Below are 57671 nucleotides of genomic sequence, written 5' to 3'. Positions count from 1 at the left end.
TTTATATATATTTCCATTTTGATGCACCTCTACTTCTAACCATGAAGATAATGCATTAACAACTGCAGCACCAACTCCGTGCAATCCTCCTGAAGTTTTATAATTCTTATTATCAAATTTTCCTCCGGTATGTAATTCAGTAAAGACCATTTCCACTCCAGATTTCTTTTTAATCGGATGAATACCTGTTGGAATTCCTCTTCCATTATCTTTTACAGTAATACTTTTATCTTTATTTATAATAATTGTAGCTTTATTTCCATATCCATTAGATATTTCATCTATGGAATTATCTAAAACTTCCCAAACACAATGATGTAACCCTTTTGTTCCTGTAGATCCTATATACATACCAGGTCTTATTCTAACTGGTTCTAGCTTTTCTAAGGAAGTTAAATCAGTAACATCATATCCTTTCATTAAATCTTCACTCATACAAACCTCCAAATAACTATTAATAGGTCAAATCCTATTTTTTATTAACTTACTTTAATCTTACATACTCATTATAATCTTTTTAATTTTATCATAATTAGTTTATAAATAAAAATATAAATCTTTATAAGAAAAAAGTCAAACAACTGTTCGTTTTTGATATCTATGATAATAAAAATAAAGTGGAGGAAAATCCCTCCACTTTTTATATTATTGAACATCACAAATTTCTACATTTCTAACATGTTTAGTTGGATTCCATTCTTTATTATTTTTTCTTAACATACCTTCAATAGTTATTGGTATCCAAGTTAAAGTATATAAAGAATATAATAAGAATCTAAAGAATAGTATAAGCTTCTTCTTACCTAAGAATAATGCTGTAGCTAATAAGAATGCTGCATTATAAACTATATTTATTAATAATATTTGTGCAAAGTTATCTGCTACTTCTGCAAATATAGGTAATACAAATACATTAGATGTATAGAATATTAACATTGCAAAAAGACCTGGTGATATTTTTTTATCTAATCTTAATATTAAAGGCGTAATTAAGAATTGCATAATACCAATAATCTTAAATAAAATATCCCCTGTTAAATCACTAATTACAAATATATTACCATCTCCAGTCATACCTTGAGCAAAACTTAATATTGCTGATATACCAATCATTAAGGTAAAGAAAGGTTGTATAACATATAAAGCACAATCTAAAACAAACCATTTTCTTTCCTTAAGGCCTTTCTTGACTAACTTAAAGAAATATCTAGATGCTACATCTGTAAAACCTTGCATCCATCTTCTTCTTTGAACCCAAGATTGCTTTAATGTTAAAGGTTTTTCATCATAAATTATAGCATCATGTGCCCAACCTACTTTTTCTCCATTTAAAATTAACTTACAACTAAATTCTAAATCTTCAGTTAAACAAGTTGCTCCCCATCCAAATTCCTTTAAAACATTTGTATCTATCGCAAATCCTGTTCCACCTATTTGGTTAGATAACCCAACATTTGCTCTAGCTAATTGATACATTCTATTTTGAGTCCAAAAGGCTATAGAATATGAAGCTGCTATCCATGAGTCATTTGGATTTTTACTATCTATGTAGCCTTGTACTACTTTATATCCTTCTAACATTTTTGAATTTATTTCCTTGCACCAATTTTTTGAAACTAAGTTATCAGCATCAAAAATTGCTACTGCATCATACTTTTTTTGCATCTTAAATATTTTATCAAACATCCACTCTAGTGCATATCCCTTGCCTTTTTCTTCTTTGTTGAACCTTTCATACACATATACACCATATTTTCTTGCTATTTTTGCAGTATTATCTGTACAATTATCAGCAATAACAAAAATATCAAAAAGTTCTCTAGGATAATTCTGATTCAGCATGCTTTCAATTAACTTACCTATTACCACTTCTTCATTATGAGCTGCTACTATCATTGCAAATTTTTTAGTTGGTGTATAATTTTTCTTTTCAGCTTTTCTTTTTAAACCAAAGAAAGCTAATATGAAATAATACATCATCATTACAAAAACAGTTAGTTGAAAAACAGCCGTTACAGAACTAATAATTTCTCCCATTACATCCACTCCTATAAATAAAGGAAATTTTCCTTGTATTACTATTTTCAAACATTATCTTTGACATCTTTATTAAATATATTCTAATAGCAATAAAAAATCAAGTATAGAAATCTTAAAATTTAATTAATATTACATAAACCTTGAATAATCATATATATTATTTTCTCCTATATAAATAAATATATAATTAATATACTTATGTAATAATTTCCTAAAGAGTAAAAAACCATTTAACTACAAAGTTAAAACTCTGCAATTAAATGGTCTTTCTATTAATAAACTCAAAATAGGGGTTGCTATTTTTGAGATTTATACTATTCCTTGAGCTAACATAGCTTCTGCAACCTTTATAAAACCAGCTATATTAGCACCCATTAATATATTTCCAGCTTCACCATACTCTTCAGCTGCATTTTTAGAATTTTTATAAATATTTATCATTATATCTTTAAGCTTTGAATCTACTTCTTCAAAGCTCCAAGAAAGTCTCATACTATTTTGTGACATTTCAAGAGCTGAACAAGCAACTCCTCCAGCATTTGCAGCCTTTGCTGGTCCAAACATAACTCCAGCTTTTTGGAATAATTCTATTGCACCTAAATCTGTTGGCATATTTGCTCCTTCAGATACAACTTTCACTCCATTCTTAATTAATATTTCTGCTGACTCTTTATCTATTTCTCCTTGAGTTGCACAAGGAAGTGCTATATCACATTTTATCTCCCAAATCCCTCTAAATCCTTCTACGTATTTAGCATTTGGTACGTAATCTAAATATTTTTTAATTCTTCCTCTTTTTACTTCTTTTATATTTTTAATTATATCTAAATTTATTCCATTTTCATCATATATATATCCATTTGAATCGCTTAGAGAAACTACTTTTGCTCCTAACTCTGTTGCCTTTTCACAAGCATATATAGCAACATTTCCTGATCCTGATATAACTACAATTTTATCTTTAAAACTTACTTTATTATCATTTAACATTTCTTCAGTAAAGTACACTAATCCATATCCCGTAGCTTCTTTTCTTGTTAAACTTCCTCCATAAGTAAGTCCTTTTCCAGTCAATACTCCTTGGTCATTAGAATTCCTAATTTTCTTATAGTATCCATACATATATCCTATTTCTCTAGCTCCAACTCCAATATCTCCAGCTGGAACATCTGTATCTAATCCTATATGTTTACATAACTCTGCCATAAAACTTTGGCAGAATCTCATAACTTCACGGTCAGACTTACCTTTTGGATCAAAATCCGAACCGCCTTTTCCTCCACCTATTGGCAAGCCTGTTAATGAATTTTTAAATATTTGTTCAAATCCTAAAAACTTTATTATACTTTGATTTACAGATGGATGAAATCTAAGACCTCCTTTGTATGGTCCTATTGCACTGTTAAATTGAATTCTAAATCCTCTATTAACTTGAATCTTTCTATTATCATCAACCCATGGTACTCTGAAAAATATTTGTCTTTCTGGCTCAACTATTCTTTCTAATATTCCTTCTTCTATATATTCTGGATGTTTTTCGAATACTGGCACTAAAGAATTAAGTACTTCTTTTATGGCATCTAAAAATTCTTTTTCTCCAAAATTTCTTTTTTCAACCTCATTTATAACTTTATTTACATATTCTCTTCCTAACATGTGCCCCAACTCCTTCATCTCTAATAATATATATATCATACATTATCATGGTATTTTTTGCTATATTTTTCTTAAATATTCTATATAATTATTAATTTAATAATTATATAGTGTATTTTATGTTTTTTTAAAATTTGAAAACATTTTTAAAAGTGTTATTAATCATCTAATAATTCTTCTCTTAAGATTTATTCCATAAAATTTATTTTCTATTTTTCTCAACATCTCTTATTATATATTCTATTACTTTAATATTTTTTCCCTTACTATGAATATAAATTGGTATTGCTGTTATAACTCCTACTGAAGTTCCACAAATTATATCCCACATAGTATCATTTAAATTTCCATTTTGAGCATGGAGCCCAAATAAAGAATCTGTTGTAAACTCCCATATCTCCCAAGCCCCTGCAACTGCTGTTGCAAATAAAATAACAAATATAACTGAAGCTAATGGATTAATATCTTTTCTTGATTTTTCATTAGTTAAATATAAAAATAACACATACCCAATTATAGCAATTACAGATCCAGATAATAAATGTAAGAATTTATCATAGTTAGTTATTGAGTAAAAATTCCATACACTTGCTAAATACATTGATAAAAATATAAAAGTCATATTTATATAATATATAGTTTTAGAACCTTTAAGAAAGCTCCTTATATACAATAAATATGCACCTACTATAGTTGCAAAAGTAAGTCCTATCCTAAAAAGTTTTTCTTCATCTCTTACTACAAAATAATATATAGCAGTTATTATTAATATAATAGTAAATATAACTGCAAATATAAATTCATTATTATATTTTTTATTTTTCATGACATCACCCCTATAATTTAATATTAAAGCTCTGTTAGATATTTTTGTTGATATGATGGTTGCATAATCACATATAATAGAAATTCTTAAACTAGTGAATTAGTAATGAAGTGACTTTCATATCAACAATTTCCTCTGACACAGTCAATATTAATAATTATAACAAATTATCAAACTTATTTTTATTTTATAAATATTCTTCACTAAATGTTAACTAACGATAAAATTCTTCTTTTTAAATAATATAAATGATGCTAACGCTCCAATAACTAATCCACCTAAATGTGCAAGATTATCTATATTAGGTATAGTTAAGCCTATAAGAACATTTAAACCTATTGTTTCTAATATATTTTTTACGTATCTCTTACCTATCTTCTCTTTTTCTTTTAGTCCAAATATAAGCATTGCTCCTAAAAGTCCAAATATAGCACCTGATGCTCCCACGGATACACTATTAGTACTAAACAAGTAACTAAATAAAGATCCACCTAGAGCAGATATAAAGTATATTAATATATATCTTTTACTTCCATATAAAGCTTCAACTTCTCTTCCTATTATATTTAGTGCACTCATATTAAAGAAAATATGCATTATTCCGCCATGTAAAAATGCTGATGTTACTAGTCTATAGACTTCACCACTGTTAATTAAAACATTAACTTTTGCGCCCATTTGAATCAAAGTATAAATATCTATATCGATTAAATTTCTAGATTTAATAACTTCAATTAGATATAATAAAATATTTACAATGATAATAGTATATGTAACTTTATATTCTTTAAAACTTATTTTTCTTTTGCTATCTATATTTGCTATATAATCTAAAATAGGTATAAAAGCTCTAGAACCTTCACTACAATATAGTACTTTTCTTTCTCTTAAAGAAAATATTAATTTATTATAATTACTTTCTCCGTAACTTATATACTCTTCAGAGGTTAAAATTATTAAATTTAAAATAAAAGATTTATCTAATGATTTTGATAGATATTCTCTTGCCTCATTTAAATCTACTTCCTCATCAGAATCTTTTACTACTATAACTGCAACAACTGTTTCTTCTAAATCTAATAATCCTATCCATTTATTTTTATTATGAAAATTACTGTGATAATCTCTCATAAAAAATTTTAGTTCTTTAGTTAATAAATTAAAAAATACCTTTTCAAACTTCTCCACCTTCATTCCCCCTTATAGCTAATTAATAAGCAATTGATAAAACTATTTACCAATTGCTTATATAAATAAGATATATAATTAATTAATTTCCTTCTCTAGCATATCTAAAAGTTCATTAAATCTATCTATAGTTGCTTCTAAAGGTTTGGAAGTTGTCATATCAACTCCGGCTTTCTTTAAAATTTCTATTGGATAATCACTTCCACCACTCTTTAAAAATTCAATATATTTTGGAACAGCCTCTTCTTTTCCTTCTAATATTGATTTTGCAAATGCTGATGCAGCTGCATATCCAGTTGCATATTGATAAACATAGAAATCTGAATAAAAATGAGGTATTCTAGCCCATTCAATATCAATTTCTTCATCTACTATCATACCTGGTCCAAAATACTTAACATTTAAGTCATGCCACTTCTGATTATAGTCTTCTGCAGTTAAAGATACTCCACTTTCCAAGCTTTCATGAGTATATAATTCAAACTCTGCAAACATTAATTGTCTAAATACCGTTGTTCTTATTTGCTCTAGTTCTTGATTTATTAAGTATAGTTTTTTCTTTTTATCAGTTTCCTTATTTATTAAATAATGGATAAGAAGTGCTTCATTTGTAGTTGATGCTACCTCTGCGCAAAATAATGTATACCCTGCATAAATATATGGTTGCTCTTTTCTTGAATAGTAAGAATGAATAGAGTGGCCCATTTCATGAGCTAGAGTTGAGACATCATGTAATTCATAATTATAGTTTAATAAAACATATGGCATTGTTTTATATCCACCCCAAGAGTATGCTCCACCTCTTTTTCCTTTATTTTGATATATATCTATCCAACCATCTTTAACACCCTTTTCAAATATGCTTAAATATTCTTCTCCTAATGGTTTTAATCCTTCTAGAACCATATCTACAGCATTATTAAACTCTATATGTTCCTTTGGTATTTCTATAACTGGCACATATAAATCACACATGCGCATTTCCTCTAATCCCAGTAATTTTTTCTTTAAATCAACATACCTATGTAAAGATTTTAAATTTCCATCTATAGTTTTTATAGAATTCTTATAAACCTCTACTGGTATATCATTTGGTTTTAAAGATGCTTCTAATGCTGAGTTATACTTTCTAACCTTTGCACTGAAATTAAAATTTTTTATAGAGCTTGTTAAAGTAGTTGCAAATGTATTTTCTAAGCCTTTATATTGATTAAATAATATTTTAAATGCTTCTTCTCTAACTTTTCTATTCTTACTTTTTATAAAGCCTGAATAATTCCCTTCAGTTAACTGAACCTTCTCCCCATCTTCATCTACTATATCTCCAAACTTCATATCTGCATTAGTTAACATATTATGAATTGAATGTGGTGCATCTAAGCAATCTGAAACTGAAGCTAATAATTCCTCTTGTTCTTTACTTAATATATGAGGCTTTTCTTTTAAAATATCCTCAAACATAAAATTATACATTTTTAACTTTTCATTACCATTTATTATATTTCTTATAAGCTCATCATCCAATGATAATATTTCTGGAACAAAATAAGCTGTATATGAGGCAAATTCTGCCATATAAGAATCTACCTTATTCATCATAGCCTGATATTTAGAATTAGATGTATCTTCATCAGATTTTAAATGAGCATAAACATAAACAATTTCTGCTTTTATTCCTAAATCAACATATTTTTCTAAGTACTCTAAAATATTTTCATCATTATTTAATTTACCTTCGAAATTTTTAAGGGATGGCGATTCTTTTTTTAATTCTTCAAATGCCTCTTCCCATTCCTCATCACTTGAAAAGATTTTATTAACTTTCCACTTATATTTTTCTTCTATTTCTTCTCTCTTTTTTAATACCTTTGATTCACTCATAATTTTTGCCTAATATCTTAGGCCCTCCTTTCTAATTATATTCTTCTTCCTTGCCTTCAATATCTTTAAAAGCATTTTCCATAGACTCTTCTATTAAATCTACACATTTTGATATTCTTTCCTTTATAAGCTCGTAATCATCTACATAATTAAATTTTATTAAAAAAGTAGGATTATATTCATCTAAAAGATCCTCTATTTCAAATTCTTCTTTTATAAAGGAATCATAATTAAAAACATCATATATTGCTGAGTATTCCCATTCTTCTACATCTTTATTTGTATCAAAATATAAATTTACAATTCCATCTAAAACAAAAAGTTTTTTTACGTATAAAGCTCCTTCTGAAACTTGAAAACTGCCTAATTCCTTTGTTATAAACCCTGTCTTCTTATCCTTTTCCATTAATACTAAACTTGAAAAATCCATATATATTCCTCCAACCTATTTACTTTAGTTTTATGTAACTTACCTATATTATATGTTTTATCCATAGAATAAAGCAATATATGTATTTATTTAGTGGTAATTTATTCTACATGCATGTTTCAAAATACCTTATTTCGGTAAGAATACCAATAAGAAAAAATTTAGGCTTTGTTAGAGGAAAATGTCTAAAAGAGCCAAAAATCAAATTTAATATTAATTTAATTTTTATGTTTAAAAGTAATTCTTGCAAATTATTTGCATTTTCATATATAATAAGTCTAGAATATTTAGGAGATGATTTTTAAATGATTAATATAAAAGACTTATGTTTTTCATATTCTAATAAACCACCATACTTACTTAATAATATAAATTTAAATATACCTAAAGGTATATATTTATCTATAGTTGGTGAAAATGGAAGCTGTAAAACAACCCTTATTAAATTAATACTTGGATTATTAAAACCAACATCTGGGTTAATTGAAATAAAAACAGACTCAATTGGATATGTACCTCAAAGGCTAGATTCTTTTAACTCTCAGTTTCCAATTACAGTTAGAGAAGTATTGTCATGTCATAAAAAGACATTGAAAAATAGCGCTATAGATATATCTAATATACTTGAAAGTGTTAATATGCTCAATTATGAGAATAGATTATTAGGAATGTTATCTGGAGGGCAACAACAAAGGGTTCTTGTAGCTAGAGCATTAATGGGAAATCCTGATATTATTATTCTTGATGAACCTTCTACTGGAGTTGATGAAGCAAATCAAATTGAAATATATAGTGTTTTAAAAAAGTTAAATGAAGTTAATAAAAAAACTATTATATCAATAGAACATAATATAGATATTGCTTTAAATAATTCTACTCATATACTTAAAGTTAATAGTGGAGAAATTTCATTATTTACAGTTGAAGAATATAAAGAATTTAGAAATAAAAATTTAAAATTAAATGATGCTATTTAAGTTTATTATATTAGAAAGGTAGATTTTATGTTTCAATTAGATTTTATGCAAAATGCCTTTATGGCTGGCTTTATAATATCAATACTCTGTCCTTTTATAGGACTTTTTTTAGTCCTTAGACGTTATTCCATGATTGGTGATACCCTTTCTCACTCTTCCTTTGCTGGAGTTGCTATAGGATTAGTTATAGGGGTAAATCCTTTAATAACTGCTTTCTTGTTTACAACTTTTTGTGCAATAATTATAGAGTTACTAAGAGGTTATTACAAAAAATATGCTGAACTTGTGATGTCATTAGTATTAACTTTTAGTTTAGGAATTGCAATAATTTTAATAAGTAGTGGAAAAGCTTCTGCAAAGGTAAATTCCTTTCTATTTGGAAGTATCCTTACAGTTTCTAGAGAAGATATTCTACTAATACTAACAGTTGGAATAATATGCTTATTATCATTGATTTTTCTTTATAATAAACTTATATATATAACTTTTGATGAAGAAGGAGCAAAAACCTCTGGTATAAAAGTAAAATTGATAAATTATATTTTTACTATCTTAGTAGGTGCTACAATTTCTATGTCAATACGAGTAATGGGAATACTTGTTATTTCATCTATAATGGTAGTTCCAGTAGCTACTGCTATGCAGTTAAAAAAAGGTTTTAAATCAACATTATTATACTCTATACTTTTTGGAATGATTGACATTATGCTGGGTTTATTCCTATCTTATTATATAAATAGTGCTCCAGGGGGTACAATTGCACTTACATCTGTATTTACTCTTATTATAGTTATAATTATTAATAAATTTTTTAACTTTAAATAATGTAAACAAAAAAGTTTAGGCTTTAATATTAAAACCTAAACTTTTTTTATTTACCCTTTTTACATTTATCACAAATTCCATTAAGCTCTAATTTGTGCTCAGTTAGACTAAACCCAACTTGAGCTTTTATAGCCTCTTCTATTTCTTCCATTGGACATGGTATTTCTACAGACTTATGACATACATCACATTTTAAAGTATGTTTATGACTTTCTCTTTTAAGGATATATATTGCAGGTCCGTCTATATTTATCTTTTTTATTATATTCTTTTCTTCTAACAACTCTAATGTCCTATATATAGTACTAAGATTTAAATTTTCATTTTGATTTTTACATTCACAATATATATTTTCTGCTGAAAGCCCCTTATCAGAAGACTCTATTATATTTAAAATTGAAATTCTTCCTGCTGTGACCCTAATTCCATTTTCTTTCAAATAAATTTCCCAGCTCATTTTATTCTCCTAACGTTCTAATCTTTATATAATTATATCACTAATATTCTACATATTAAATATTAAAAAAATATCATTTTAAATCCTAATGCTAATAGTATTAATCCACCTAACAAATTTGAATATTTGCATATAAAATCAACTTTTCTGGCATATCTACACATAAAAAATCCTGTTGTGCATATTATCAAAGATATTAATCCAACTAAAATAGCATAAGTTAATAACAATAATGAGTAAACTTCATGAAAGGCTGTAAATCCAACTACTAAAGCATCAATATTTACTGACATACCTAAAATTATATACATTGATTTCTTTATTAAAATATAATCATCTTTATTATCCTTCTTAAAGTATTCTAATATCATTATTATCCCTACTAATACAACTACGACTCCACATATCATATGAGGGATGGCTACAATATATGTATCAAAAAACTTTCCCCCTATTCCTCCTAACAATATAAATAAAAATTGAAAAAATGCAAATGAAATTATAAACCCTATTTTATTTCTTCTTTTTAATATAGGATTTATACCTAAAGTTATACTAACTCCAAGTGCATCCATAGCTAAAGCTATACCTATTAAAATCACTTCTCTCAATTCCATATTATAGAAACCTCTCCAAATTATATAATTATACTTTATATATAATTATAAAGTGTAGTATTTATGTATTATTTTTTTTTAATAAGTACTTTTAATATGACAAATTTTATTGTATATTATTAAATAGAGTATATAATATATTAAAAAGTATATCATATTTTGTAATTTTATATAAAGGAGAGTAACTTAATGGCGAATTGTATAATTGCTCAATCTGGAGGTCCAACATCTGTTATTAATTCTAGTGTGGTAGGTTTGTTACATGCAAATAAAGATTTAGGTTCATTTGATAAAGTTTTTGCAGGTTTAAATGGAATTGAAGGAATATTAAATGGAAATATAATAGAATTATCTTCCTTCTCAGAGGATGAAATAAATGCATTCAGATACACACCATCTTCTGGTTTAGGTTCTTGTAGATACAAAATGAAAAACTTAGAAGAATCAAGTGAAGAATACGACAAACTTTTAGATATATTAAAAGTAAATAACATAGAAGCATTTTTTTATGTGGGTGGAAATGATTCAATGGATACCATTGCTAAACTAGGTAAATATGCTAAACAAACTGAAATAGATATAAAATTTATAGGTATTCCAAAGACAATAGATAATGATTTAATGTACACTGATCATACTCCTGGCTTTGGTAGCGCTGCAAAGTTTATTGCTACAACAGTACTTGAAACATATTTAGATTCATCAGTTTACATAAATAACGGAATATTTATTCTAGAAACAATGGGTAGAGATACAGGCTGGCTTGCTGCATCTTCTTGTATAGCTAGACTAAATGGAGAATCAGTTGCAGATTTTATATATTTACCTGAAGTTGCTTTTAGTACAGAACAATTTCTTTTAGATGTTAGAAAAAAATTTAAAGAAAAAAATAAAGTCTTCATAGTAGTTTCTGAAGGATTACGAAATTCTGATGGAAAATTTATAACTGAAGTTGAAAAACAAGCTCATGATAAGTTTGGACATGCTCAACTTGGAGGTGTAGGCTCCTATCTTAAAAACTTAATAATACAAGCTGGTATAACCTCTAGAGTTAAGTCTTTAGAACTAGGTGTATTGCAAAGATGTGCAATTCACTGTGCTTCAGATATTGATTTAGTAGAAGCCTTTGAAGCTGGTTACTCAGCATTAAAATTTGCACTTGCTGGAAATAGTGGATATATGGTTGGAATAAAAAGAGAATCTAATTCTCCTTATAAATCATCTCACTTTCTTGTAGAAGCAGATAAAATAGCTAATAATGTTAAATACTTCCCTAAGGAATTAATTAATGATGAAGGAAATCATATAAAAGAAGAAGCTTTGGAATACTTCTTACCACTTATTTCTGGCACTCCTTCATTAGTTTTAGATAATCACTTACCAAAATTCAAAACAGTTTGTAAATAAGTTAAAGCAAAACAGGTAATCTATATTGCCTGTTTTTTTATATTCAATAATATTAACTTTTATATCAAGTAAAAATTTAATATAAATTTGCAATTTGCTTAGCCTAATACCTTAGAGTATAATAAAATTGGAATTATGAAATTTAGTAAACTTTATATAGATTTAATATCACAAGATAATACTAGGAGGATAAAATGATAGTTTTAAGTTGCAAAGATATATCGAAAAGTTACGGAATACGAGATGTATTAAAAAATATTACATTTTCAATTAATGAAGGAGATAAAGTTGGAATTATCGGAGGCAATGGAGAAGGAAAATCCACTTTATTTAAAATAATATCTAAGGAAATATCGCAAGACTCTGGTGAAATATTTATAGATAAAAATAGAACTATCGGCTATTTAACACAACATGTTGATTTAGACTTAAATAATACTATATATGATGAAATGAACTTAGTTTTCAAAGAAATTATTGATATTGAAAATAGGCTACATACTCTAGAGGTAAAGATGAGTGAACCTTATGATGAGAATAATGCAGCATATCATGAAAAAATTATAAAAGATTATACTACACTTCAAGATTTATATTCTCATAAAGGCGGCTATACATATAAAGGTGAAATTTCAAGGGTATTAAAAGGTCTAGGCTTTTTAGAAGATGACTTTTATAAAACTATAAATACCCTTAGCGGAGGTCAAAAAACTAGAGTTGCACTTTGTAAGCTTCTTTTAAAGAATCCTGATATAATTTTACTTGATGAACCAACTAACCATCTTGACTTAGAAGCCATTGAATGGCTTGAAGAATATTTGAAAAATTATAAAGGAACTGTTTTAGTTATATCACATGATAGATTCTTCTTAGATGCTGTTACAAACAATACCTTTGAAGTTATTAATGGTCATGTTAATTGCTATAATGTTTCTTACACTAAATTCATTGATCAAAGAAAGAAAAATTATGAAGCTCAACTTAAAGCCTATAACCTTCAGCAAGCTGAAATTAAAAGACAAGAAGCAATAATAGAAAAATTTAGAAGCTTTAACAGAGAAAAAAGCATAAGAGCTGCTGAAAGTAGAGAGAAAGCTTTAGATAAAATGGAAAAACTAGATGAACCTGATAAAGAAAAGGAAGCCTCTAAAATTAAATTTGAAACTTCTGTAAAAAGTGGTCATGATGTTCTTCATATTGAGAATCTATCTAAAAGCTACGGAGATAACAAACTATTTTCAAACCTTAATTTAGATATTAAAAGAGGTGAAAAAGTAGCTTTAATCGGAGAAAATGGTCGTGGCAAAACAACACTTTTCAAAATAATCTTAGATAACTTAGATCCTGATAAAGGCAAGGTTATTCTTGGTACAAATGTAAATGTTGGATATTATGATCAAGAACAATCCGATTTAAATTTAGATAAAACTATATTAGATGAAGTATGGGATGAATTTCCTAATTTAACTACTTCCAAGTTAAGAGGTGCATTAGCATCATTCTTATTCACTGGCGATGATGTTTTCAAAATAATAAATACCCTTAGTGGTGGAGAAAAATGCAGAATTAATCTATTAAAGCTCATGTTATCAAGATCAAATTTATTATTGTTAGATGAACCTACAAACCATCTTGATATAATGTCAAGAGAGGCACTTGAAGATGCTCTTTTAAGCTATGATGGTACATTAATGGTTATATCTCATGATAGATACTTCTTAAATAAAGTAATTAATAGAATACTTGAACTTAATGAAGATGGTATTAAGGAATTTTTAGGAAATTATAGCTATTATCAGGAAAAGAAAATTAATCCTAATAGATTTGAAATTTTAGAAGAATTAGCAAACGGAAAAACTAAAACTCGATTAAAAGATGAAAAAAAGAAAAAAAGAGAAATTGAAAAAGAGGAAAAGGTCTTAAAGCTTAAAATAAAAAAAATTGAAGATGATATAGCAACAGGTGAAGATAAATTACTTTCTCTTCAAGAGCAGCTTTGTCTTGAAGAAATTTATTCTAATCCATTTGAAAGCGAAAGAGTAAATAAAGAAATAAAAGAGTTAGAAGAAAAAATCGCTCAATTATATGAGGACTGGGAAGATTTTGATAACTAAAAGGGACTGACTAAAGACAGTCCCTTTATTTTATATAAGATTTCTATATTATCTTTTTCCTGTTGAGCCAAATCCGCCCTCTGCTCTTTCAGTTTCACTAAGCTCTTCTACTTCATCAACTTCAACATACCATACAGGCTTAACTACCATTTGTGCAATTTTCATGCCTTTTTCAACCACAAATATTTCTTTTCCATGGTTTATTAATATAATTCCTATTTCACCTCTATATCCTTCATCTATAGTTCCTGGAGTATTTAAAACTGTAATACCATTCTTTAAAGCAAGTCCACTTCTTGGTCTAACCTGTGCTTCTGTTTGAGGTGGTAACTCTATCTTTATTCCTGTTTTTATTAATGCCGTTTCTGATGGATTTATTTTTACTTCTTCTACTGAATATAAATCTAATCCAGCATCACCTTTATGTGCATAATTAGGTATTATAGCCTCACTATGTATTTTTTGGACCTTTAATTTAAATTTATTCATTTGTATTCCTCCCCTAAAAATATTATCTATATTGTAACAAGTTATTCTTATTTATGTCTACACTTATTAAATTTAAAATAAAAAGAGATAAATTTAATCTTTAATTTATCTCTTTTTATAGGTGTATAAATACTTAAACAAATTCTCATCCTATCTTCTATAATAAGCCATCTTTATTCTATTTATTACACATATACTAGAAAACTTATTATTCTTATCTATAGTAACCTCATTCCACGTATAATAGGCAGGCTTCTCAAAGAATCTTCTATCAATTATGGAAATAACTCTATAACAGCCGTTTTCTAAACTATCAAACATAACTTTTCCCTTTTCATCAGTAATTTTTGAGTCATATAATTTAGGCGATACTCCATTTAATAAATATAAATTAATTCTTGCTCCTTTAAGATCTACTCCATCTTTACTAGCAAGCTTTGATATAACCTCAATAGTTCCTTTTTCTTCTACTTGATTATAGCTCTTAAAACCAATATCAGAATCATTCTCTATTTCGGAGTAAATATCACTATATCTTTCTGAATATTTTTCATCCTGCCAAATATTTTCACTAAAATTACTTTCTATTATTTTCTTTTCTTCTTCCTTATTACATATGTTGTCTTTATTAATAGTCTCTACAGGTTCTTCATCTCCGAACTCTCCATCAACATTAATAAATAGATTTAAATTTCCACTCTCATCTACTGCATATTGATCCTCTTCGTAATTATTATTTTCATCACTATGATATTGATCATCTATCGTTATCTTCATATATACCTCCAAAGCATAATATAGTTACATAATATGCTTTGCATTACAATTTGGTGATAAAATTATTTTAATATGCAATTATATCATCATATTAACAGCCTCATCAAACTCAATAGGCTTACTAAAATAATATCCTTGTATAACATCACAGCTAATTCTCTTTAAATATTCTAGTTGTTCTTTAGTCTCTACCCCCTCTGCGACTACTAGTAAATTTAAATAATGTGAAAGTTCTACAATACTATTTATTATATAATCACTTTTTTCTTCTATAATTATCCCATCTATAAAGCTTTTATCTATCTTTAGAACATCTATTGGCAAGGTTCTTAAATAACTTAAAGAGGAATATCCAGTACCAAAGTCATCTAGTGCTAAAGTAACTCCAAGCTTCTTTAACTTTTCTAAAGTACTTATATTCTTTTCAGCTGATTTCATTATTATACTTTCTGTTATTTCAAATTCTATATATTCAGCATCTAAATCATACTTTTTTAATGAATAATATATAAATGATAAAATTTCTTCATCTCTAATTTGCACTTCTGATAAATTAATTGCCATTTTAAATTTTTTATCAGTTTTCAAAGTAAGCTCCTTACACTTTTTAAAACTTTCATCTATAATATACTTCCCTATAGGTATTATAAGCCCTGAATTTTCTGCTATTGGTATAAACTCATTTGGAGATACTACACCTAATTCATTACTATGCCATCTAACAAGTGATTCAAATCCTATTATATCTTCTGTATCAACCCTAACCTTAGGCTGGTACAACAGTTTTATTTCTTCATTATCTATAGCTATTCTTAAGCCTTTTTCAATATTAAACTCTCTATTTAAAATTTCTAATATTCCTATATCAAAAAATTGATATCTATTCTTTCCATTTACTTTTGCAATATACATTGCCATATCTGCTCTCTTTAATAGTATGGCTGTTTCTTTCCCATCTATAGGGTATATACTTACCCCTATACTTAATGTACAAAAAACCTCTTTATCGTTTATTATTATTGCTTTGCTTAATTTTTTTATTATATTATCTAAAATAGCTTTAACTTCATGTTTGTTCCTCAAATTATATTGAGCTATTACAAACTCATCTCCCCCATACCTTGCAAAAAGAGAATCTTCTATTTCCATATCATTTATAATTTTTGAGAACTCTCTTAATAATAAATCTCCAACGTCATGCCCGTATGTATCATTAATATATTTAAAATTATCTAAGTCTATAAAAATGTAAGCTATTTCTTCATTTGGATGATTTATTATATGATTTGTAACTTCTCTTACAAAATATCTTCTATTTGGAGTCCCAGTTACTTCATCATTAAAGCTTAAATAATTAATTTCTATTTCTTTTTCCTTTCTATCTGTTATATCTGAAAGAGCCCCATAAATAAATAAATCTCCATTTTTCTCTAATGTCTTTTTACCTTTGCTTTGGATCCACACTACTCTATTATCTTTGCTTAATATTCTATATTCAATAGAATAAAATTCCTCATTCTTTGAATTTATTACTTTTTCTATTTGCTTCTTATAGGTATCTATATCTTCTTCTAATATATATTTTTGCCATTTAGAAGCTGAAATAATTAAATCTCCTTTTCCATCTATGTCTAAATATCTCTTTATGCTATTATCAACTGAGATTATATTTTGATTAACATTCCACCAAAACACTATATCCTTAGACCCTTGTAAAGCTAACCTACTTTTATTTTCTATAAGTTTATTCATATTTTCTATTCGTTTTCTTTCTGTTATATCAACAATAAATCCCGATAAATAGAAAACATTATCTTTTTCTTTTCCCTTTCCTTGAATTTTGACTATTAATTTCTCTCCATTTAAATTTCTAATTGAATGTTCTAAAATAAAATTATCTAACGTTCTATTTGCTATTATATTTTCAATAAATATTCTTATATCTTCTTTTTCATCTTCATCAATAAAAGAAAACCATTGTAAAAAACTTTTTATATCTTCATTAATCTTTAAAATATCTTTTATTTTTTCAGATACATATAATTTTTCATTCTCACTATTCCATTCCCAAATAGCGCCTTCTAATGCATCTACTGCCATTGTATATTTTCTTTTATTAGACTCCGCTAATTTATACAACTTCTTATACTTTCTATTTGTATATACTAATCTAAGCATTAATAACAAAATCATAATAAGGAGCAGAGAAGATATATTTTCAAAATTAATTTGAAATAATATCATAATAAACCACAAGATAGTAAATATGAAAATATAATTTTTTTCTTTTTTTCACAAATATCACCAATGCCTTTTCTTTAAAATGGTACTAATAATTATATATTTTATCATATCCTTCCATCTATTAACATATTCCTAATACTATTAAATAATAAAAAAGTGGACATATGTAAGTTTGCTTATTCCGTCACTTCACTCCAAGTCAACGCAAATTTACATATGTCCACTTAAAAAATGAAGGAAAGAAATTATATTTAATTTCCAAATAATAAATATTGTATTCTATAATTTTTTAGGAATACTAGTAATAATGCTATTAATTTTAGGAGGCTAGATAGTATGAAAGTTAAAATTTTAGAAAAATATTTAGTCACTCTATCCTTAGTTTTAACATTCTCTTTTTCTTTTATAAACGATGTTAAGGCTTTAGATAATAATGAAAAAACATCTAACGAAACTGGAAATGAAAAAATTGTATATCTTACATTTGACGATGGTCCTGGCGGGAGACCAACTATCGAAATTTTAGATATATTAAAAAGAGAAAATGTTCCTGCTACATTTTTTGTTATAGGAAATCAAATAGAAGGTCAAGAGAAAACTATATTAAGAATGAAAAACGAAGGTCATAGCATAGGACTCCATAGTTTTTCTCATAATAGGCAAAAACTTTATTGTAATGATGAAAACTTTTTAAAAGAAATGCTTCAGGATCAGGAAATATTATACGAAGTGACTGGGGAAAAATATAATATATTAAGATTTCCCTTTGGATGTAATAATAACTCTTATAAACTAGATCAAAAGTTAGTAGATTTATTACACAAGAACAACCTCAAGATATATGACTGGAATATTGATAGTGGAGATGGAGCTAATGCTAAATTAGATCCTAAAACTATTTCAAAAAAGGCTTGTACTAATGGAGATAAAAATACAGTTGTTATTTTAATGCATTGCTCACACATAAATAAAAATACTTCTTCAGCATTACCTTCTATAATTAAGTATTATAAAGATAACGGTTATATATTTAAAGCAATTGACGAAAGTACACCTGAATTATATAAGATAATGAAAAAATAGTACATTAGCCATAATATGAGCATCTTATATTATGGCTAATTATTTTTTTATTATAAAACTATTTACTTATTTGTAAACCGCTAGCTTTTAATGCTATTCCAACTGCCTTATATAGTGCTAGTCCTAATAATATATTCATTATTGAAGCAGGTATAACAACAATAAAAACTAAACTAGTAAATGAACCTGGTAATCCTACTAATATACTTGCTGATCCCAAAAATACTAATCCACTTAATATAGTTCCAAAGCTTAAAGCTAGTACCATTTTTATATTGTTATTTACTCTAGTTCCCATAACTTTAAACATAAAGTAAATTACATTTGCAGTTACTATTTTGTCTATAATATTAGGTAACTGACCTCCAGGAAACTTAGTAGTTAATGCTGTTAATACCCCTATTATTATACTTGATATTAAAGCGCTTTTATAATCACTATTTATTATTATAATTATAAATAACATTGCCAAAGCAAAGTCTGGTTGCATTGGTAATCCTAAAGCTGGTGTAATTTGATGTAATAGAGTTCCTATAGCTATTAATATTGCATTTAACATCATTCTTTTTACATTCATATTTCTATTCATACTAATCTCTCCTAATTTTTAATAATTTATTAAATTAAACTTTTTTATCTCCTCTAGTTCATAACATAATTACCAGCTCCTTTAATTATTAATTTAAATAAAAAAACGCCCTATACAAATTGTATAGGACGATATTACTCCGCGTTGCCACCTAAATTGCTTTTAAAGCCTCTCTCTCAGGTACTAACATACCTTATTCCTTATATCGTAGGACTTACGGATCAACTACTTTAATAAATTTCGTATCACTCCTCAGAGGCCCATTCACTATTTGCTATAGTACCGAAATCACACCACCTTCGGCTCTCTGAAACCTTACATAATAGTTACTATCCCTCATCAAAGGAATTTTTAATATTGATTTAATACTATACTATGTTATTTTATACTAATTGTCAATAATTTTTAGCGTCTTTTTTCTATTTGGAATTATTATCATAAAAGTAAATAAAACTAATAGTAGAACCCCTTTTATTATGCTTGTACCACTTATACTCCACCAAACACCATTTATTCCAAATGATTCTATATTACTTAATAAAATAGCTAATGGTATTCTTAATCCTGTAAATACTATACTAACCCAAGAAGGCGTTACTGTATTTCCCAAACCTGAAAATGCTCCTGCAGTAGTTATTTCTATACACATAAATAGTTGAGAATATCCTAAAATTTTTAGATATACAGCTCCTTGTGAAATAGCTTCTAACTCTGGTATAAATATCGAGAAAACTCTTTCACCCGCAAAAACTAATAGTATTGTAGAAAAAGTTCCTACTACTATAGCCATAATCATAGTAGCCTTATACCCCTTTAATATTCTATCCCATCTATTTGCACCATAGTTTTGACCAACAAAAGCTGTTAATGCAGCAGCAAACCCCTCTGCTGTCATCCAAGATATTGCTTCTATTTGAGATCCAACTTTTTGAACAGCAATTGAAACTGATCCCCAAGATGCAATAACTCTACCTATTACCATTGCAAAAAAAGCAAACATACAATTTTGAAGAGCTGTTGGAATTCCTAACTTGCATATTCTATAAATACAAGTTTTATCTATATATTTTTTATTTTTTAAACTTAAACTATATCCATTTTTAATGAAAGATACTATAAAGATAATTGTAACTATTACTTGAGCTCCAACTGTAGCTAAAGCAGCTCCTGCTACTCCAAGCTTAGGAAATCCAAAGAGCCCAAATATCAATATCGGATCAAATACTATATTAAATACCAATCCAATTGTATTAATTAAAAAAGGAATTTTACTACTACCTGAAGCGTTAAAAATCCCCGTAAATAAAGGATTCAAAAAGCTAAATATCATTCCAATAGAAACTATTATTAAGTAGTCTACCGCCATATTTGTTATCCTGAAATCTCCTAAATTAAAGAAACCTATTAACTGATTTCTAAAAGTAATTAATATAGCTGTATAAATTAATGCAATCAACATATTTATTAATAAACTATTATATATAAATTTATTTTTTTCTTTGAAATCTTTTTTACCTATAGATTGAGCCACTCCTACTTCTGCACCTATTTTAGATATAAATACAAGTGAATTTCCAAACCAAGTAAAAAACCCTGCTGTTCCTACTGCTGCAACTGCATCACTACCAATTCTTCCAACCCACATCATATCTATCATATTATAGGCCATCTGTATAAATGATGTTCCTAATATAGGTATAGATAGCTTCAACAATGTACTTGTTATATTTTCTGAAACTAAATCTACTGACTTTTTCATATATGCCCCCTTTAACCTGCTAATACTCAACTTTAAATTATATATTAACTAAAAATTTTTTCAATATTTTTTTGAACAAGTTTTATTTTATAATTAATATTATTAAAATAAAACTATTAAAAAATAAAGGATTACTAAATGTAATCCTTTATTTATTTAACATGCCAATTATATTTTCAAAATGATCAGGCTTGCTATAATAAAACCCTTGTACAGTATCACAATCTATACTTTTTAAATAGTCAACTTGTTCCTTTTCTTCTACTCCTTCTGCAACAACTGTAATGCCTAACTTATGTGATAGCTGAATTATATTTTCAACTATATATCTGCTTTTATCATTTTCAGTCATATCAATAACAAAACTTCTATCAATTTTTAGTACATCGATTGGTAATTTGGTTAAATGGTTTAAAGAAGAATATCCTGTACCAAAATCATCTAAAGCAATAGATGTACCAAGCTCTTTTATTCTTAGCAAACATTCTATATTTCTATCAACTGATTTCATTATCATACTTTCAGTTATTTCTACCTCTATATACTTAGGTGAAACGTTAAATTCTCTTACTAAAGAGTTAAAGTACTCTATTAAATCATCTTCTCTTAATTGTATTTCAGATAAGTTAACTGCAATTTTAAAATCATCGTATCCTTCTGACAATAAATACTTTACTTTCGCAAAAACTTCTCTTAATACAAACTTTCCTATAGGTATTATAAGTCTAGTGTTTTCTGCAATAGGAATAAATTCGGCAGGACTTACAAATCCTATTTCCTTACTTTTCCATCTAAGTAATGCTTCAAATCCATTTACCTCATCATCTGTAAGTCTAACTTTAGGCTGAAATATTACAAACATTTCATTATTTTCTAATGCTGTTCTAAGGCCTCTTTGAATTGAATAAATTCTATTTATCTCTCTAGATATGTTGTTATTAAACATTTGCCATTGATTTTTTCCATTACTCTTAGCAATATACATTGCAGCGTCAGCATTTTTTAATAAGACTTCAAAATCCTCACCATCGTCTGGAAAAACTGCTATCCCTATGCTAGCAGAAGAATAAATACTATTACCATTTATATTATATGGATTTTTTAATATATCCATAACCTTTTTTGCTACAATATTTATTTCATTTAGACATTTTATTGATGGCATAAACATTAAGAATTCATCTCCACCAAATCTACATATTAATTTATTATCTGCAAATAGCTTTTTTAAATCCTCAGAGAACTTCTCTAAAAATATATCTCCGCACTTGTGGCCATAAGAATCATTTATAAATTTAAAATTATCTATATCTATTATTATTAAGGCTCCTCTAGACTCTAATAAAATATGATTTTCAAGTTCTTTTTCTATTATATTTTTAAATCGTTTTCTGTTATTTAATCCTGTAAGTTCATCATAACAAGTTATATATTCCAATTTTAAATGAGTTTCTTTTTCCTTTGTTATATTATGTATATATCCTTCAAACTCTATAAATTCACCATTTCTATTTTTCTTAATTTGTCCTTTAATACTGATCCATACTTCTTCACCAAATGTGTTAATTATCTTTATCTCTATTTCTTCTAAATCATTGTCTATAGCATTAATTAAAGTATCAATATAGTCATTATGTAAATATTTTTTAAATTCTTTAAAATCAGTTACAATAAATTCATCGTCCAGTCCAATAATTTCTTTATTATTACCATAAAGCATAATTAAATTTTTTTCTATGTTAGCCGAAATAAATAGTCCCTTAATGGACTTTATAAAAGATTCTTTTGAACTTAATAGCAACTCCTTTTGCTTATCTTTTAAGTCCAAAGAATCTTTACCATCATCATCCAGGGAACCAACATCCTTGTTATAAATCTTTTCCCTAATCATAACTCTTAATCCTTCTCAAAGTATATTTTCTATCGCTTTTTATTTTTAAAACTAACTATTAATTATCTACTTTTACCTTCGAATCATCATTTGATTTTTTTTTATTATCATTAATTAATGTGGCAACTAAAGTAGCTCCTGCTGCCACCAATACTGCTAACTTTCCAAAATTTTTAAGTTTCATAATTCTCCTCCTTAATTATTACTTAAACTGATTTTCATCTTTTATATACTTATACCCTATTTTGTTCAATTTATTTTTTAGTTCTTCTTCAGTTACTCCTAAATCATCACATAATACAGATAAATTAGAGTAAAAATCTCTTAATTTCATATTTACTATACTTAATATGATATTAGGATCCATAGATAAAAAACTTTCTCTATCCATACCATTTCTCCTTTTATCCTTAAAAATTTTATAAATATAAAAAATATAATTTTTATTTATTTGAAATCTTAAATAAAATATAACATATATTTTTTAATAAAAAAAGTGTATTATAAATCTTTTAGTGTATTTATTAAAATACTAACTCTATCTTATTATCGTAATTAAGTATAATTTTTTTATATATTTTATGTATTTTTTATAAAAAGTAAGGAACTACTCTTAAAAATTTATATATTTTTGAGTAGATTCCTTTTTTATTATTTATTAAGTTTTACTATTTTACTTCTGGTACTTTAGAAGCTTCACTTTTCTTTGGTGATTTATATCTTTTTTTCTCCCAACTTGCTTGCTGATCTTTTTTTGCCATTATGCTCACCTCCACTACATTATTAGTATTTATAATCTATTTTTAATTATTCCCTATTTTATTTAATAAGTTATTATTGCATAAAAAAGTCGTCAAGGTGAGCTTGCCGAGCCGTCGACTTTTTTTCGCGCATGTGCATTTCCGAAGCTTGCCTGAGGAAAATCTTGCACGCGCACTTTATTCTATTTTTACTCTATAGTGCTAACTTTAATAACTTATATGCTATAAATAATTTATCTATATATTTTAAAAATATAATTTCCTATAGAGTAAAAAAATAAAGATATTATGTATAAAATTATATTTTTAATCTTAATAACATAATATCTTCAAACAATATATTTAATATTTAATTTTTATTCTTCATCATATACTTCTAAATACTTAGTCTTTATACCATCTTTTTCCCAACCAAGTATAGAATCTAAATTAACATTTTCTGCTGCTTTAAATATTGATTTTTCTACACCATCAAAATTTTTCTTAAGCTCTTTTATTAACTCCTTTATTTCATATCTCTTATTACCTATCTTTTCTGCTGCAACCATGCATGCGCAATTTAAAGGCCAAATTCCTGCATTGTTTGTAAATCTTTTTATATAATCTTCTTCCACATAGTAAAGAGGCCTTATTAACTCCATTTCTTCAAAATTAGCTGCTTTGAATTTAGGAAGCATAGTTTTGAAATTCCCTGCATATAGCACATTTAATAACGTAGTTTCTATTACATCATTATAATGATGCCCTAAAGCTAATTTATTACATCCAAGTTCTCTTGCTTTGCTATAAAGAGACCCTCTTCTCATTCTTGCACAAAGATAACATGGATAATCTCTTGCCATTTTATCTACAACTTCAAAAACTTTTCCTTCATATATATGTACTGGTATTCCTAAATGATTACAATTTTCTATAAGTAATTCTTTTATTTGTGGATGATACCCAGGATCCATGGCTATAAACTCTAGTTCAAAGTTCATTTGACCATGCTTTTTAAGTTCTTGGAAACATTTCGCCATTAATAGAGAATCTTTTCCTCCTGATATAGCTACAGCAATTTTATCTCCTTCTTCTACAAGGTTATAATCCTTAACCGCTCTTACAAATTTAGTCCAAATATGTTTTCTATATTTTTTAACAAGGCTACGCTCTATTTCTTCCAAAGGCTTTTTCTCTTCAGTGGGAATAAGTCTCTCGCAGCCTTTTCCTGATATGCTACTCATTATATCACCTCATTTAATAATCTTTTTCAATTATATCACTTTTTAATATTATTGTCTTTATAGATATTACTTCCATAAATATATCTTTAACCTATTAACTATATAAAAATAATATTTTTCTCAATATCACATATATTTATAAAATCATATAACATGTACAACTTTGATCTTATTTAAACTTTTTCTTATAAATAGTATTATATCTCACTTTGATTATAATAAATTCTTTACTTTTCTCTTTTAATAACTTGTGGAAACTTAAAAACATTATATGGATCATACTTTGTTTTTATCTTTCTCAAAGAATTCATATGCTCCCCATAATATTCTTTCTCATAGTTTTCTAATTCAGCTAAAGGAAAATTAACGAAAGACCCTACTGTTAATTCTTTCACTGTATTAAACTTTATTCTAACCCATTCTTTATTTTCTTCTTCATATATATCATTTTCCCAAACCGATTGTAATCCCATTATAAATTTGGCATCTCTATAATAAAAAGCTGTATCTAATTTGTTAACATCAGAAATCGCCCCACCTGCACCATAAAAAGATACTGCTGAATATACAGCTCCTTCCGCTGGATTATCTACTAATTCTATAATCGCTTTTATTTCATTAGCACTATAATCCTTATAAACAAATCTTCCAGTAGATTTATATTTTTCGTAGTCCGGATGACTATCTTGAATCCATCTATTACATTGTAAAACAGTCATATACTTTAAATCAAATTCTACATTATCAACTATTTCTTTTAAAGGCTTCAATATATTCAAAGCTTCTTTATCATTTCCATAAAATAACCCAGTAATCTTAACGCCTCTTCCTTTTAATGCTGAATTATATATAGCAGTTTTTAGATTAATCCTTCTATCTAAACTTTTATACAGATGTTGCAAAACTTCGACAACCTTAATATTATCTTTATTACTTATATTTGGGTAGTTTATATTAATTAATGTTCCCATTTTTATTTTTTCTTTTAATTGTAGTGTCATAGAAGTTATTATTCCAAAATTTCCTCCGCCACTTCCTTTACAAGCCCAAAACAAGTCACTATTTAAATTTTCATTTAATAATAATTTCTTACCTTCGTAATTTATAAGTTCAGCTTCTATTAAACTATCACAGGCTAATCCTAAAAATCTACTAGAGTATCCCCATCCCCCTCCTAGTATTAAACCAGGAACTCCAACAGTAGGACATCCACCTCCCGGAAATGCATAACCTCTACTTCCTAAAGCTTCATATATCTCTCTATTTCGAACTCCGCCTCCTATTTTTACAATCTCTTCTTTTTCATCTATATAAATTTTATTAATTCTACTTATATCTATAACTGCAACATCATTGCCCGTTGAATATCCTTCGTAACTATGAGCTCCAGATCTTACTTTTATTTCTATAGAATTATTATTTGCCCATACTATTGAATTGACAACATCATCTTCATTATGGCAATAAATAACTACTAATGGATATTTTTTTATAGCCCTATTCCAAGAAGTTATACTTTCTTCATATCTAGAACTACCTTTTTTAATTACTTCGCCAGTTAATCCTGAATAGTCAATTTCCCTCATTCAATCACCTTCTGAAAATTATTTTTATATATTAGATGATATCATATCATATTCTAAAATCAACAAAAAACATCTTTAATTTAATCTTTATTTATTTGTAAATTTATCTTTTAAATATTAAATGCAATTTTCATCACATTTCTACTTTTTTTTACATAGTTTGTTACTATATATAATAAATGAAAGGATGTTTATTTGTGTGTTCTAATACAGATACCAATTGTGAAAAATGTAACTCTTGCATAAAAGACCCTAGCAAACTTTATTGTAATATAGCTTGTAATGACACTAGCAAAAATTGTCGCGAATCCCATAAAGTTTTTCTCCCACCTGTATATGCTAGAGCATTTGTTAAACTTCAACCTTATGAAAACTTATTCGATATTGAAAATGCTTTTGAAGCTGGCACAGTATTTAAAGACTTATATAGTCCATATTGTGATGTAAAATACATTAAGGGGGTAACAAAAAAATGAAACATCATGAGTATTTAGAAAAAATACAAAAACTACAATTCTTTGCTCTTGATTTAAATTTATATTTAGACAACTTCCCTACTTGTGAAAAAGCAAAGCATGATTACGAAGTAATTTCTTGTGAACTTAAGAAGACTGTTTGGGATTATGAAAAAGAGCATGGTCCATTAACAAATTTTGGTTCTGCATACTTTCAAAACCCTGAAGCATGGGTTAATAGTCCATGGCCTTGGGAAAATATGCACGGAGGTAAAAATTAATGTGGTATTATGTTAAAACTTTACAACACCCAGTTAACTTAAAATCTACAGATTTAAAAATGGCTAGAACTCTCATTACTCAATATGGTGGTCCTGATGGGGAGCTTGGAGCTGCTCTTAGATATTTAAATCAAAGATATACAATGCCAACAAATAAATCTAAAGCTCTTTTGACTGATATTGGAACGGAGGAAATGGCTCACGTAGAGATTCTAGGCACAATGGTTTATCAAATTATGGAAAATGCTTCTATAGATCAAATTAAGGCTGCTGGCTTAGACGGACATTATGCAGACCATGGTAAAGCTCTTTTCTATACAGATGCTACTGGAAACCCTTGGACAGCTACTTATATACAAGCTAAAGGTGATGTAATTGCCGATTTACATGAAGATATGAATGCTGAACAAAAAGCTAGGGCAACTTATGAATGGTTGATTAACTTAACTGATGATGCTGAAATAAAGAAAATATTAGGCTTCTTAAGAGAAAGAGAAGTTGTACACTATCAAAGATTTGGTGAAGCTTTAATGGATGTCCAAGATAATGCTAAACCTTCAGATTTTTGTAAATAGTACAAATTAGGGCTACTTTAATAAAAAGTAGCCCTAATTTGTTTTTGTAAATATAGAAAGCATATTTAAAATCAATTAGATTCAAAATATGCTTTCTATTATGTTGCTGACTTATCTATTAATTATAGCTTTATTGTCTTCCATTGAAATTAATACTAAATTATCTTTGCTATTAATTGAATTATTATTAAATGAGCTGGATAAAATACGTAAAACATCCACTTTGTAAAGCTATTCTTTAATCCTAATTTACCATTATATAATAATATTAATGGCAGTGAAAATATCATCATCCATTGATAATCAAAAATCATCAACTGTTCATATGCACCTTGTCCAAATAATATTGATACTATTGGCAATATTGAGAAGAACATATATGTTAATGATAATGTTAATTTTTTATTTCTAAAGAAATAAAAAATTAATGTCATTCCGAGTCCATAAATTGAAGCCTCTGTAAACATATAGACTATACCTAAAGTTATTACCATAATCGTTGTCGTTATATACGTTTTTTTTGTATTTACAGCTTTACCGTATTCTAATATTAATAATATTACAATAGATAATGCTAAAGATAAAAATATATTATTATGTATTCCTAGTATATTATCAATTCCAATCATAATTAAGCCAAATAAAAACAATCTTCCAAGATACTTCATTCTACTTTTAGTATAAAAAAATCCTTCTACTATTAAGAAAAAGAATATTGGTGCTGAAAGTTTTCCTAAATATCCAAACCAAATTGGTATATCATATATTCCACTTAAATAAGTATATATATGATCCATTAACATAGTAATAATTGCTATAACCTTTAATGTAAAAGAATTAAATATTTTCATTAATTCTACCTCCATCATTTTATAAAATAATTTTATCTTTTATTTTAATCTGCATCTATCGTTTTATATTTCATTATGGTTACATTTTTGTAATAAAGTAAAATGCCACTAAATTTTGCATTAGTGGCATTTTACTTTATTAATTTAAATATTAAATTTCTTTTTATTGCCTTGAACAAAAGCGGTAATATCTTCTATATCATCTTCTGTGAGTTCTTTTTTTCTCTTATTTAAAAGTAATTTCTTAGCTTTTTCTAAATTAGTTTCATCATCTACAATATCTCCAATTTCCTTTATACTATATACAAAATCCATAAATTCAGAATTTGTATATTTAGGATGATGTGCTGGAATATAAAAATTTGAATTATAGGAAATTAACTTTTCTAATAATGGATAAAGTTTTTCTTTGGTATAACTATATGGTCCATTATACATATCTAGGTACATAGCATCTCCCATGAAAGTAACTCCTTCTTCAACTACAGTTACTAAGGAACAATCATTTGAATGATCAGCGTCTATCCTTTCTATTTTTACAGTAACATTACCTAAATCAATTAATATTTCTCTATCGTATAGAATATCTGCTTTTGGTATATTTATTTTTCTGTCATTATTCGGATGTTCAATTTTTATATTTTCTTCACAAAATTCAATTTCTTCTCCATTTTTTACTCTTTCTCTAATTGCTTCATCGCTCCAACTTAAATTTCTCATCCATTCTATTTTCTCATTTGATTTATTATTAAATACATTTATTAAATTCATAGTTTCAATTCCAAAAACATGATCCCAATGCCAATGTGTAAGAACTAAATACTTAAGCTCTGTAATATTTAGTTCTCTTATGTAAGATAAAAATTCTTCTGCATGTGCTTTTGAATTTCCACCATCTATTATTAAAGAATATTTATCTCCTATAACCACTCCTAAAACTGGCCTATCTCCCTCGTGTACACAATCCATATAGTAAACCCTTTTTGTTAGTTTATTAAACATATTAGTTGCCTCTTCCTACATTAATTATTTATTGTATTTTCTTTATGACCGCATTCCGGGCACTTATAATATATCTTTCCATATTGATTATTATCATAAGCATATTCATATTCCTTCATAGCTTCACCACAAATTGGGCAAATCTTTTTATTATTATCTTCCAAAACTTTTCCTCCTATAACTTACAGTTAATCTATCTAAAAATTTTATCATAAGTTTTCTTTAACATATCACATTTTATATTTTCATCATCTCCAAAAATTTCAATAATCTTTTTATCAGAAACTAGGATATAATTATTACTCTTATTATTTCTATAAACTTTAACATCTGCTGGTAAATCAGTTTTTATCTCACTATATGAAATATTATAGTCTTTAAACCAATCCATCATTTTATTAAAATTCCACTCTATAACCCAATTATAATTACTTTCAAATAGCTCATAAGATAGCTTTCTATTTTTCCCATTAGCACTATAAAATATTGTATGAGCTAAAAAACTTTTATTTTCATCAATATATATACTTTGTTCATCTATTATTTCATCATTAAAATCCTTTAGAGTTAATGCATACTGATTTAAATCTTTTTTTTCATTATTACTATTAAATAAGCTATTAATAATAAACTTATTTATAAATAAAATTGATACTATAGTAATAATAAAGTACATAATTATATTTACTTTTTTCGTATTTTTATTAGTATATTTAACAGCTAAATTAATCATTATATATATAGCTAAAAAAATAGAACTAATAACAAAAATAATTCCTAATGAAAATATTTCTCTTTTTACAATTAATAAGATAATTATAATAAAGAAGCATACTATTGCTAAATTTATTATTAAAGATTTAAATTTTATCCATTTTAATGACTTTACTTCAACATTTTCATAACTCTCTTTAGTTATATCTCCTTTTATATACAATCTAATAAGTCTTATTAAATCAGTAATATTTATTATTAAGCATAAATATATAAAAAATATTAATAAGATCATTGTATTATTTGCTAAGAAGTTTAAACTATTTCCATTAAATATTGTATTGTACTGACTAATTCCTAGAATTATAAATGTAAGTAATCTAAGCAGTATTTCCTTTAATGAAGCCTTATTTATATATATAAACTTATCTAATGTACCTTCATAAATTTCTCCTGATATTTCAGGGTCTTCACTGCAAAATATTTGTACCTTTTCTATTTCACAAACAAAGTTCCATCCATAATCATTAAGCTTTTTTCTATTTTCTAAGGAAATGTTACTATTCTTTCCATCTAAAAAAGTAATCCCATTAACCACATCTACATAATATTTAATTGGGGTCGGCTCTATTCTTTTAAACTTAAAAAACTTTCCAAAAGCACCTTCCAGTTTCCATCCCTTTAAGGCCATTTCTTCAAGATACCTCTGTAGCTTTTTATACTCATATGGCACAAAATCTATTATTAAAATTTTTGTATTTCCTATTCTCATAAATTTCTCCCCTAATTTGTTATATATATTAATTTTACAGTATAGATATTCATTTTGCTAGTAATTGGAAATATTTTTCTAGCAATTTCATTTATTGCGTGTTATAATTTACCAAATAATAAACGCAATAAATTATTTAGGAGGCTCTTATATGACAAAGATACTTAATAATGAAATTGTTCTATGCTCTATAAATTCCCATAAAGAAATAAAAAATCACTCTGTAATTATAAATTTTATTTCTAATTTATTTGGGCCTGTTGGAAGAATTACTAATGATTTCAAACTAATTCTTACTATCGAAAACTTATATATAGAAGCTATAAACTATGCTACTTGGGGCGGTTTACCTGAAACTGCTTATACAGAAAAGATATCTTTAAATGATATAAAGTCTTTTGATGTAAAAAATGAAGGCGATGAAGAGTTTATTTGTTTAACTACTTTTACTGGTAAAAAAATTGCTTTTATTAGAAATAATACTGAAAAAAATAATTTAGCTTCAGAAATGGCTAATTTAATATATAAAAATAAATAAATTTAGATTTTTTCACAAAAATATACCCTATAAAATAGATACTAAAAAGTAAATCTATTTTATAGGGTTCTCTTATCCTTAAATGATACTTCATCTATCTATATTAAAAATTTAAAAATAAATATATATACTATAATTAATATAACAAATATCAATACGCCTCCTTTAACACATGGCAGCACTGATTTGCTATTTTTCATATTTTTAGGTTTTTTATTTTCAAAAATATTAACTATATCTATTTTTTCAATTATGCTTAAATATTCATTTGAAAAAGGTTTATATTGTATTGTCTCAATACCTTTAACTTTCAATTTAATTATAACTTCTTTATTCTTCAGCAGTGTAATTTAATATTTCAAAGTATCCTTAAATTAATTCATCATTATCGAAAGAAGCTTTTATCTCAGATAGATTTTTTTTGTAAATTTTCCTCTCTTAAACTACTCATAATTATTCTCCTCTCTTATTCTATATATTAGATAATCTTTATATAAATTCTATATTTTGTTCCTTAACAATAAGTATTTTATTCAAATTATACAATTTATGGGTTATAATGGTTTTAACTAATTGTGTTAAGGGGGGGATTTAATATATCTAAGCTATTTAAAAATAAACCTTTAATTATTACTTTAATTGTATTACTTTTTATTGCTACAAGTGTATTTTCATTCTTCTACTACAAAGAACATAACTCTGGCAATTTAAGTGCTAAAGAAAATATTTCTGAAATAAAAAAGCTTGATAAGGAACTTTCTGAAGAAAATTCTAATGAACTTAAAGAAAACACCTATTATTCTATTGAAAATATTTATGATATACTTCATAGAATGAGTAATAGTAAAATTATTGCTGAAGATAATCAAATTTGGGGCCGTCTTCCAATGAATTCTAATGATATTTCTACACTAAAAAATCTTATTGAAAAAGTTGATTATAAAGATAGAGACTACATGTTAGAAGTACTTTCTAGATGGGAAAATAATGATTTCTCACAAGCCGTTGAGGAACATAATTACTTTTGGAAAAAGCTTGGTGGTACTGTTGGAAAGGCGGTTTCTATAAAGGAATAATTGTTATTTTAGTAGTTTGATTTTTAAAAGAATTTCTATATTAAAACATAAATAGTACAAGAAATTTTTTAAAACCTCTTGTACTATTTTTTATTCCTGTTTCTCATATAATTTAATAAAATTAGAAACTTCGTTAATCATTAAGAAGCTTCTTAATTTCAGTGATGTTGTTTCCTTGTCTTTTTAGTAATTTAATTTCTTCTATTCTTTCAACTGCCTTTTCTCGAGAAAATTTTCTTGTTCAAAGGGAATCATACCTTCTTCTGTATAAAATTTAAGCGTACTATATCTAGAATTAGTACATCTCACTAATTCACCAATTGACACATCCTCAGATTCCAATATTTTTTCCATAGAACGTTGTCTAGACATTAGCTTATACAACTTCCTTAAATAGGATACTTTCTAAGACGTACCCCATGAATAGCTACTCTTCCTTGAATAGCTTCTGGAATGGCTTCATATATAATATTATCAATTTTAATAAGTGGAACCTTTCCCTCACGAATTACAGTATATGAATGACCATTGGATTCTAATCGTGCTTTTACCTCATCTAACCTTTGCTTAGCATTTGGAAACCATTCCTCTGTATCAATAAAAATTGATTGTGAACGCTCAATTACTGGAAATATAAAATTTATCCCTGTACCAGTAGGTGTTTTTATAGCATTTTTCTTCATATTCAAAAATTCTTTTACAGCCATTTCAATACCATGGTATATATGCACATCATATAACGTTTTTGCTATAGGAGTGGTTAATGATAATTCATTTATTCTCTTAGCTACTATTTCTAACTCACTCTTTGAAAATATATCTTGTAAACGTGCACTTTCACGAAGAAGCCACAACATAAAAATAGTTTCATCTGCTACTGGCCCCTCTTCTAAAAATTCTGCACGAATGGTCTCTGTAACATTTGTATATTTTTGCATATTACTTCTATATTCTTTTATAGAAACACCTGCACTTTCATAAAATAAGTCACAACATAAAATATTGGGGATTTCTTCAAGTAAATCAATCCCTTTTAAAGAATCTGCTATAGTATGCTCAAGATTTTTTAAATGCCTGCTTGATAAGTTAGAAGACTTTGTTAACCACCAATTTAAGTTTCCTTCCAAACTATCTTTTTTATTAAATAAAGGCTTAAAAATTGCTTCTTGATATAAAGTTATATTAGGATCATCTATTAAAGATTTCTGTAAAACTAACTTATCCTCTACTTGTGTGAAATATCCCTCTAAATAAGTCTCTAATATAACTGCTGCTGCAATACAGTGAAGAGATATTTTCTTTACTGTAGTCATATGAAGACTATCTTGGGAATTTAATGCAATAATAGAAAAGCTTTGTGCTAATTTTAATTCTTTCATAAATATTCTCCCTTTTAATCCTAATTATTTTTCTTAATATAATCAACTATATATAATTTTACTTACTACTTACGATTTAATCATACTACTATCATACTTATTTGTGAATAGATTCCAAAACCATTCAAGCATTTTTTAGAAAAATCACTTAATTATGGAAAAATAAACTGTTACATGGTTATTTCATAAGCAATAAGCATTTACATGTGTTAAAATTCAATATATAAGATTAAAATTTTAATAATAAGAGAGGTATTAAAATGGGAGTAAGAGAAAGAATGCAAAATGGTCAAATTTATACAGATTTATGTGAAGGTTTACCAGAAGAACGCCTTCATGGAAAAGAACTAGTTTATGATTTTAATCACACTCGTCCAAGTGAGGAAGAAAAAAGAAGTGAAATACTAAAAAAACTATTTGGTCATCTTGGCAAAAATATATTTATTGAACCTCCACTACATGTTGCTTACGGTAGTCGTATACATATTGGAGATAACTTTTATGCTAATTTTAATCTTGTGTTAGTTGATGACATAGATATATTTATCGGCAATAATGTTATGTTTGCTCCAAATGTTACAATATCCGTAACTGGTCACCCTGTACATCCTGATTTAAGAAAAAACGGAGATCAATTTTCTTTTCCTGTTACAATTGAAGACAATGTTTGGATAGGAAGCAATGTAGTTATTTTACCTGGAGTAACCATCGGTAAAAATTCTGTAATAGGAGCAGGTAGCATTGTTACAAAGGATATTCCTGAAAATGTAGTAGCTGTAGGAAACCCCTGCAAAGTTTTAAGACCTATTACCGATAGAGATAAAGAGTATTATTATAAAGATTTAAAAATAGATAGTTTTTAAATAAGGCTGTGTTAGAGAAAAATGTTGATATGACAGCTACTTCATCACTAATTTAAGAATTTCTCATATGTGATTACGCAACTATCATATCAACAAAAATATCTAACAGAGTCTTAGATATTAATATAAAAATCTTTAGATTTTTCAATATCAATTACAGATAATTAAGTATTAAACTATTAAACTTCATTTTTATCTTCCTTCATTACTTTTCTTATTTTCACTTCTGCGAAAGCTGGATAAAAACCTGATTTTAATGCAACCTTTTGTGAAATTATATGAGATTCAACAGTTCCATAAAAGGGCACCTTTCCTCTTCTTAATATTTCATTTTTCAAAGCTTGTACGATAGTACTAGCAACTCCTCTTCCCTTTGCCTCTGGTAAAACATTAACTCCAATTTGCCACATAATTTTAGAATCTTCACTGGCTCCAGCCACACCTAAAATCTTGCCCTCATCATCTACTGCAGCAACTGCTAATACATCTGGATAATTGCTATTAAAGGCAAAGGCTTCATCAAATCTATCGTCATCTCTAAATTGATGTATTTCATCTTTTTCATACCATTTTAAATTAAAATCTATATTATCTATGAAAGACTCATCCTTTGGTAAGTAGTAATGATGTGTATTTTCTATTTCATAACCAAACTCATTTAACTTTTTATCTATTCTTCTTAGAACTGAGTATAAAAACATCCATTCTCCTGGAAATTTAGATAATTTTTCAATGCACCAATCTTTAATGCATTTATCTGAAGATATTACTACCTTTCCATTAAATATAAGCATCTTTAGAATTCCTTCTTCATCACTGTATTTTCTGCTTCCCTCTATTATTTTTTTATCTGTAATTAAATTATTTTGATTATTAAAGTCTTCAATACTACAATTATAATCTTTTGCTAACTGTTCTTTTATTCTAAGTAAAATTTCTTTCCTCATAAATCTCATTTCCTAACTAATTATTTTTCCTAATTATATCATCTAAGTTAATTGAACACTATAATTAAAGTATTTTGTATATTAACAAATATTTTTATTTTACTACTAATAGTTATTGAGAATAATTTTCAATTACATTTCTTGTAATAAATTTTTATTAATATTTTCAAAAATTATAGCTTTCTGCATATTTAAATAAATAGAGATATCTTTTATATAATAAATCTCTTAAACCAAGTAAAATCAACAGTTTACAAAGGAACTAACGTTTCGTGAGCCCCTTTGAATTCTTAGTTTTTAGGCATAAAAATAGTACAAGATTCTTAACTTCTTGTACTATTTTTCATAATCTTCTTAAAATTTCTTATATATTAGCTTCAAATACTTGTCCATATGCTCTTGTATCTTTATATATCTCATCTTTTAATGCATTGAATTTGTTTTTACGTATTTTACTAAATTGATAAACTACTAATGCAATATTAGATAGTAAAGATATTAAACTAACAACAAAGAAAGCTGTTGAGTTATGAGTAGTAGATACTGGTGCTATACGATCAGCAAATTGCGGTACAGTCATTATAAACATAGTCCATAACCCTAGTGTGTGCGCACGATGTTGTAGCCACGCTCCTCTTTTTATAAAGAAAGCTGGAATTGTGCATGAAAGTAATAATATTACTCCACAATAGAATGAATGGTCTGCTATACAGTTGTAAGTATATGCAAAATTCCATAAATCGTAAGCTATAATCCAAGGCCAAATCATGTCAGGCCAAATCATATCTTTTGTTTCACTTTTAGAAATAAATATGCCTGTCCAACCACAAATTGCTATAATATTAAGCAACCCTGCTATACCATTCATAATATTCCAAGGTCCTGACATTACCCAAAGGTTATTTATAGTTTCACCATTCCATGCCCCATATGAAAAACATTGAAAATCACGAATAGATGCTTCTAAAATATTAACTGCTAGTATAATTGCTGGTAAAGCTAATGCCCACTTCTTTTTAGAAAGTTTGGAACTATAGCGAAGTGCCATAAACCAAACACATCCTGCTAATGCTGAATAAGTTTTTACCCAGTTAAACCAATTTCCTGTACCATATTCATTCCCAGGTGCTGCAGTTGTTGGCCAAACAAATATTGTTAGAAGTATCGGTGTAACTACAAATAATGCTATACCCCCCCACTTTGTTGAACGACCAAATTCATTGAAAGCCATTAAAGCAAATAAAACAAAGAAAAAAATGGCCCAACCTCTAAATCCAATTGATTCATATAAAATGCCCATAATATATAATTCCCCCTAATAAATAAATTTTGTTATAATTCTATAGACATTAATAATTATTACCTTGATAAGTATATTCCTGTTGGTTAATTTATGTCAAATTACCATAAATTAGACTAGTCAGTTTAACTTTCATTTTTGCTAATTTACTTCAATTTTCTTCATATTTATACCATTATTGTAAACGATGACTTAAAAATAAAATTCAAAGCAACCTAACATTATTGCTGGTTTATAGCTTTAGAATTTCTATTTAATATGTTATCTTCTACGACTATTCCTTTCTGATTCTATAGAACACTTCTTACATACTTCACCATATGTAAACAAAGTGTTCCAATTAGAATCCTATATGTAATCATACACTTATACCTTAAAGTTCTTATACTTTCTTATAATCATTAGCTGCTGTTTAATATTGTCTTTATGTCTATTTATAATAAAATTTAATCAGGTAATTGATTCTTATATTGCTGATTGCTTATTTTTTCAATTTCCTCAACATAATCATTATCATCCTTATCCTCATCATAATCATATTCTGCTACATTCCTAATCTCATTAAATCTTCCTACTGCTTGGTAACTATCCTCTTCATCAAACCCGACCTCATCTTTATCATGTTGCCCAGCTCTATGCACAAATGGTGTACCAATTACACTTTCTTCAACTACTCTCTTATTAGAATTATAAGTTTTTACTGCACTAACAACATCTTGACATTCAATACAATTTACTGCATAAGGTAAAAACTCTAATCTCTCTTTATCAATATCTTTTCCACATGTTTTACACTTACCATAGCTTCCTTCATCTATAGTTCTTAATGCATCGTCTATTTTATCTAGTAATCCCCTTTCATTCGCTTCAAGAGCCCTACCTTTCTCAACTTCAAAGGTTTCACTAGCTATATCAGCTGGGTGATTGTCATAAAATGATAACTCACTTGAAACCTCTGCATTAAATCTAGTCATTCCATTATTATCTAATTGGTCAATAAGATCAGTAATTCTCTTTTTTTCTTGATTAAGTTTATTTTTATAATATGTTAATTCTTCTCTATTCATTTAAATCATCCTTTCAAAAGTAATGCCTAATTATATTGTCCCAAAAAGATGATTTTTTAGTACACTAATTATAATATTGGTTGAAAATAAAACATAAAACAATATAAATCTCTTAATAAAGCAAAACAGTAGACAGATTCCTTTTTCGGAATACTATCTACTGTATTATTTCTATAGATTAAATTAATACTCTATATATCAGAAAATCTTAAATCTATTTGATAATTATTTTTTAAAATTCACTTCTTTTTCTTTATTTATATTTATAAATGATTTACTTGGTATAGTTTTAGCAATTACTTTTCCTTTTCTTATAGAATATAAAACTTCTGCTCTTCTTCTAACATCATCATAACCACTTTCAGCATTTAATAAAATTAAATTCCCTGGCTTACCTATTTCTATTCCATATTTATCTTCAATATTTAAAGTCCTTGCACTATTGGTTGATATAAATTTTAATGATTCATTTATATCATCATAGCCCATCATTTGGCATGCATGTAATCCAAAATGAACTACTTCTAACATATTTCCTGTTCCTATTGGATACCATGGATCAAATATATCATCATGTCCAAAGCATACATTTATCCCTGCTTCATTAAACTCTTTAACTCTTGTAATTCCTCTTCTCTTTGGATATGTATCAAATCTTCCTTGTAGATGAGTGTTTACTAGAGGTCTTCATTTTTAAATTAAAGTTATACAAAATCCAATTTTTTAGTCTTAAAAAACAAATTTTTTTAATTTATCATTTATTTTACCTAATATTGATGGAACTACTTTTAAAATACTTGGTAAAAATAGAGAAACTAGAAATGCCACAGCACATAATACAAATACTTCATAATACATAGGTTGTCCAACATAAACTTGATATCCATGTATAGACGCAACTGCTATTGCTCCTATTATAATAATCTTAGTTGCAATCCAAGATATTAAATTTATTACCTTGCATAAAAATATTATTATAGACAATACAGCTATTACAGGTAATGCTATTATTTTTAATAGTATGTTAACTGCTTCACTTATCGTAGATGATTCACTTTTTTTCCTATTTGCGACTTTTTTAGTATTATCTCTTTTATACTTTTCTTTATTACCTTCTTTATTTCTATCTTTTGAAGGTTTCTTTTTATCACTTTTTTGTTTATTCATTAATGAATTATTAGAAGATGATTTTTTACTTCTCTTCTTAATTTCTGATTTATCATCATCTTGAAAATTATCATACTCATTCCAAGTATCTCTTTTAAAATTTTTTTGTGGATTCTCATTTAAGCTATTTTTATTAGAATCATTAACAAAAGTTTCTTTATACTGATTTTTTTCTCTTTCAAATTTTATTTCTTCATAAGCTTTATCAAATACTTTTATAAAAGCCTTTGCTCTTCTTTCATCTTTAATTTCTTCTTTTAATTTATTTACTTTGTTTTCATATGCTATTTTTATTTCTTCCATTGATGCATTTTCATCTACACCTAAAATCTTATATTGCTCCATACATCTTCTCCATACTATATATAAAACTATATTTACTATCTTTTGATTAACAATTATTATATCAATTTTTTTCAGTCAATTAAAAGGTAAATATATCCTATAGTATGATTAAAATAAATATTAGTTTCAAAAATTATAAAATTTTCTTTCATACCTTTAGGAAGTATAATCTACTCATTATATGTATCCATATAATCATTCTCGGAGACATAAAAACAAATAGGAACATGTCTTTCATAGCATTCTTCACACATTTCCTTTAAACATTCTGGACATTCTCTTATATCATCTTCATGAATACAGTTTCCACATAACTCACATTCTATCATACACTATCACCTCTAAACATATAATTTAAAATTATATCCCTATCTGATCTTCCTTTCAACTTTATTTTAATTACTACCACATTTATATAATCCTATATAAATACACGAAAGCTCTAAGCATTTTATACTTAGAGCTTTTGCATATTAAAAAGTACACATAAAGATTAAATTTATCTCTATGTATACTTTTCTTTTATGCTATCTATTTTTTATGATATACTCATAACTTTTCCTATCCAATATTCATACTCTCTTGTATTTCTATTATTGCCAGTCAACAACTACTGTGCCTGTTGAATTTGTAGGTACTGTATATACGTGATTATTACCACTTTCCCAAGTTACTAAGGTGCCATTTTTCTTAATGAATTTGTATTCAATACGTGTTCCTGCAGGTACGCTTACATCATAATACCATGTTGGATACTTATATACTACCTGATTATATAAGGCTCCGATAGCTTTGCTTGCATTCCATGAACCTAACTCAGGAACACTCCCAACAAGATAAAGATTTTCACCCAAATTTGTCGTAGCATTTTTCACAACAAATCTTACAGTCACTAAGTCACCACTTACCACATCATAATTTCCATAGATATTACTTTCTATACCTCCAGCTGTTCGAAGTGAAACAGCTACCTTTCCTGCAGGAACATTAGGTACTTTAACCTTTATCTCATTATCACTCCAAGATACAACCTCTGCAGCAACATTTCCAAAACGTACAGTTCCTTTTCCACTTCCAAAGCCCTCTCCTGTTATAACTACTTCTTGTCCTACTTTAGCCATTGGATGAGCTACGTTTCCTATATTAGGTGTACTGGTATTTGTATTATAACTCCATACTGCAGCAGAATTGCCTGCTAAATTAAAATTATTAACTGCACCTTTATTTACTACAATATCATTTCCATTAACTGTCTTACCTAATACATCACTATAATTTCCTGATGGTAATGAAGTGACTAAACCACTAATATTAACACTACTACTTCCCTTATTTAAAGCAACAACTACAACATCATCACCAAATTTTCTTTCATAAATATAAACATCATTATTTATCCATTTCTGTTTTGTATCACCATACCCAAGAGCAGAATTTGATTGCCTTAAAGGTGATAATGCTTTAATTATTTGATAAGCATTGGTATTAGTATTAAATCCACTCATCATACCTCTATTATATGGATCTCCATCACCATTCATATATTGCTCTGTTCCATAGTATATTGCTGGTACCCCTCTTGATGTAAGTGTTAGAACTAATGCTTGATCTACAGATGTATTATTATTTGAAGTTGAGAATCTGTCCATATCATGGTTATCAACAAATATTACTTGATCATTAATGTGTTCATAATCTGTTGCTGTGGAAGTAAACATTGAATCTAATGCATACATATTACTCTTTTTATCTCTAAAAACTTGTCTAACTGTTTGTGCATATCTAAAATCTAATAAACTCATTCCATTATTATTAGCAAAACTACTATTATTAGGATCTACTTCTCCAACACCTAAAAACCATTCTCCAAATGTAAACACAGGTCTATAAGAATAAATAGTATCCATAAAACTCTTTTGCCATTCAAAAGGCATATGTTTTACTGCATCCATTCTAATACCATCAATGCCCATATCTAACCATAATTTAATTGCAGCTTTAAAGTAGGAATCTACAGTTGAATTTAAATGGTTTAAGTCTGCTAAATCATATAGGTTTCTATATATTCCATCTTCTAAGGTTGAAAAATCTGTTCCACCATAATGATTAAATAAATTTTTACTATCGTTAGTTAATCCACCAAGTAATGTGCCATTATCATATAACTTTCCATTTTCAGCATAGGTAGGAGTATCCTCTGATGCTGGGGAAGTATGATTAGGTGCAAAATCAATTATTACTTTTATTCCCTTGCTATGAGCAGTATCAACTAATCTTCTGAAATCATCAAAATTACCGAAGGCTGGATTAGTTTTCTTGAAATCTCTAGCCCAATATCCATGATAAGCTGTTCCTCCTGAATTTAATACTGAGTAGATATTTTCAACTGGTTGGGAAATCCATAGAGCAGTTATTCCCATATTAGTTAAGTATCCATCATTAACTTTGTCTATAATTCCTTGCCAATCCCCTCCAAAATATTTTTTATAATCACTCTTAGTTGAATCATATAACCCTCCTGAAGGGTTATTTGCTTTATTTCCATCATAAAACCTATCAGTTACTACCTGATAGATTACATCCTTTGAGTAATCAACCTTATTTATTCCATTTTGACTTGTGGCATAAGTTTCTGTATTGGATTGAGCAAATACTGTCTTATAGTTAACTGGACCTACATAACTTACTATAAGCAATACTAATGATAACATTGAAATTCCAAATCTTCTTAAAGTTTTCATTTATACATCCTCCTTAAATTTCATTTTTAAACATTAATTTAGGATATCTTTGTATTAAATAAATATTTCTACTTTATCATTTTTAAAATTTTAAATTCCATTGGAGCTAAAACTAAATTTTCCTCAATTTCTCTATCATTATTATTTAATAGCTCTTTAAAATTTTTATATAAATTTAATTCTACTTCTACCTCAATCTCATTATTATTAATTGCAACAATAACCTTATTGTTATCATTATTGACCCTTTCAAACACTATAACATTATTGTTACAATAAATCTCATTATATTCACCGTAAATAAGTTCACTATTTTCTTTTCTTATCTTTATTAACCTTTTGTATAAATCAAATAATTCTCTTTTTTGCTTTTCTTTATCCCATATCATACATTTTCTTGATAATGGTTCCTCTCCTCCATCTAAACCTATTTCATCTCCGTAGTATATATATGGAACTCCTATATAACAAAATTGAAAAGCTATGGCTAACTTCATTCTTTTAATATCATTTTTGCATTCTGTTAAAAATCTTTGTGTATCATGGCTTCCAAATAAATTCCATAATTGTCTAGTTATAGATTCTATATATATAACCCTGTTTTGAGCTAAAATTTCACTAAATTGCTGAACCGATATAGATCTTTTAGCGAAAAAATCTATCAAAGCTCCTTTAAAAGGATAATTCATAATGCTATCAAGTTGATCCCCCTTTAAAAATGATGTTGCTTCATGCATTATTTCTCCAACAATAATTGCATTATGATTTGCTTCTTTTACTGTTTTCTTAAATGCTCTCCAAAAATCATGATCAACTTCATCACAAACATCAAGCCTCCAACCATCAACTCCTACTTCATCAATCCAAAATTTAGCTACATTTAATAAATATTGCGTAACTTCTTTATTGGAAATATTAAACTTAGGCATTGTATAAACATTATTTGCAAAGGTATAATAATTAACCCTTTCCTTATCAATAGGATAGGAATCTACTAAATACCAATCCTTATATAAAGAGCTATCACCATTTTTAACAATATCTTCGAAGGCAAAAAAATCATCTCCTGAGTGATTAAAAACTGCATCTAATACTATTTTCATATTTCTTTTATGACACTGTTTAACTAATTCTTTAGCATCTTCAATATCTCCGAACTGTGGATCTATTACAAAATAATCACCTATATTATACTTATGATTTGATGAAGATTTAAATATTGGAGTTAAGTATATTAAATCTATTCCTAATTCCATTAAATAATCTAGCTTATTAATAATCCCCTTAAGATCTCCTCCGAACATAGAAGTCCTTGTTACATCTTCTCCCCATTCCAACACATTAGGTGGATTATTACTACTGTCTCCATTACAAAATCTATCAACAAAAATTTGATATACTACAGATTCCTGAAGCCATTTCACTTCATCATATAAATCCCCTTTAGCTATATATGGATACTGAAATGCTGTAGCTTCCTTTCTATCTATATCATTATTCCTTATACCTCTTTCATCTAGGTAAAATAAATTTCCATATAAATCAGTTAACTTGAAATAATATCTGTATCTATTTCTATCTACAGAAATGTCTACATGATAATAATCAAATAAATCTGTTTTATTCTTTATATACATTTCAACTACATTAAAGTCATTTTCCCAATCATATCTATCTTTATAATATAGTTCACATTTTTTTATATCATTTTTAGCTGTTCGTAAAACTATTGATAAGGTATCTAAATCTTTTCCATAAGCATATGGTACATCTGTTATATGGTATATTGCGTGTCTATTCACCTCTAGTTCCTCCTATAATTATTCCTTAACTGCTCCAGCAACTAATCCACTTGCAATAAACTTTTGTATAGACATAAATACAATTGCAAGAGGTATTGATACCATTACTGATGCTGCTGCATACTGCGGCCAATTTGTTACTTTATCACCCATTAACCCTTTTAACCCTACTACAACTAATCTCATTGACTTTTCTTTAATTAAGGCAGAAGAGAATACAAATTCTCCAAATAGACCAATAAATGAAAAGAAGAATATTACTACTGCCATAGGCTTACTTAATGGTAAAATTATATTTGTAAATACTTGCCATGTAGTTGCACCATCCACCTTCGCGGCTTCATCTAATTCCTTTGGTAGTCCATCCATAAAACCTTTCATTAGCCAAATATTATACGCACTCCCTGTACAAAGGATTAAGGATAAAAACCATAAATTATCCATACCATATTGAAATTTATATGCTACAGCTAGTATCGCTGGTACTGTCATACTTGCTGGAAACATTTGAATTATAAGTAATCCCATTAATCCTTTTTTCTTACCTCTAAATTTAAATCTTGAAAAAGCATATGCTGCTGGCAAAGTCATTAATATTTGGGCAGTAGAAACTAATAAGGCAACAAAGGTAGTGTTTACCATCCATTTTAAAAATCCATTATTATTTAATAAAACTGCTTTATAATTCTCAAATGTTATTGTCTGCGGGATTAATGATTTCTGCATAAAGCTTGTACCAGAAGATATGGATGCAGAAACTATTGCAAATACAGGAAACAATATTACTAGTATTGATATCCAAATAAATATTCTTTTTATCCATAATATGCTTCTTTCCCTAACAGATATTTTACGTTTATATTGTAAGTTATATACAGTAATACTTTCCTTATTTTTAACTTTGATATTAAGATTACTCTCTGCCATTAATCTTCCACCTCCTTAAACTGACCTGAAATATTCATATTAATTATTGATAATGCTGCAATTATTATAAAAATCAATATTGACATTGCAGCACCTAGCCCAAAATTCCCTTGACTAGTTGACATTTTATATGTTGCAGAGCCTAAGAGGTCTGTCCAACCTGCAAATGATGATCCCGCCTTTGTTGGTCCTCCCTCTGTCAATAAAAATGCTGAATTAAAGTTATTAAAATTAAAAGCAAAATTAGCAATTAATAAAGGATATGAGGTTTTTGCTAATGATGGTAAAGTTATCTTAAAGAACTTTTGTATACCACTAGCTCCATCTATATCTGCTGCCTCATAATAAGTAGTTGGAATAGCTGTTAATGACCCTATACAGACATTCATCATATACGGAAATCCAAGCCAAATATTTACTAATATCACTACTAATCTTGCTGAAAAAGGTGTTGTTAGCCACATTACTGGCTCATTAATAATGTGTAAGTTTTGAAGTATAATATTTATAGCTCCATACTGACTGTTAAACAAACTTTTATATGAAATTATAGTTATAGCCCCTGGTAATGCCCAAGGTATTATTAATAGACCTTTATATATAAATGATTCCTTCATATTTTTATCGTTAAGTACAAGTGCAAATATTAGACCAACTAAATAGCAACCTAGAGTTGATATTGTTGTAAAAATTAATGTCCATATTAAAAGAGGAAAGAATTCTGATTTTAATGGACCAACTAATACTTGTTTAAATTGATATAACCCTACTATGCTCCATCCATTTTCACTTCCATAAGGATAATTCTGATTTTTTATACTATAATCAGTAAATGCTAAAAAGATATTGTATAAAGTAGGTAGTACACTTAAAATGGCAATACTAATTAATGCTGGCGCTAGATACTTATATGCTTTAATATTATCTTTATATCTAATTTTTTCTTTCTTCATACATTTCCTCCTCCACCAAAGCAACTCTTTATTGATACTGATAATCTAATTAGTAATTAAGAGGAAGGCTTAAGTCCATTCCTCTTAAAAACAAATAAAATTTGGGAGCATAATTAATTATTTTGATACTCCTATAGCATCTTTAACTGCCCTTTGGATATCTTCCGCAACAGTCTTTGGATCTTCACCTAATAATATTCTTTGTATATTTTTAACTCCATCCCAAATAGCTTGAGTTTCGGAAACGTTTGGCATTGGAACTGCAGATTTTAATTGCGCTATAAAACCTTTAGTATAGTCATTATTAGCAACTTCACTCTTCTCTAATTCTGATTTAAGAACTGAAATTCTATTACCCACTTCATATAATTTATCACCACTATTTTCAATTAAATATTTCATTAACTTCCATGTATCATCCTTAGACTCGGATTTGCTACTTACAAATGCTGATTGAACACCCATAAATGATTTTGCTGGTACTCCATTAATTTTAGGGATTGCAGTAATACCAAAATTAACTCCTGCTTCTTTAAAACCACTTACATCCCATGGTCCACCAATATAAAATATTGCTTCACCAGACTTAAAAGAATTATTTGCTATATCACCTGTTATATCTGGAACCATAAACTTGTCCTTTTGAACTAAATCTTGTAAGTATTGATATGCTTTTATAGAACCTTCGGAATTAAATCCTAAATTATTAACATCTAAACTACCATTTCCACCACCAAACACATATCCACCATATGATTGAACAAATGCTGCTGTATAGTAGAAATCATTAATCGGAAATTGGAATCCTGATGGTCCATGGGCTTTAGCTTGCTCTACTAATTCATTCATAGTTTCTGGTAATTTACTAACAATATCCTTATTATAAAATAACGCGTATGTTTCCATTGAAATCGGAACACCATAAGCCTTTCCATCATATGAAACTGCATCCCATACATTACTACCTACATAATCATCTCTATTAACGAAATCACTTGGCACTTCTTCTAATAATCCAGCTGCCTGGAATGTACCTAAATTATTATGTGCAATTCCAAATAACATATCTGGTCCTTTAGCTGAATTTGCTGCTTGCAAGAATTCTTGATAGCCTGAATTATCTTTTAAAACCTTAACTTTCTTATTATTCTCTTTTGCCCATTGTTGAGCAATTTCATTTACAGCTTCAACTTCGTTGTCCATTAAATTTGACCATACAACTATTTCTTTATCATTATTTTTTTTACTATTATTACTACTTGCACATCCCCACAACGCTGAAACTCCCATTACCACTGTAAGCATTGATGCAATTAATTTGACTTTTTTATTCATAAATAATCCCTCCATAATTAAGCTAATAACTAGAAAACGATTGCAACCTTTATATTTTTATTATACTTATTATTAAAATTAACTTTTGTTTTAAATTGAATTTTTTTGTTTATTTTGTATGTATTTTCCTCTAATTGTTATATAATTTATTTAATATTACTTTTTTTGGGGGATAAGGCTATGTATGATTCTGATGAATTTCTATTTATTAATGAGATTACTTTTTTAATAGAAAATAAAGATCGTAATACTTTACTAAACTTAACTTTAGATAAACATGATAATGAAACAAAAGAAAATTTACTAATAGTAACCAAACAAAATGATCTTATAATGTGGAATGTAATATTTGCTAGAGAAGTAGTTAGAAATGGTAGTACAAAGACATACCTTCACACTTTGTATAATAAATATTACAACGCTATACAAAATGCTAAAAAGTTATATACTTTGCAACAACTAGAAATCGATATGATTAACTCATATTTTGATATATTAATTAATTATGTTGAATTAAAAAACAACCTAATCTTAAATAAAATAATAGGCTATCTTTATATTCATATAGAAAATAATACTACTTTAGAAGAAATAGCTACTGATCTAAACTTATCTGTTGGATATTTATCAAATACTTTTAAAAAAAATATGGGAATCTCAATAATGAAGTACTTTAAAGAGCTAAAAATTAATCGAGCTAAGGTGCTTCTTATTACAACAAATAAAAGTATTTTAGAAATATCTACTCTTCTTTGTTTTTGTGATCAAGGGAACTTCTGTAAATCTTTTAAAAGTATTGTTGGTTTAACTCCAAGTCAATTTAGAAATCAAAACATATAAGTTTAAATAAAGGGGCTGTATCAGATTGAACAAAAATGTTCAATCTGATACAGCCCCTTCTTCTGGAACTACTATATGATTTTCAAAGCCCCATCATTGTAACATTATCCATATATAGTTTTATTATATTTTAAATTAAATCATAATTTTTCATAGCATAATATAAACCATCATGGTCAATATCTTCTGTAATATATTCGCATAATTCTTTTATTTCCTCTGGAGCATGTCCCATATCAATGCTATGATTTGCAAACTTTAACATATCAAAATCATTATAGTCATCCCCAATGGCATATATATCCTCTTTATCTATATTAAAATAATCTAAGATTACTTTCATACCAGCACTTTTAGTAATTCCCATTTCACTAATTTCTCCACCTGAGAACACTTTTCCTAAGGATAACTTAACTACATTATATTACTTAGAGTTAACTCTAAGTCAAGAATTATTTTGCTTTTTTAAATAATTTCCTAAATATATTTTATTTGTTACAAGCATATGTATATTATCAGGGCATGCATTAGTCTCTATAATTTATAATCCATTTCTTTTACATATTTCACGTAATATCTTACCAGTTTCTAATTTATACTTTTCATATATAATCTGTTTTCTATATTTCGGTGCAAATACTATATGATATTGGCACCTCCATTCTATATGTGATAAGCTTTCTATGTCGTTACCTATATGACACCTGCTATGATTTTTTGTTTTACGGTTGTCAGTCGCTTTCATTCTATCATGGGAGTTCTTTTTTGCTCTGAGCTAAAGCAATTTTACCTACTTGAATAGCCAGTGGTTATCAAAGCAATATAAAAAACCTTCCAAGTAGCTTTGGAAGGTTTACTTATTAATTTAAAGTTCTTAAATATGCCATGTACTTATATACTTCATCACCTGATTTTTCAAATTCAAGTCTACATGCATTTACAAGTTTTATTGTATGATCATTATTCGAATTAATACTTGCCTTTATTATATCCTTAAATTCAGGTAAATCTTGTGGAATATCAACACTTAAATTTATAACTTCAGGACTACCTATTGTAATATAAGCAGCTAAAATAGCTAACCAATAATCCTGTAATATATATTCCTTATCCTTAACTAAAGGCAATAAGTTTTTAAGTGCCTCTTTAGATGTAACTGCATGTAATATTGTAAAATTTTTAGTCTCTACAAATAATTTATTTATAATTATATCTAATTGTGATAATACCTCTGAATCATTTCCTTTCAAAGTAAAAGCATTCTTCTTAAATCCATCCAATCTGTATATCTTTTCTATCCTATCAACAATTAAATTTCCACTACACTCTTCATCCTTAATTGATTCTACAAGTATTTTAAGAGACTCTAATGGATTTTCTGCTTTAGGCGGTAGAACATCAAATTGATGTGGTGCAAAGGTTGAAGCGAAATAACTTAATGATTTTATAACCTCTTCCTCATTTTCACTTCTTACAGCAAATGATAATCTAATCAATGGATGAAAAGCCCGAGCTGCAACTCCTTTAATTAATTTAGGTAAAAATTCTCCTATTATCTCTAAATAATTTGATTTATTTATTTTTTGAAAAAAATAATCATAATATGAACCTAGAGAATCTTCAATACCTAAATATTTCTCAAAATTTTCATCATCTATATTGTATAACTTCGTAAAATCTTCCTTAGATATTTTTATTCTCTCAATTGTTTTGTCTAAATATTCTTCTATTTCATTAAAAGGAACTCCTAACTCATATAGTGAATAGCTTACCATAGGTATATGGCTAGATAATCCTCCATTGTAATCACTGGCATACTCCTCATATTTATTAAAAAATTCTTTAAACATAACTCCTCCTATTGAAAAATATTATCAATTATATTTTACCACTCTGGTAATGCTTGTCAATAAGTTAGTATTTATCATTACTCTTTAATGCTAAAGGCTATCCAACGTCCATCAATGTTCTCTAATACAAATTCGTCTTTAAAGTCTCAATCTTATCCCATATTATTAAAATTATACTTCCAATTAAATAACATAGAATATCCTGTATATCAAATGTACTACCAAGAATAATTGAAAGTATTTTATTATCTTGTAACCCCATAACTTCTAGGATGTTAAAATATTGCATACCTTCAACAAATGCTGCAAAAACAAATAAATATATAGCTAAAAACCGTATTGGCTCTTTAATAAAAATTCTTATAAAAGTATACATTAATATAATTACTAGAATATCTCCAATATATGGCCTAATAATTCTATCATTTATAAAAAGTGCAATTCCAACCTCAATTAAAAATAAAGTAATGAAAGCTATTAAGTATTTAATATTAATTTTCATATATTCTCCTAGTGACTACTTATTAACCTTTTTCCACCTTAACACAATTAACTATCTATTCTTAATTATACCAAAAAGAGCTAGCAACAAGCTAACTCTTAAAATTTATAAACTTTACTATTCTTTTGTTGTCCATTTCTCACAATTCCACACATCCGTTACCACATCTTTGTAGAACTCTGGTTCGTGACATACTAAAAGAATACTACCTTTATATTCTTTTAACGCTCTTTTTAGCTCATCTTTGGCATCAGCATCTAGGTGATTTGTTGGCTCATCTAGAATCAAAATGTTAGTTGGCTTATTTAAAAGCTTACAAAGCCTTACTTTCGCTTGTTCTCCACCACTTAAGATATCCATAGTACTTTCAATATGCTCCCTAGTCAATCCACACCTAGCAAGCTTTGTTCTTATCTGAGTTTGGCTATCTTTTGGAAACTCATCCCATAATTCTTTTATCACAAGTTTCTTTGTAACCTCTTCCTTCACTTCCTGCTGGTAATAACCGATATTCTGAAGGACTCCTAGAGTTACCTCTCCGTCTATTGGGTTCAATAGACCTATCAAACTCTTTAAAAGCGTAGTTTTACCTATTCCATTAGCACCTATAAGAGCAATCTTATCCTCCCTCATCATCTTTAAATTTAATAGAGAGGTCAATGGTCTTTCATAGCCAATGACTAAATCCTTTGTTTCAAAGATTAAGCTTCCAGAAGGGCTAGCTTCTTGAAAAATGAAATGTGGTTTAGGCTTATTTTTTACTATTTCTATTCTCTGGATTTTGTTAAGCTTCTTCTCTCTGGACTTTGCCATAGCAGCTGTAGATGCCCTAACCTTATTCTTTCTTATATAATCCTCAAGAATTTCAATCTCCTTCTGTTGTTTATTATAGTCTATTAATATCTGTGTTTTTCTCTCCTCGTACAATTTTAGGAACTTCTCATAGTTGCCTACATATCTAGTTAATTTTTTATTTTCTAAATGATAAACTACATTGATAACACCATTTAAAAATGTATTGTCATGGGAGATTACTATAAAAGCATTTTCATAGTTTGATAAATATCCATTGAGCCATTCTATATTCTCCTCGTCCAAGTGATTTGTTGGCTCATCCAAAAGCAAAATATCAGGTTTTTCTAGGAGCAATTCCCCAAGTAATATCTTGCTCCTCTGTCCACCACTTAATTGCGAGGTTCCTCTATCCAGTAAATCTTTAAACCCAAGACCTGTGGCTATTCCTTCTATTTTAGATTCTATAGAATAGAATTCACCTTTCTCTAAGGTTTCCTGTAATACTCCTATTTTATTAAGGGCCTTCTCCATTTCTTCCCCAGCCATGGTACTCATATTTTCATATATCTTATTTAAATTTTTCTCTATATTAAAAAGCTCTGTAAAAGCTGTTCGCAAATACATCCTCACTGTATCCTCATCTCTAAGTTTCACATTTTGATCCATATAGCCAACTGAAACCTTTCTGTTCCACTCTATAGTTCCTTGATCTGGCAATATTTCATTGCTAATCAGCTTTAGGAAGGTAGTCTTTCCCTCTCCATTAGCACCAACTAGACCAATATGCTCTCCATTTAATAAATTAAAAGACACATCATTAAAAATCTGTCTATCCCCAAACCCCTGTGACATGTTAGTCACTTTCAAAATACTCATTTGTTAATTCCCCTCTTTTATTTCATTTCTAACCATTGCTATTTTTCATTGCTTCAAGAGAAAAGCATTCGTAACAATCATCTATTTTAGCTTAGCATGTTCTAAATCAAAACTACAAGTTCATAAACATTTCTGTAAAGATCTCTATCAAAAAAGCAGGTGATACAACCTATAACCTAAGTCATATTACCTGCTTATAATTACGGGGAATATACTTCCCTATTTTTATACAATCTCACTATTCTTCTTATACTAGCCTCGCTTAAATAAAAGGCATTAGATAATTCCTTTACAGAAGTTCCCTCTTTATATTTGCATATAATCTTTCTATTTCTAATATCCAACTCCTTCAAGGCTCCACTGTTCTCTCCCCAAGTCTTTTTATTTTCATCTTTTCTTGGGATATATAGATATTCTCCATCTATATATTCCTGAACTATTTTCAATATTTTCTCTGGAAGAATATCTTGCGCTTTTTCATATCTCATAAATCATTGCTCCTTTATCTACACTTATTTTGTAAATAAGGCACAACGATTAATAAAACATATATATCAAATTAATCTTTTAAATCAGCTCTGAACAACTTGTTTCATGTCTTACAATCGTTGTGCAGAGCTAACTACAGCGCAGTTATTTTCAATCACTTTCAATCACCTCATTATAAATTACAATAGCCTATAAGTAAGATTATACCTCAATTCAATTAACTTATAAAGTTAAATTCATCATAGAACTACCTTCAATTTATATATTATTTTATTTTTATGTCTATAATCACAATGTTATTGTTCATAAAATAAAGGTTAAGAATACTTTTATGCTTCTCAACCTTATAATTAGCTGTTTTAACTCTAAATCTTTGTTAATATTATTTTATTTAGTTTTTCAGCAGATCAATTCTACCTATATTATCATTATAAAACAAAATATGTATTAATTTTACGATCTCTTATTGACCTTTAATATCTTCAACCTTTATAAATTAGATATATTTTCTAAAATATAATATTACATTAAGATATTCTACCTTTATACTCACCATTAATTTTAAATATATTTACACCATACATATTTGAATATGCTTTCTCACTACCTTCTGGCATTAGCTTTAATTGGATGCTTAAGTCACAATTAGCATTTTCAATTAATGTCATATCTTTTTCTATTTTTAAAGGCTCTACATTAATATTCTTTCCATCAGCAACATCAAGATCTAACCTAGTCATCTTCAACATTTTATCTAATTTTGATTTATCTTCAGCTGTAATAGGTATTAACTCACTATAATCATCATTATCACTAACTATTCTATCATCAATATTTTTTCCAGCAAAAAAATCTTTTAATAATTGAACTGCAAAATCCACCTCTGAATAATCACCTTTTTTATAGTTAATTCCTTCTTCAACATCAACTATTACTGTATAATCTTCTAAATCAGCTACATTGCCTTTTGCATTAGATGAACTATCCTGTGTTTTACTATCTCCTACAGCTTTATCATTATCTGATTTACTATCCTTAGAACCATCCTTCTCTGAAGAATTATCTTTTTTATCCTCTACTTTAGGTTTATTATCACCCTTTTGATCTTTCTCTGTTTTACCACATGCTATTAGACTTGTTGATAAAATACAAATAGACATAATTAGCAATAAAAATTTCTTTTTCATCATGTATCCTCCTTTTTCCTGTCTAGTTAATTATATCATTATTATATAAATTTTGTATATATTGATTTTTTCATTTATATATTTAAATTAATATTAAAGATTGTTACATAATAACAAAAAAGCTCCAAGCCTTAATATTATAAAGGCTTGAAGCTACTTCTTATTAATTATCTAATAGTTGTCATTATACTATTTTAGTTGTCCATTCCTCAAAACCATTTCCACAATAATATGTCTTTATGTTTTTAGGAGTTCTACTGGAAGCTACGATTACCACTTATTTCAACTAGATATATAATATTTTTATTATAGCTAAAGGATGATTTATTTTATGAAGCAAATAAAAAGATTTATTATTATAGCTTTGTTATTATCTATATCACTAACACTATACCGCTTTACTCCTACTAGAATTACTCCAAAAGAAGAGCTATCCGAAGATGATATAAAAATAAAAGTTCACCTACAGGTAACAACAGACCCTCTTTATTAACTGAAAGAAGATAAAAATAAATATGTACTATTTTAAAAACTAATATTATGAGGTGAATGTTGAAAATGATTTATTAACCTTATTTAAGCAAAATTTATATAACTAAGCATAAAATCAAAGCATATTTTAGAATATATTTATTTAAGTTGCTTTTTTATATAATATAATTTGGTTTTGAATAGAATTTTATTTATTATAAATCATTAGCTATGGTTTTAAATCTTAATTTAACTTATTCTTATTTCTTAGCATTTGATATCATCTGACATGCTAAGCCATCTCTTGTCATCATATTCCACAATATGATGTTATCTCGCTTTGACATCAATCTTTATTAAGCATATACTAATAATACAAGTTGGCCAAGCCAATATGTAAACTTAATATCGCGGGATGGAGCAGTTGGTAGCTCGTTGGGCTCATAACCCAAAGGTCGTAGGTTCAAGTCCTGCTCCCGCAACCAAAACCTTACTCTTACTGTAAGGTTTTTTATTATTTAAAAGCTTCTGAATCATTTGTTAATCCTCTCTCAAAATTTTATTTAAATCATGTTAATTAATTGAAAGATAACAGAGCTAATTTACTCATCATATGTTATACTTTCATTTAGATCATTATGAAAGAAGGTACATATTTAATGAATTATAAAACTTTTGAAAATAAATTTGATGTTAAAGAACACATTGCTTATGCCACTGTTTTAAAGAAAGATGGAAGTGAGTTAGTTTTCCAAATAGATGCTGACGATATTGAAAGAATAAAATCTATGGGAACTTGGTTTGCTGAATGGAATAAAGATTTTAATGCTTATACAATTCAAAATATAAGCAAATCAAAAGGAACTAAGCATTTAAAACAAAGTCTTCAAACAGTTATTTTAAATGCTAATCCAAAAGCTCCTGTTAAACATATTAATGGTAATATGCTAGATAACAGAAAATCTAATTTAGAAATAGTCCCAAGTGCTCAAAAAAATCAATATGAAAAAGTTGATGATAACACCATTGCTATCATTCTAACTAATAAATACGGCACTCCACATGCTAGGGCATTAATTTCTTCTGAAGATTTAAATACTGTTATAACTGACGAGTTTAGCTGGGTTCAATATAAGAAGAATGGAGTTATCATGGTTATCGCCAATACTCCACAGGGTAGAATTCATTTAGATAAACTTATAATGAAGCCTACTGAATCTGAAATTGTACATCACATAAACTTAAACCCTCTGGATTGTAGACGTAGCAACTTAGAAAACAAAGTAATCGAATAAATATCCTAAAGAAAGCCTAGTGATGTAACACTAAGCTTTTCTTATTTATCATATATCAAATTTTTATAAACATCTTATTTTTTATTATTTAATAGTTCGATTATCTTATCTATCCATTCATGTTCCCTAATTTGCTCACCTACAAGTAACACCAGTAACTAAGTCTATTAATCTCATTTGCTTGAGATAAGGTTCACTCTTTATAATCCTAAATCCAATAGTAGTAAAACAAGCTATTATACTATTTTAGTTGTCCAATCCTCACAGTTCCATATCTCTGTCACAACATCTCTATAGAATTCTGGTTCGTGGGATACTAGTAAAATTGATCCTTTGTATTCTTTTAATGCTCTCTTTAATTCGTCTTTTGCATCTACATCTAAGTGATTTGTTGGCTCGTCTAGGATTAATATATTTGTTTCTGTATTTAAAATCTTGCATAGTCTTACCTTTGCAGCCTCTCCACCTGATAAAACCATTATTTTTGATTCTAATTGTTTTGTTGTTAAACCACATTTAGCTAAGGCTGCTCTTATCTCGTATTGTGTTTTACTTGGGAACTCTTGCCACACTTCTTCTATACAAGTATTTGTATTTCCTGATCTATCTTCTTGCTCAAAATAACCTATATGTTGATAGTCTCCTCTATGAACTTTTCCTGATAGTGGTTGTTGTATTCCTAGTAAGCTTTTAAGTAATGTTGATTTACCAAGTCCATTTGCGCCAACTAAAGCTATTTTTTGTCCTCTTTCCATTAATAAGTTTAATGGCTTAGTTAGTGGCGAATCATATCCTATAACTAAATCTTCAGTTTCAAATATTGTTTTTCCAGCTGTTCTTGCTATTTTAAAGTTAAACTCTGGCTTTGGTTTTTCCTTTGAAAGTTCTATTACTTCCATCTTATCAAGCTTCTTTTGTCTTGATTTAGCCATATTAGCAGTAGCAACATTTGCTTTATTTCTTGCAACGAAGTCTTCTAATCTAGCTATTTCCTTTTGTTGCTTTTCATAAGCTTGCTCTAATCTCTTTTTGTTTTCTTCATATAATCTCTTAAATTCGTAGTAATCTCCAACATACCTTGTTAACTTTCTTTCTTCAACATGATAAATTAAGTTAACTACTGAGTTTAAAAATGGTATATCGTGAGAAATTAATATAAAGGCATTTTCATAATTATTTAAATATCTCTTAAGCCACTCTATATGTTCTTCATCTAAATAGTTAGTAGGCTCATCTAAAAGTAGTATGTCTGGATTTTGAAGTAATAACTTTCCAAGTAGTATCTTCGTTCTTTGTCCACCTGATAAATCATCAACATCTTTATCTAAACCTAAATCTAAAAGTCCAAGACCTTTAGCCACTTCTTCTACCTTTGCATCTATTACATAAAAACCATTATGATCTAATAAATCTTGAATAACTGCTGTTCTTTCAAGCATTTTTTCCAGTTCTTCTG

At 27.5% G+C, this 57671-nt stretch carries 56 protein-coding genes, 1 tRNA gene, 2 pseudogenes and 1 other annotated feature (2 of these 60 running past the window's edge); of the genes and pseudogenes, 15 read left to right on the top strand and 44 right to left on the bottom strand.

Translation table 11 applies throughout. The annotated features are described in order from the left end of the window. From ACZJV1_RS05805 to ACZJV1_RS05775, 7 genes are all read right to left on the bottom strand, one after another. On the bottom strand, nucleotides 1–435 hold the 5' end (the start) of the coding sequence (locus ACZJV1_RS05805) for a DNA gyrase/topoisomerase IV subunit B (RefSeq protein WP_463651723.1). The gene continues 1515 nt to the left of window position 1, outside the view; only the first 435 of its 1950 coding nucleotides appear in the window; the start codon lies at nucleotides 433–435; its stop codon lies off the left edge, out of view. Between the two features lie 210 nt (nucleotides 436–645). Continuing rightward, entirely contained in the window at nucleotides 646–2037 is a 1392-nt protein-coding gene (locus ACZJV1_RS05800; protein ID WP_463651722.1) for a glycosyltransferase family 2 protein, read from the bottom strand. A gap of 312 nt (nucleotides 2038–2349) precedes the next feature. Next, nucleotides 2350–3696, bottom strand: coding sequence for an NADP-specific glutamate dehydrogenase (gene gdhA, locus ACZJV1_RS05795; RefSeq protein ID WP_460288068.1), 1347 nt, complete (start codon nucleotides 3694–3696; stop codon nucleotides 2350–2352). A gap of 202 nt (nucleotides 3697–3898) precedes the next feature. Continuing rightward, complete coding sequence (locus ACZJV1_RS05790) at nucleotides 3899–4522, bottom strand: hypothetical protein (protein ID WP_460288069.1); 624 nt, start codon at nucleotides 4520–4522, stop codon at nucleotides 3899–3901. A 210-nt stretch (nucleotides 4523–4732) separates the two neighbouring features. Continuing rightward, nucleotides 4733–5710, bottom strand: a complete 978-nt coding sequence (locus ACZJV1_RS05785) for a rhomboid family intramembrane serine protease (RefSeq protein WP_463651721.1) — start codon at nucleotides 5708–5710, stop codon at nucleotides 4733–4735. A 78-nt stretch (nucleotides 5711–5788) separates the two neighbouring features. Beyond that, complete coding sequence (pepF, locus tag ACZJV1_RS05780; protein WP_463651720.1) at nucleotides 5789–7591, bottom strand: oligoendopeptidase F; 1803 nt, start codon at nucleotides 7589–7591, stop codon at nucleotides 5789–5791. A gap of 31 nt (nucleotides 7592–7622) precedes the next feature. After that, the gene (locus tag ACZJV1_RS05775; RefSeq protein ID WP_322379199.1) at nucleotides 7623–8021 is read right to left on the bottom strand and encodes a DUF6762 family protein; all 399 of its coding nucleotides are present in this window, start codon (nucleotides 8019–8021) and stop codon (nucleotides 7623–7625) included. Between the two features lie 305 nt (nucleotides 8022–8326). Between ACZJV1_RS05775 and ACZJV1_RS05770 the strand changes: the two genes are divergently transcribed. Together ACZJV1_RS05770 and ACZJV1_RS05765 are read left to right on the top strand one after the other, a co-directional pair. Next, on the top strand, nucleotides 8327–8998 hold the full coding sequence (locus tag ACZJV1_RS05770; RefSeq protein ID WP_460288074.1) for a metal ABC transporter ATP-binding protein: 672 nt from the start codon (nucleotides 8327–8329) through the stop codon (nucleotides 8996–8998). Between the two features lie 27 nt (nucleotides 8999–9025). Beyond that, nucleotides 9026–9823, top strand: coding sequence for a metal ABC transporter permease (locus tag ACZJV1_RS05765; RefSeq protein ID WP_411170289.1), 798 nt, complete (start codon nucleotides 9026–9028; stop codon nucleotides 9821–9823). Between the two features lie 46 nt (nucleotides 9824–9869). On the opposite strand, the gene ACZJV1_RS05760 is transcribed toward ACZJV1_RS05765, so the two are convergent. Then, entirely contained in the window at nucleotides 9870–10280 is a 411-nt protein-coding gene (locus ACZJV1_RS05760) for a Fur family transcriptional regulator (RefSeq protein WP_460288076.1), read from the bottom strand. Nucleotides 10281–10342: 62 nt separating this feature from the next. Continuing rightward, the gene (locus ACZJV1_RS05755) at nucleotides 10343–10897 is read right to left on the bottom strand and encodes a manganese efflux pump MntP (RefSeq protein WP_411170287.1); all 555 of its coding nucleotides are present in this window, start codon (nucleotides 10895–10897) and stop codon (nucleotides 10343–10345) included. 189 nt (nucleotides 10898–11086) lie between these two features. On the opposite strand from ACZJV1_RS05755, the gene ACZJV1_RS05750 reads away from it, so the two are divergent. Both ACZJV1_RS05750 and ACZJV1_RS05745 read left to right on the top strand, forming a co-directional pair. Continuing rightward, on the top strand, nucleotides 11087–12304 hold the full coding sequence (locus tag ACZJV1_RS05750; protein ID WP_460288078.1) for a 6-phosphofructokinase: 1218 nt from the start codon (nucleotides 11087–11089) through the stop codon (nucleotides 12302–12304). A gap of 194 nt (nucleotides 12305–12498) precedes the next feature. Further along, nucleotides 12499–14418: an ABC-F family ATP-binding cassette domain-containing protein gene (locus ACZJV1_RS05745; protein ID WP_463651719.1), complete on the top strand. Its 1920-nt coding sequence runs from the start codon at nucleotides 12499–12501 to the stop codon at nucleotides 14416–14418. 48 nt (nucleotides 14419–14466) lie between these two features. Here the strand turns inward: ACZJV1_RS05745 and dut are convergent, their stop codons facing one another. From dut to ACZJV1_RS05730, 3 genes are all read right to left on the bottom strand, one after another. Next, nucleotides 14467–14907, bottom strand: coding sequence for a dUTP diphosphatase (gene dut, locus ACZJV1_RS05740; protein WP_411170284.1), 441 nt, complete (start codon nucleotides 14905–14907; stop codon nucleotides 14467–14469). Nucleotides 14908–15057: 150 nt separating this feature from the next. Continuing rightward, entirely contained in the window at nucleotides 15058–15684 is a 627-nt protein-coding gene (locus tag ACZJV1_RS05735; protein WP_463651718.1) for a calcium-binding protein, read from the bottom strand. Nucleotides 15685–15762: 78 nt separating this feature from the next. Then, nucleotides 15763–17823: a sensor domain-containing protein gene (locus tag ACZJV1_RS05730; RefSeq protein WP_463651717.1), complete on the bottom strand. Its 2061-nt coding sequence runs from the start codon at nucleotides 17821–17823 to the stop codon at nucleotides 15763–15765. A gap of 441 nt (nucleotides 17824–18264) precedes the next feature. On the opposite strand from ACZJV1_RS05730, the gene ACZJV1_RS05725 reads away from it, so the two are divergent. Further along, nucleotides 18265–19011 carry a polysaccharide deacetylase family protein gene (locus tag ACZJV1_RS05725; protein WP_463651716.1) on the top strand — a complete coding sequence of 249 codons (747 nt, stop codon included), beginning with the start codon at nucleotides 18265–18267 and terminating at the stop codon, nucleotides 19009–19011. 58 nt (nucleotides 19012–19069) lie between these two features. On the opposite strand, the gene ACZJV1_RS05720 is transcribed toward ACZJV1_RS05725, so the two are convergent. The 7 genes from ACZJV1_RS05720 to ACZJV1_RS05690 form a co-directional block, all read right to left on the bottom strand. Continuing rightward, nucleotides 19070–19600, bottom strand: coding sequence for a tryptophan transporter (locus ACZJV1_RS05720; protein WP_460288087.1), 531 nt, complete (start codon nucleotides 19598–19600; stop codon nucleotides 19070–19072). 121 nt (nucleotides 19601–19721) lie between these two features. Beyond that, nucleotides 19722–19952, bottom strand: a binding site (T-box leader). Nucleotides 19953–19988: 36 nt separating this feature from the next. Then, nucleotides 19989–21359 (bottom strand): MATE family efflux transporter, encoded by a 1371-nt coding sequence (locus ACZJV1_RS05715; protein ID WP_463651715.1) that lies wholly within the window; start codon nucleotides 21357–21359, stop codon nucleotides 19989–19991. Nucleotides 21360–21507: 148 nt separating this feature from the next. After that, the gene (locus tag ACZJV1_RS05710) at nucleotides 21508–23250 is read right to left on the bottom strand and encodes a sensor domain-containing protein (protein ID WP_463651714.1); all 1743 of its coding nucleotides are present in this window, start codon (nucleotides 23248–23250) and stop codon (nucleotides 21508–21510) included. A gap of 58 nt (nucleotides 23251–23308) precedes the next feature. Then, nucleotides 23309–23434 (bottom strand): hypothetical protein, encoded by a 126-nt coding sequence (locus ACZJV1_RS05705; protein ID WP_411170277.1) that lies wholly within the window; start codon nucleotides 23432–23434, stop codon nucleotides 23309–23311. An 18-nt stretch (nucleotides 23435–23452) separates the two neighbouring features. Next, nucleotides 23453–23641, bottom strand: a complete 189-nt coding sequence (locus ACZJV1_RS05700; protein WP_460288090.1) for a DUF4250 domain-containing protein — start codon at nucleotides 23639–23641, stop codon at nucleotides 23453–23455. Nucleotides 23642–24367: 726 nt separating this feature from the next. Then, the gene (locus ACZJV1_RS05695; RefSeq protein WP_463651713.1) at nucleotides 24368–25234 is read right to left on the bottom strand and encodes a tRNA 2-thiocytidine biosynthesis TtcA family protein; all 867 of its coding nucleotides are present in this window, start codon (nucleotides 25232–25234) and stop codon (nucleotides 24368–24370) included. 227 nt (nucleotides 25235–25461) lie between these two features. Continuing rightward, nucleotides 25462–26820, bottom strand: coding sequence for an FAD-binding oxidoreductase (locus tag ACZJV1_RS05690; RefSeq protein WP_463651712.1), 1359 nt, complete (start codon nucleotides 26818–26820; stop codon nucleotides 25462–25464). 197 nt (nucleotides 26821–27017) lie between these two features. On the opposite strand from ACZJV1_RS05690, the gene ACZJV1_RS05685 reads away from it, so the two are divergent. From ACZJV1_RS05685 to ACZJV1_RS05675, 3 genes are read left to right on the top strand one after another with little or no spacing between them, the layout of a single operon-like run. Next, nucleotides 27018–27296, top strand: a complete 279-nt coding sequence (locus tag ACZJV1_RS05685) for a spore coat associated protein CotJA (RefSeq protein WP_460288093.1) — start codon at nucleotides 27018–27020, stop codon at nucleotides 27294–27296. Continuing rightward, complete coding sequence (locus ACZJV1_RS05680; protein ID WP_463651711.1) at nucleotides 27293–27556, top strand: spore coat protein CotJB; 264 nt, start codon at nucleotides 27293–27295, stop codon at nucleotides 27554–27556. Before ACZJV1_RS05685 ends, ACZJV1_RS05680 begins: the two co-directional genes overlap by 4 nt. Beyond that, nucleotides 27556–28131, top strand: a complete 576-nt coding sequence (locus ACZJV1_RS05675; RefSeq protein WP_411170271.1) for a manganese catalase family protein — start codon at nucleotides 27556–27558, stop codon at nucleotides 28129–28131. The genes ACZJV1_RS05680 and ACZJV1_RS05675 overlap by 1 nt, the downstream gene beginning before the upstream one ends. A 155-nt stretch (nucleotides 28132–28286) precedes the next feature. Here the strand turns inward: ACZJV1_RS05675 and ACZJV1_RS05670 are convergent, their stop codons facing one another. The 4 genes from ACZJV1_RS05670 to ACZJV1_RS05655 all read right to left on the bottom strand — a co-directional run bounded on the left by ACZJV1_RS05670 (nucleotide 28287) and on the right by ACZJV1_RS05655 (nucleotide 31470). After that, nucleotides 28287–28982, bottom strand: coding sequence for a TraX family protein (locus tag ACZJV1_RS05670; protein ID WP_463651710.1), 696 nt, complete (start codon nucleotides 28980–28982; stop codon nucleotides 28287–28289). 144 nt (nucleotides 28983–29126) lie between these two features. Then, a complete protein-coding gene (locus ACZJV1_RS05665; protein ID WP_463651709.1) occupies nucleotides 29127–29984 on the bottom strand; it encodes an MBL fold metallo-hydrolase in 858 nt (285 codons plus the stop codon). 20 nt (nucleotides 29985–30004) lie between these two features. Then, nucleotides 30005–30148, bottom strand: a complete 144-nt coding sequence (locus ACZJV1_RS05660; RefSeq protein WP_463651708.1) for a hypothetical protein — start codon at nucleotides 30146–30148, stop codon at nucleotides 30005–30007. Between the two features lie 29 nt (nucleotides 30149–30177). Then, a complete protein-coding gene (locus ACZJV1_RS05655) occupies nucleotides 30178–31470 on the bottom strand; it encodes a DUF2812 domain-containing protein (protein WP_463651707.1) in 1293 nt (430 codons plus the stop codon). A 151-nt stretch (nucleotides 31471–31621) separates the two neighbouring features. Here ACZJV1_RS05655 and ACZJV1_RS05650 point away from each other — a divergent pair, with 151 nt between their 5' ends. Continuing rightward, nucleotides 31622–32008 carry a hypothetical protein gene (locus tag ACZJV1_RS05650; RefSeq protein WP_463651706.1) on the top strand — a complete coding sequence of 129 codons (387 nt, stop codon included), beginning with the start codon at nucleotides 31622–31624 and terminating at the stop codon, nucleotides 32006–32008. Nucleotides 32009–32583: 575 nt separating this feature from the next. After that, a complete protein-coding gene (locus ACZJV1_RS05645) occupies nucleotides 32584–33084 on the top strand; it encodes a DUF6241 domain-containing protein (RefSeq protein WP_463651705.1) in 501 nt (166 codons plus the stop codon). Nucleotides 33085–33285: 201 nt separating this feature from the next. Here ACZJV1_RS05645 and ACZJV1_RS05640 read toward each other — a convergent pair whose 3' ends face one another. Both ACZJV1_RS05640 and ACZJV1_RS05635 read right to left on the bottom strand, forming a co-directional pair. Continuing rightward, nucleotides 33286–33456: a hypothetical protein gene (locus ACZJV1_RS05640; RefSeq protein WP_463651704.1), complete on the bottom strand. Its 171-nt coding sequence runs from the start codon at nucleotides 33454–33456 to the stop codon at nucleotides 33286–33288. A 17-nt stretch (nucleotides 33457–33473) separates the two neighbouring features. Then, on the bottom strand, nucleotides 33474–34463 hold the full coding sequence (locus ACZJV1_RS05635; RefSeq protein WP_463651703.1) for a hypothetical protein: 990 nt from the start codon (nucleotides 34461–34463) through the stop codon (nucleotides 33474–33476). Nucleotides 34464–34723: 260 nt separating this feature from the next. Here ACZJV1_RS05635 and ACZJV1_RS05630 point away from each other — a divergent pair, with 260 nt between their 5' ends. Next, entirely contained in the window at nucleotides 34724–35326 is a 603-nt protein-coding gene (locus tag ACZJV1_RS05630) for a maltose acetyltransferase domain-containing protein (protein ID WP_463651702.1), read from the top strand. A gap of 179 nt (nucleotides 35327–35505) precedes the next feature. On the opposite strand, the gene ACZJV1_RS05625 is transcribed toward ACZJV1_RS05630, so the two are convergent. The 11 genes and pseudogenes from ACZJV1_RS05625 to ACZJV1_RS05575 all read right to left on the bottom strand — a co-directional run bounded on the left by ACZJV1_RS05625 (nucleotide 35506) and on the right by ACZJV1_RS05575 (nucleotide 47910). Next, nucleotides 35506–36273 (bottom strand): GNAT family N-acetyltransferase, encoded by a 768-nt coding sequence (locus tag ACZJV1_RS05625; protein ID WP_463651701.1) that lies wholly within the window; start codon nucleotides 36271–36273, stop codon nucleotides 35506–35508. A 364-nt stretch (nucleotides 36274–36637) separates the two neighbouring features. Next, nucleotides 36638–37573 carry a DUF5692 family protein gene (locus ACZJV1_RS05620; protein ID WP_463651700.1) on the bottom strand — a complete coding sequence of 312 codons (936 nt, stop codon included), beginning with the start codon at nucleotides 37571–37573 and terminating at the stop codon, nucleotides 36638–36640. A gap of 446 nt (nucleotides 37574–38019) precedes the next feature. Then, nucleotides 38020–38640 carry a TraR/DksA C4-type zinc finger protein gene (locus ACZJV1_RS05615; protein WP_411170258.1) on the bottom strand — a complete coding sequence of 207 codons (621 nt, stop codon included), beginning with the start codon at nucleotides 38638–38640 and terminating at the stop codon, nucleotides 38020–38022. Nucleotides 38641–38865: 225 nt separating this feature from the next. After that, nucleotides 38866–39324, bottom strand: a pseudogene (locus ACZJV1_RS05610) (amidohydrolase family protein); the annotation flags it as partial. Between the two features lie 45 nt (nucleotides 39325–39369). Next, the gene (locus ACZJV1_RS05605) at nucleotides 39370–40152 is read right to left on the bottom strand and encodes a molecular chaperone DnaJ (protein WP_411170257.1); all 783 of its coding nucleotides are present in this window, start codon (nucleotides 40150–40152) and stop codon (nucleotides 39370–39372) included. A gap of 170 nt (nucleotides 40153–40322) precedes the next feature. Continuing rightward, on the bottom strand, nucleotides 40323–40481 hold the full coding sequence (locus tag ACZJV1_RS05600; RefSeq protein ID WP_411170256.1) for a hypothetical protein: 159 nt from the start codon (nucleotides 40479–40481) through the stop codon (nucleotides 40323–40325). A gap of 264 nt (nucleotides 40482–40745) precedes the next feature. Continuing rightward, nucleotides 40746–42893 carry an alpha-amylase family glycosyl hydrolase gene (locus ACZJV1_RS05595; RefSeq protein WP_411170255.1) on the bottom strand — a complete coding sequence of 716 codons (2148 nt, stop codon included), beginning with the start codon at nucleotides 42891–42893 and terminating at the stop codon, nucleotides 40746–40748. A gap of 68 nt (nucleotides 42894–42961) precedes the next feature. Next, the gene (locus ACZJV1_RS05590) at nucleotides 42962–44695 is read right to left on the bottom strand and encodes a glycoside hydrolase family 13 protein (protein WP_463651699.1); all 1734 of its coding nucleotides are present in this window, start codon (nucleotides 44693–44695) and stop codon (nucleotides 42962–42964) included. 18 nt (nucleotides 44696–44713) lie between these two features. Further along, nucleotides 44714–45622 (bottom strand): sugar ABC transporter permease, encoded by a 909-nt coding sequence (locus tag ACZJV1_RS05585; RefSeq protein ID WP_463651698.1) that lies wholly within the window; start codon nucleotides 45620–45622, stop codon nucleotides 44714–44716. Continuing rightward, nucleotides 45622–46575, bottom strand: coding sequence for a carbohydrate ABC transporter permease (locus ACZJV1_RS05580; protein ID WP_460288122.1), 954 nt, complete (start codon nucleotides 46573–46575; stop codon nucleotides 45622–45624). Before ACZJV1_RS05580 ends, ACZJV1_RS05585 begins: the two co-directional genes overlap by 1 nt. A 117-nt stretch (nucleotides 46576–46692) precedes the next feature. Then, entirely contained in the window at nucleotides 46693–47910 is a 1218-nt protein-coding gene (locus ACZJV1_RS05575; protein ID WP_463651697.1) for a sugar ABC transporter substrate-binding protein, read from the bottom strand. A gap of 180 nt (nucleotides 47911–48090) precedes the next feature. Between ACZJV1_RS05575 and ACZJV1_RS05570 the strand changes: the two genes are divergently transcribed. Beyond that, entirely contained in the window at nucleotides 48091–48750 is a 660-nt protein-coding gene (locus ACZJV1_RS05570) for a helix-turn-helix domain-containing protein (protein WP_463651696.1), read from the top strand. 130 nt (nucleotides 48751–48880) lie between these two features. On the opposite strand, the gene ACZJV1_RS05565 is transcribed toward ACZJV1_RS05570, so the two are convergent. The 7 genes and pseudogenes from ACZJV1_RS05565 to ACZJV1_RS05535 form a co-directional block, all read right to left on the bottom strand. Next, nucleotides 48881–49117, bottom strand: a complete 237-nt coding sequence (locus ACZJV1_RS05565) for an HAD family hydrolase (RefSeq protein ID WP_463651695.1) — start codon at nucleotides 49115–49117, stop codon at nucleotides 48881–48883. 177 nt (nucleotides 49118–49294) lie between these two features. Beyond that, nucleotides 49295–49495 (bottom strand): annotated as a pseudogene (locus ACZJV1_RS05560) (transposase); the annotation flags it as partial. 115 nt (nucleotides 49496–49610) lie between these two features. Further along, complete coding sequence (locus ACZJV1_RS05555) at nucleotides 49611–50600, bottom strand: questin oxidase family protein (RefSeq protein WP_463651694.1); 990 nt, start codon at nucleotides 50598–50600, stop codon at nucleotides 49611–49613. A gap of 121 nt (nucleotides 50601–50721) precedes the next feature. Beyond that, a complete protein-coding gene (locus ACZJV1_RS05550; protein WP_463651693.1) occupies nucleotides 50722–51102 on the bottom strand; it encodes a ribosomal maturation YjgA family protein in 381 nt (126 codons plus the stop codon). 117 nt (nucleotides 51103–51219) lie between these two features. After that, nucleotides 51220–52773 carry an ABC-F family ATP-binding cassette domain-containing protein gene (locus tag ACZJV1_RS05545; protein WP_463651692.1) on the bottom strand — a complete coding sequence of 518 codons (1554 nt, stop codon included), beginning with the start codon at nucleotides 52771–52773 and terminating at the stop codon, nucleotides 51220–51222. 200 nt (nucleotides 52774–52973) lie between these two features. After that, the gene (locus tag ACZJV1_RS05540) at nucleotides 52974–53261 is read right to left on the bottom strand and encodes a CD3324 family protein (protein ID WP_411170246.1); all 288 of its coding nucleotides are present in this window, start codon (nucleotides 53259–53261) and stop codon (nucleotides 52974–52976) included. Nucleotides 53262–53789: 528 nt separating this feature from the next. Next, nucleotides 53790–54449 (bottom strand): hypothetical protein, encoded by a 660-nt coding sequence (locus ACZJV1_RS05535; protein WP_411170245.1) that lies wholly within the window; start codon nucleotides 54447–54449, stop codon nucleotides 53790–53792. A 331-nt stretch (nucleotides 54450–54780) separates the two neighbouring features. Here ACZJV1_RS05535 and ACZJV1_RS05530 point away from each other — a divergent pair, with 331 nt between their 5' ends. The 3 genes from ACZJV1_RS05530 (at nucleotide 54781) to ACZJV1_RS05520 (ending at nucleotide 56215) form a co-directional block, all read left to right on the top strand. Then, nucleotides 54781–54942: a hypothetical protein gene (locus tag ACZJV1_RS05530; protein ID WP_463651691.1), complete on the top strand. Its 162-nt coding sequence runs from the start codon at nucleotides 54781–54783 to the stop codon at nucleotides 54940–54942. Between the two features lie 387 nt (nucleotides 54943–55329). Then, nucleotides 55330–55405, top strand: a tRNA-Met gene (locus ACZJV1_RS05525). 174 nt (nucleotides 55406–55579) lie between these two features. Next, nucleotides 55580–56215, top strand: coding sequence for a hypothetical protein (locus ACZJV1_RS05520; protein ID WP_463651690.1), 636 nt, complete (start codon nucleotides 55580–55582; stop codon nucleotides 56213–56215). A 236-nt stretch (nucleotides 56216–56451) separates the two neighbouring features. On the opposite strand, the gene ACZJV1_RS05515 is transcribed toward ACZJV1_RS05520, so the two are convergent. After that, nucleotides 56452–57671: the 3' portion of an ABC-F family ATP-binding cassette domain-containing protein gene (locus ACZJV1_RS05515; protein ID WP_460288134.1), read on the bottom strand. The gene runs 337 nt beyond the window's last position; the window shows 1220 of its 1557 coding nt (coding positions 338–1557); the start codon falls outside the window, past its right edge — the gene reads right to left on this strand; the stop codon is at nucleotides 56452–56454.

This window comes from Clostridium sp. LS3 (assembly GCF_055330225.1).
The sequence above is the reverse complement of the archived record's forward strand: the minus strand, read 5'-3'. Positions and strand labels throughout refer to the sequence as shown.

What these genes read in the sequence shown, in the direction of transcription:
- ACZJV1_RS05655 (WP_463651707.1), bottom strand. Translation starts at nt 31,470, where the DNA reads ATGAGAATAGGAAATACAAAAATTTTAATAATAGATTTTGTGCCATAT.
- ACZJV1_RS05700 (WP_460288090.1), bottom strand. Translation starts at nt 23,641, where the DNA reads ATGGATAGAGAAAGTTTTTTATCTATGGATCCTAATATCATATTAAGT.
- ACZJV1_RS05720 (WP_460288087.1), bottom strand. Translation starts at nt 19,600, where the DNA reads ATGAATAGAAATATGAATGTAAAAAGAATGATGTTAAATGCAATATTA.
- ACZJV1_RS05680 (WP_463651711.1), top strand. Translation starts at nt 27,293, where the DNA reads ATGAAACATCATGAGTATTTAGAAAAAATACAAAAACTACAATTCTTT.
- ACZJV1_RS05605 (WP_411170257.1), bottom strand. Translation starts at nt 40,152, where the DNA reads ATGGAGCAATATAAGATTTTAGGTGTAGATGAAAATGCATCAATGGAA.
- ACZJV1_RS05800 (WP_463651722.1), bottom strand. Translation starts at nt 2,037, where the DNA reads ATGGGAGAAATTATTAGTTCTGTAACGGCTGTTTTTCAACTAACTGTT.
- ACZJV1_RS05735 (WP_463651718.1), bottom strand. Translation starts at nt 15,684, where the DNA reads ATGAAGATAACGATAGATGATCAATATCATAGTGATGAAAATAATAAT.
- ACZJV1_RS05545 (WP_463651692.1), bottom strand. Translation starts at nt 52,773, where the DNA reads ATGAGTATTTTGAAAGTGACTAACATGTCACAGGGGTTTGGGGATAGA.
- ACZJV1_RS05620 (WP_463651700.1), bottom strand. Translation starts at nt 37,573, where the DNA reads ATGGGCATTTTATATGAATCAATTGGATTTAGAGGTTGGGCCATTTTT.
- ACZJV1_RS05530 (WP_463651691.1), top strand. Translation starts at nt 54,781, where the DNA reads ATGAAGCAAATAAAAAGATTTATTATTATAGCTTTGTTATTATCTATA.
- ACZJV1_RS05650 (WP_463651706.1), top strand. Translation starts at nt 31,622, where the DNA reads ATGACAAAGATACTTAATAATGAAATTGTTCTATGCTCTATAAATTCC.
- ACZJV1_RS05550 (WP_463651693.1), bottom strand. Translation starts at nt 51,102, where the DNA reads ATGAAAATTAATATTAAATACTTAATAGCTTTCATTACTTTATTTTTA.
- ACZJV1_RS05580 (WP_460288122.1), bottom strand. Translation starts at nt 46,575, where the DNA reads ATGAAGAAAGAAAAAATTAGATATAAAGATAATATTAAAGCATATAAG.
- dut (WP_411170284.1), bottom strand. Translation starts at nt 14,907, where the DNA reads ATGAATAAATTTAAATTAAAGGTCCAAAAAATACATAGTGAGGCTATA.
- ACZJV1_RS05715 (WP_463651715.1), bottom strand. Translation starts at nt 21,359, where the DNA reads ATGAAAAAGTCAGTAGATTTAGTTTCAGAAAATATAACAAGTACATTG.
- ACZJV1_RS05770 (WP_460288074.1), top strand. Translation starts at nt 8,327, where the DNA reads ATGATTAATATAAAAGACTTATGTTTTTCATATTCTAATAAACCACCA.
- ACZJV1_RS05625 (WP_463651701.1), bottom strand. Translation starts at nt 36,273, where the DNA reads ATGAGGAAAGAAATTTTACTTAGAATAAAAGAACAGTTAGCAAAAGAT.
- ACZJV1_RS05750 (WP_460288078.1), top strand. Translation starts at nt 11,087, where the DNA reads ATGGCGAATTGTATAATTGCTCAATCTGGAGGTCCAACATCTGTTATT.
- ACZJV1_RS05520 (WP_463651690.1), top strand. Translation starts at nt 55,580, where the DNA reads ATGAATTATAAAACTTTTGAAAATAAATTTGATGTTAAAGAACACATT.
- ACZJV1_RS05575 (WP_463651697.1), bottom strand. Translation starts at nt 47,910, where the DNA reads ATGAATAAAAAAGTCAAATTAATTGCATCAATGCTTACAGTGGTAATG.
- ACZJV1_RS05745 (WP_463651719.1), top strand. Translation starts at nt 12,499, where the DNA reads ATGATAGTTTTAAGTTGCAAAGATATATCGAAAAGTTACGGAATACGA.
- ACZJV1_RS05760 (WP_460288076.1), bottom strand. Translation starts at nt 10,280, where the DNA reads ATGAGCTGGGAAATTTATTTGAAAGAAAATGGAATTAGGGTCACAGCA.
- ACZJV1_RS05695 (WP_463651713.1), bottom strand. Translation starts at nt 25,234, where the DNA reads ATGAGTAGCATATCAGGAAAAGGCTGCGAGAGACTTATTCCCACTGAA.
- ACZJV1_RS05790 (WP_460288069.1), bottom strand. Translation starts at nt 4,522, where the DNA reads ATGAAAAATAAAAAATATAATAATGAATTTATATTTGCAGTTATATTT.
- ACZJV1_RS05675 (WP_411170271.1), top strand. Translation starts at nt 27,556, where the DNA reads ATGTGGTATTATGTTAAAACTTTACAACACCCAGTTAACTTAAAATCT.
- ACZJV1_RS05555 (WP_463651694.1), bottom strand. Translation starts at nt 50,600, where the DNA reads ATGTTTAAAGAATTTTTTAATAAATATGAGGAGTATGCCAGTGATTAC.
- ACZJV1_RS05670 (WP_463651710.1), bottom strand. Translation starts at nt 28,982, where the DNA reads ATGAAAATATTTAATTCTTTTACATTAAAGGTTATAGCAATTATTACT.
- ACZJV1_RS05630 (WP_463651702.1), top strand. Translation starts at nt 34,724, where the DNA reads ATGGGAGTAAGAGAAAGAATGCAAAATGGTCAAATTTATACAGATTTA.
- ACZJV1_RS05595 (WP_411170255.1), bottom strand. Translation starts at nt 42,893, where the DNA reads ATGAAAACTTTAAGAAGATTTGGAATTTCAATGTTATCATTAGTATTG.
- ACZJV1_RS05540 (WP_411170246.1), bottom strand. Translation starts at nt 53,261, where the DNA reads ATGAGATATGAAAAAGCGCAAGATATTCTTCCAGAGAAAATATTGAAA.
- ACZJV1_RS05535 (WP_411170245.1), bottom strand. Translation starts at nt 54,449, where the DNA reads ATGAAAAAGAAATTTTTATTGCTAATTATGTCTATTTGTATTTTATCA.
- ACZJV1_RS05755 (WP_411170287.1), bottom strand. Translation starts at nt 10,897, where the DNA reads ATGGAATTGAGAGAAGTGATTTTAATAGGTATAGCTTTAGCTATGGAT.
- ACZJV1_RS05615 (WP_411170258.1), bottom strand. Translation starts at nt 38,640, where the DNA reads ATGAATAGAGAAGAATTAACATATTATAAAAATAAACTTAATCAAGAA.
- gdhA (WP_460288068.1), bottom strand. Translation starts at nt 3,696, where the DNA reads ATGTTAGGAAGAGAATATGTAAATAAAGTTATAAATGAGGTTGAAAAA.
- ACZJV1_RS05570 (WP_463651696.1), top strand. Translation starts at nt 48,091, where the DNA reads ATGTATGATTCTGATGAATTTCTATTTATTAATGAGATTACTTTTTTA.
- ACZJV1_RS05725 (WP_463651716.1), top strand. Translation starts at nt 18,265, where the DNA reads ATGAAAGTTAAAATTTTAGAAAAATATTTAGTCACTCTATCCTTAGTT.
- ACZJV1_RS05710 (WP_463651714.1), bottom strand. Translation starts at nt 23,250, where the DNA reads ATGATTAGGGAAAAGATTTATAACAAGGATGTTGGTTCCCTGGATGAT.
- ACZJV1_RS05775 (WP_322379199.1), bottom strand. Translation starts at nt 8,021, where the DNA reads ATGGATTTTTCAAGTTTAGTATTAATGGAAAAGGATAAGAAGACAGGG.
- pepF (WP_463651720.1), bottom strand. Translation starts at nt 7,591, where the DNA reads ATGAGTGAATCAAAGGTATTAAAAAAGAGAGAAGAAATAGAAGAAAAA.
- ACZJV1_RS05585 (WP_463651698.1), bottom strand. Translation starts at nt 45,622, where the DNA reads ATGGCAGAGAGTAATCTTAATATCAAAGTTAAAAATAAGGAAAGTATT.
- ACZJV1_RS05705 (WP_411170277.1), bottom strand. Translation starts at nt 23,434, where the DNA reads ATGAAACTTAAAAATTTTGGAAAGTTAGCAGTATTGGTGGCAGCAGGA.
- ACZJV1_RS05635 (WP_463651703.1), bottom strand. Translation starts at nt 34,463, where the DNA reads ATGAAAGAATTAAAATTAGCACAAAGCTTTTCTATTATTGCATTAAAT.
- ACZJV1_RS05565 (WP_463651695.1), bottom strand. Translation starts at nt 49,117, where the DNA reads ATGGGAATTACTAAAAGTGCTGGTATGAAAGTAATCTTAGATTATTTT.
- ACZJV1_RS05765 (WP_411170289.1), top strand. Translation starts at nt 9,026, where the DNA reads ATGTTTCAATTAGATTTTATGCAAAATGCCTTTATGGCTGGCTTTATA.
- ACZJV1_RS05665 (WP_463651709.1), bottom strand. Translation starts at nt 29,984, where the DNA reads ATGTTTAATAAACTAACAAAAAGGGTTTACTATATGGATTGTGTACAC.
- ACZJV1_RS05640 (WP_463651704.1), bottom strand. Translation starts at nt 33,456, where the DNA reads ATGTCTAGACAACGTTCTATGGAAAAAATATTGGAATCTGAGGATGTG.
- ACZJV1_RS05690 (WP_463651712.1), bottom strand. Translation starts at nt 26,820, where the DNA reads ATGAGGGAAATTGACTATTCAGGATTAACTGGCGAAGTAATTAAAAAA.
- ACZJV1_RS05600 (WP_411170256.1), bottom strand. Translation starts at nt 40,481, where the DNA reads ATGATAGAATGTGAGTTATGTGGAAACTGTATTCATGAAGATGATATA.